Consider the following 57,671-nt stretch of genomic DNA (forward strand, 5'->3'; position numbering starts at 1 on the left):
GTACAGGTTATTTAACGGAATCAATTAAATAATAGAGGAATTTTCGTTTTATGTAAAAACGAAATACCAGCAAAAGAAAAATCCCCCTGAACCTTATGTTCAGGGGGATTTTCATTTATCATTAGCAATAATTGAATTCCTTTGTTTTTAAACCTAGAATAAGTATTCTACGCCTGCCCCTACAATTACCTCTTCGTCAGCGCTGTCATCACCGGCAAAATTAATATACCTGAATTCAGGCCTGAATAAGAGATTTTCTCTCACCTTTATGTTTGCAGTGACGGTTACGTCCCATACTGAAGTATCAAACCATCTTACACCATCGGTATCGTCGAGGTATTCGTATCGAACAACACCCTGGAACCAGTCGGTAAAATCATATAAACTATATCCGGCAACGCCCCACCAATGGCCGGTAGTACCAGTGGCCATACCGCTGGAAATATCCATTGCGGCATCTTCTGCAACACCCCAATCTCCATTGAACATTAACTTCAACTTGTTTGTTAACTGGTATGATGCTACCAGGTCAAACATTTGAGTTAAACCACCGGTAGAACTGCTTCGTTGAGCATCGCTCGCAATCGGCCCCTTTTCCTGATCCCAACCTTCAGCGCCGTGAATACCTGCTAAGGAAACAAAGGTCTTTTCTGATGGTGAAGTATAAGAAATGTACCATCCGAGAGACTTTGCGGAGTTGTTATCGATGAAAGAGTCCCATCCGTTCACCAAATAAAGTGCGGCATAAACATTGTCCGTTAAATCATATCCTGCCTTAATTCCGGTGTGGGTAAAAGGGATTGCATTGTTATAAAGCGTGCCGTGCTGATAATTAGGGTTCCCTATGTTTTCAACCAGCTCTAATCCAATCCATGTATACATCTTACCTGCGGTAATGGTTAATCCTTTACCTATTGGCGCAATCCATGAAATATTTGCTGTGGCTACGGTAAAAATATCGTCTCTGTCGGGATCATTCGTACCCCGGGGAGTTGCTTCTCCCAAGAAAGTAATTCTTTTCGCCTTTTCACCAAAATAGGTATGTAACTGCCAGCCTATAGGGTGTTCTTCAGTGGCTTCCTTATCTAAGAAAAGGGTAAAGCTCTCGAAGGTTAATGAATTATTTTCGTTTTCACCAATAAAGTTCAAGCCACTCGCAAGTTCATCCTGTTGAGGAGAATTGCTATGTTTCTTGAAACTGTAAAAATAATTCACATCCAAAAATCCGCTCAAAGAAACGTTTTTTAGGCCACCTAATAAGGGTGAATCCCACACGGTTTCGTTTACCTCTGCTAATATTTCCTCTTTTAACTCTGCCTTTAATGCTTCTCTGTCAAAATCCTGTGCAAAAGTAGTTTGACTTGCTAAAAAAATTCCTGCAGCAAGCAGTGGAAGCATAAAAGAAAACTTTTTATGTATCATAATTACTTTTCTCCTATTCTTGTAAGATTGTTAAAAACCAATTCTAACGAAACGTAAGATTGTTGTAAAATATCCCTCCTTTCCTCTTCCTCTTTTTTACTATTAAAAGATTTTTACATAAAACACACAATACTACGTACGAAATAGACGAAAGACCCAAACAACACTTCTTAGTTCCGTGAAAATAATAAGCGAGCAAAGAGAGTGCCTTTGCAATAATATATCATTATATATGAATAATTTATTATTATTAAACTTATTTTTGCAAAAAAATTAATACAACTACTTATAAAATAACACTATATGGCATAGGTATACAAAAGAGGTTAAAATGAAAAATCTTGCATACATTTATAAAGTAAGCATATAATTGGTCATTTTTTATAAAATGGGATATATTTGCCATTAAGAGTGGCCGATATGCTCCATTAACACTTCAAGAGTGGCCGATATGCTCCGTTAACACTTCATACGTGTTATAGGGGGGGGGTATTTTACAGTTATTGACTTTTTTGTAAACAAAATTCGCAGGAGGGTATTGATTAGGGAATCATTTTTCTTGACCTTAACAGTTTTACAAGTATAATCGAGCGATTTATATGCCGCAGAGACCATAATACCACGATAGTGAGTGATAAGAGAGACACTTAGGTATGTATCTTAGATAGCAAAAATACTTTTTTAATTTATTACAAATGTAAAATTTACATTAAAAGGAGGCGTTAATATTATGTCATTAGATCCTACCAAATTTGCGGATTGGCAGATAGCGGAAGAAGCAGAAAAGGGGATGAAGACTGTATATGAGTTAGCGGATAAATTAGGTCTTGCGAAAGAAGAGCTGCTTCCTCATGGGCACTATGTAGCCAAGGTTGATTACAAGAAAATATTGAAGCGATATGAAGGCAAACCTGACGGCAAATTTGTCGATGTAACCGCCATAACTCCTACGCCACTTGGTGAAGGCAAATCAACAACCACGATAGGGTTGGTGCAGGGACTAGGGAAAAGAGGCAAGAACGTTATAGGTACAATACGGCAGCCGTCCGGCGGCCCTACGATGAACATAAAAGGGTCGGCAGCCGGAGGAGGTCTTTCGCAGTGCATCCCCCTCACGCCATTTTCTTTGGGGCTTACCGGTGATATTAACGCGATAATGAATGCGCATAATTTGGCGATGGTGGCGCTTACCTCAAGAATGCAGCACGAATTTAATTATGACGATGCGACACTTGCCAAAAAAAACCTGAGGCGGTTGAATATTGACCCCCACAGGGTTGAAATGAAATGGATCATAGACTTTTGCGCCCAGTCGCTTCGCCAGATTGTGATTGGATTGGGGGGCAAGATGGACGGGTTCATGATGGAGTCCGGATTTGCCATAGCAGTTTCTTCAGAAATCATGGCAATTCTCTCTGTTGCCAAAGACCTGAAAGACATGCGTGAACGCATGGGAAAGATCGTAGTGGCGTATGACAAATCAGGAAAGCCTGTAACAACGGCTGATCTGGAAGTAGACGGCGCAATGACGGCATGGATGGTGGAGGCTCTCAATCCGAACCTGATGCAAACTATTGAAGGTCAGCCGGTCTTTGTGCATGCTGGTCCTTTTGCCAATATTGCTATCGGGCAGTCTTCAATTGTGGCGGATAGGATTGCTTTGAAACTAGGGGATTACGTGGTTACCGAATCAGGATTTGGCGCGGACATCGGATTTGAGAAATTCTGGAATCTGAAGTGCCGTTTTTCTGGCAGCAAACCGAATGCTGCTGTATTGGTTGCTACTGTGAGGGCGCTCAAGTGTCATGGGGGTGCGCCTGTGCCGGTGCCGGGACATCCGCTTGATCCGTGCTATAAGGAGGAGAATGTCGGGTGGGTGGAAAAAGGGACGGAAAACCTGACCCATCTTATTAATGTTGTGAAAAAGGCGGGGATTAATCCGGTAGTGTGTATTAATGCATTTTATACGGACACAGAGCCGGAGATTAATGCTGTAAGGAGGCTTGCGGAGCGGGCAGGGGCACGCGTTGCGTTGTCAAAGCATTGGCTAAAGGGGGGAGATGGTGCGGTGGAACTTGCTGATGCAGTAATTGATGCCTGCAATGAGCCAAATGACTTTAAATTTCTGTATGAACTCAGCACGCCGCTAAGAACGCGTATAGAGTTAATTGCGGAGCAGGTGTATGGTGCGGACGGCGTGGATTACAGTCCGGACGCTTTAGCAAAAGTAAAGGCCATGGAAGCTGATCCTGAAACTTCAAAGCTTGGAACATGCATGGTGAAGACGCATCTTTCACTCACGGATAATCCCAATATAAAGGGAGCGCCAAAGAACTGGAGGCTGAGTATCCGGGATATTCTGACATTTAAGGGTGCGGGGTTTGTGGTGCCCATTGCGGGGAATATTAAACTGATGCCGGGAACATGTTCCGATCCGGCGTATCGCCGCGTTGATGTTGATGTGGAAACCGGAAAAGTAAAAGGGCTTTTCTGATATATTTTATTATTTTTTTCAACATGATTTAAAAGGCTGCACATTTCAGGGCAAAAGAAGAAGGCTGGCGGATGATAATGAAGTCCACAGCCTTTTTTTTTGAGTGCCTTGTTAACAATGCCTTGACATAAACATTCATCTTCGCTTAAAATGAAATGCCTGTTACCTTTGGTTACTAAGGAGCGCGAAAATACCCCTTCGGCAGTCGTTCCTGACAGAGAGGGAAATCTTAAGATTTGGAACAAGGATTTCCCCGCCGTCTGCCCTGAGCGGAAGATTTCTTGCTATTTCTTTTCCTGAAATGATAAAAGCGAGGGGGGGCGAAATAACAATTACAGGTGAAATCTGTCGTTGTTTAATTATAAAAATTCTTTTTTAGCATTATTTTGAAATTATGATAACAAAATTATTCGGGACATCGAACGATCGGGTATTAAAAAAGATATACCCAATTGTAAAGCAAATAAATTCCCTTGAACCAAAAATGAAGTCTTTGACTGATTCCGAATTACGTCAAAAAACAGATGAATATAAGGAAAGATTGTCAAAAGGCGAAACGATGGATAATATTTTGTCGGAAGCATTTGCCACGGTAAGAGAAGCAAGCAGAAGGATTCTTGTGGTTCCAAATGCGGATAGTCCGGACAAGACGATGAGGCATTTTGATGTTCAGCTTATAGGTGGCATTGTGTTGCATCATGGTAAAATTGCTGAAATGACCACTGGAGAAGGTAAAACGCTTGTCGCGACTCTGCCTGCATATCTAAATGCTTTATCGGGAAAAGGCGTCCATGTAGTGACGGTCAATGATTATTTGGCAAAGCGTGACAGAGACTGGATGTCTCCATTATATGAATTTCTGGGATTAAAGGCAGGGGCTATTCAGTCACATCAGGCCTATGATGAAAAAAAAGAGGCATATTTATGCGATATAACCTATGGTACAAACAATGAATTTGGTTTTGATTATCTTCGCGATAATATGAAAGTGAGACTGGAGGAGCAGGTACAAGTTAGCTGTGGTTTAAATTTTGCTATTGTTGATGAGGTGGACAGTATTCTTATTGATGAAGCACGTACACCTTTAATCATTTCCGGGCCTGCGGAAGAATCTACGGAGAAATATTATGTAGCAGATAAAATAGCAAGGAGATTAAAACGGGGAGAGCATTTCGAAATAAAAGAAAAAGAACGCATGGCGCATCTTACCGAGGAAGGCATTGAAGAGGTTGAAAAGTTTTTAAATGTGGAAAGTCTTTATACAGGCACAAACATGGAATGGCCTCATTATATTGAACAAGCGTTGCGCGCCCATTACCTGTTCAGAAATGAAACAGATTATATCGTAAAAAATGGTGAGGTTATTATTGTTGACGAATTTACCGGAAGATTGATGGAAGGAAGACAATGGAGTGACGGATTGCATCAGGCGATACAAGCGAAAGAACATCAGCGTATTAAGGAAGAAAATCAAACACTTGCCACCATAACCCTTCAGAATTTCTATAGATTATATGATAAACTTTCCGGAATGACAGGTACTGCTTTAACAGAGGCTGCGGAATTTGATAAGATTTACAAACTGGAAGTGGTCACTATCCCCACGAATAAGCCTTTGCAACGTAAGATTTTCCCGGACAGGGTTTATAGAACGGAAAAAGAAAAATACGATGCTATTGTCCGGGAAATTGTCGAAGTGCATAAACAGGAAAGGCCGGTATTGGTCGGGACAGTGTCTATTGAAAAATCAGAATTTATAAGCGAGAAGCTCCGAAGGGAAGGTATCGAACACGAGGTGCTGAATGCAAAACATCATGAGCGGGAAGCTCAGATAATTGCAAAGGCAGGGCAGCGGGGCAATGTTACCATTGCTACGAATATGGCAGGCAGGGGTACTGATATTGTTTTAGAAGAAGGCGTCGCTTCCCTGGGTGGACTTCATATCATAGGCACTGAAAGGCATGAAGCGAGGCGTATTGATAATCAGCTTCGCGGACGTGCAGGCAGGCAGGGCGATCCGGGATCATCACGCTTTTACGTCTCATTGCAGGATGATTTAATGCGCATTTTTGCTTCCGAACGTGTGAGTTCTCTGCTAAAAACATTTGGCATGGAAGAAGGCATGGCTATCGAACACTCGATGGTCTCTAAATCTATTGAAAGGGCGCAGAAAAAAGTAGAAGCGCATAATTTTGAAATACGTAAACACTTGCTTGATTATGATGAAGTAATGGACCATCAGCGAAAAACAATATACAGTCTTAGACAAAATGTGCTTGAGGGAAAATACTTATACGATTATATCACACAAATGATAGAAGACAGCATTTGCGAGATGGTAGGCCATGCATTTGAAACAAAAAGCATCGGGAGTGAAAAAAACTATGAGGATGATGATGACTACCCTGAAGAATATTTTGATTTGGCTGGATGGTTTGAGCAAAAATTCGGCATACCGGTTGATCTAAATGAAGTTGGGGAGAAGACCCGCCAGAATATTGAGGAGTTCCTGACGCAAAAGGCATTTGATGCTTACAAGGAAAAGGAAAATGCTATTGGCAAATTCGGAATGGAAAAAATAGCGCAAATCCTTTTGTTGGAGAAGATTGATACAAAGTGGAAAGACCATTTATATGCAATGGATCACTTGCGGTCCGGCATAGGATTAAGGGGATATGCCCAGATTGATCCAAGGATAGAATATAAGCGGGAAGCGCTTGGCATGTTTGAAAATATGAATATGTCCATAAAAGATGAAGTGACAAGTCTTATTTTTAAACTGCAGAAGGTAGAGGAATCGGAGATAAAGGAAGTATTGCGTCCGGAAACATACATACATAAGGAAGTTTCCGGACGGGAAAGAATACAGGGACCTCCAGACCCAATAACTGCTCCTGTTCGGGAAAATAATGCAAGAGCGGAAGAACGGGTGGAAAGAAAAGTGGAACCGATAAAAGTCGGTGTTAAAGTCGGGAGAAACCAGCCTTGCATATGTGGCAGTGGCAAAAAATTTAAACAGTGTTGCGGCAGGGCATGATAATTTAGATGCGTTATCATTGTATTAATGAACCGGTTAGAAGCAGCGCTGTGTATTTATTATAAAATCCTTTCCTATTTGCATGCCTACAATTTTTGATGCTTTTTATATAATAGCACTTACCTTTGGTTTTCCCTATTTTCTCCTGAAAATTTTAATAAATAAGCGGTTCCGCACTGGTTTATTACAACGTTTTGGCTTTATTCCGGCAAAAGCCGGCAAAAAACCTTGTATATGGATTCATTGCGCTTCGGTTGGAGAGGTTCTAGCCGCAAAGACTCTTATAAAGTCCATAGAAAAAGAGTTCGACGGGTTTGAAATAGCGTTGTCTGTTAATACAAATACGGGGTTTTCTGTTGCAAAAAAATATTTTGAAGGAAAGAGGATTTTTTATTTTCCGCTTGATTTGAGCTGGGTGGTCAATAAAGCATTCAACAGAATAAAGCCGCAATTAATACTATTAATAGAACTGGAAATATGGCCGAATTTTATAACTGCCGCTGCAAAAAAACAAATTCCCGTTGTTTTGGTAAATGCAAGAATATCTGCTAAATCAGCGAAGTGGTACCGGTTGTTTTGCCGGATTTCGTGCATGTTTTCAAAAAGTTTGCTTAGAAAAGAAAACCTTTTTTGTGCGAGAACGCAGGCTGACGCCTTCCGCCTTAAAGAGCTGGGCATATCGGAGACTCAAATAAAGATCACCGGTAACATGAAATACGATAATATTGTCACCGATATTCCCGCAAACACAAGAGAACGTTTGCTGGAATTGTTTGAAATTGAAGCGGATGAAGAGGTGATCGTCTGTGGCAGCACTTTTGAAGGCGAAGAAATTATTCTTTTGAGGGTGTTTAAAAATCTTTGTGTAAAATTTGGTAAATTAAGGTTGATTATTGCGCCGCGTCATATTGAAAGAGTTCCCTATATTATAAAACAGATAGCTTCTCTGGGGTTTGACTATGCAAAAAAGTCATCGCTTGATAAGGGAAAGAAGGGTGCAGGATATAAGGGGAATCCAATTATTGTTGTTGATACGGTAGGGGAGTTGTCTACTATTTATAGCATTGCTTATTGTGTGTTTGTGGGAAGAAGTTTGATTCCCCATGGCGGACAAAATATGGTAGAACCTGCTGGTTTGGCAAAACCTGTTATTGTAGGTCCTCATACGTTTAATTTTAAAGAGGAAGTTGATCTGTTAAAAAAGGCAGATGCGATTTTGATAGTGGATGATGAACATTCTTTGTCAAAAGCGATAACATATTTATTGGAGCATCCGGAAGAATCCAGGGAAATTGGCAGGAGGGCACAATTAGCGGTAACAAAACAAAAGGGCGTTGTAAATCGTAATATGAATATATTGAGAGAACATTTTTTGGAAGAGAGGACTGTATTGTTATGAGGAGCGGAAGGTATTTATTTACTTCGGAATCTGTTTCAATGGGACACCCTGACAAAATAGCTGATCAGATATCCGATAGCGTATTAGATGCTATGCTGGAACAAGACCCTATGAGCAGGGTTGCTTGTGAAACTTTGGTGACAACAGGGGTTGCTTTTGTTGCGGGTGAATTCACCACTAAGGCGAATGTAAATATACCCGATATCGTAAGGAATACGATAAAAGAAATAGGCTATTGCGATGCGTCTATGGGATTTGACTATAATACCTGCGCGGTTCTTACAAGCATTGGCAAACAATCGCCGGATATTTCACAGGGGGTAAGCGGTGAAGGACTACATAAAGAAGAAGGCGCTGGAGATCAGGGAATGATGTTCGGCTACGCTTGCAATGATACGCCGGAATTAATGCCCCTTCCAATTATGCTGGCACACAGGGCAATCATAAAGCATGCCGAATTGAGGCAAAACGGGACATTAAAGTATTTGCGTCCTGACGCTAAATCCCAGATTACGGTTGAATATGAAGGCCTTAAACCTATCAGAGTACATACCGTTGTTATTTCTACACAGCATGCCCCTGATGTTAAACATGACACTATTAAAACGGACATGATCGAGAAGGTTGCCAAACAGGTGATACCGGCAAACTTGCTGGACAGCAAAACGATTTATCATATCAATCCTACAGGGCGTTTTGTAATCGGCGGTCCGCAGGGGGATTGCGGTTTGACCGGCAGGAAGATTATCGTTGATACGTATGGCGGATGGGGTCGTCATGGCGGAGGTGCTTTCTCCGGAAAAGATCCAACAAAGGTTGACAGAAGCGCTTGTTATGCAGCCAGACATATCGCAAAAAATTTAGTAGCAGCAGGATTGGCAGACAGGTGTGAGGCGCAGGTGGCGTATGCTATTGGAGTGGCAAAACCATTGTCTGTTCACATTACTACAGAAGGTACCGGTAAACTCCCGGATGAAAGGCTTACTCAGATTTGTGAAAAAGTTTTTGATATGACGCCCAGCGGTATTATCAAGAGATTGAATCTGAGAAGGCCAATTTATAAGATTACCGCCAGACATGGACATTTTGGCCGTACCGAGGATTCATTTACCTGGGAAAAGACTGATATGGTGGATACGTTACGTAAGGAAGCGGGTGTTTGAAGTGCGGTAATCGTTTATTACTGAGGGTGCAAAGAACGTTGGGAAGTAAATACATGAGAGGCTAGAAGTTGGAGAATAGAAACAGTAATCCAGCTTCTGGCTTCCAATACCTACACTATTGATAAGTTTTTGAAGGTGTGAATCCTGGAGTGCCATATTATGGTTTATCGCGTATTGATAGAAAAGGGTGAAGACTTTGGTTTTGTAGCCCACTGTCCTGCCATACCTGGATGCCATTCTCAAGGGGACACTATTGAGGATGCTATAGAAAATATAAAAGACGCCATTAAGGCCTGTTTGGAAGCTTTGGATAAGGATTTGGTAACGCAAACCAAAGAGTTGGCTTATTTTGAGGTTACAATATAAAGTGGCATCAAAACTGCCGGTAATTTCTGGTAAAGAGGCGGTAAAAGCGTTTGAGAAAGCCGGTTGGAAATTTGTAAGAGTTGGTAGTAATTGTCACATAATACTGAAAAAAGAGGGTGTTATTACAACCCTCTCTATTCCAGCGCATAACACCTTGGATCGTGGTCTATTGCGGTCATTAATAAGAGATGCATACTTATCTATCGAGGAGTTTAAAAAACTTTTGGAATAATTGCTAAGTTTGTAACCTGCGCCCAGTAATTAAAACAGATTCTTGTGTGTTCAGAGTTGTAATCTGAACACATCTTGTAAATCCATGATAACAAAAGATATTATACTCAACAGGGATTATGATGGATTACTGCACCTTACAGGTGCAGACATAATCTTTTTATTTGGTTCGATCCTTACAGACAGTTTTCATAAAGATAGCGATATTGATATTGGTGTTTATTTTGAAAACCGGCGTTATGATAAAACCGCTGTTTACGATACCGTCATTGATTTCTTTCAAACTGAAAAAGTAGATGTTGCTTTTTTAAATGAGGCGCCTCCATTGCTCTTATATCAGGTTATAAAAAATGGCAAACCTATGGCCTGTGAGAACTATAAAATACTGATGGAATTCAGGCTTCGTAGTATCAAAAAGTATTGGGAGACTAAAAAATTCAGAAAGATGAAAGAATATCTATTAAAGAATTATGTCGAAAGAATCAGATGAATTGGCTTCCTGACAATAAAGAGATTTTTATAGGCAAGCTTAATTTCCTTAAGAATTATTATGGGGAACTTAAAAGTTTTGTAACAATTTAGGGTTTTGAAAAATTCCAATAATAGCGATGTTTGTCTCATAGTGTAGGGGCTAAGCATTTGCTATAAATTGTCATAAATGCGTTCATACCCAAACGGGCAAATGCTTCGCCCCTACTTTTTCAAAAAACTAAAGTGTTACGAAAATTCGGTTTTTATCAGCGTATTTAATTACGGAAACTGATGTTGTATAAGAACGGAAACTGATGTTGTATAAGAAAGGTGAGTGGTCATAAAATATGGTAATAATAAAACCCTTTCGTGGTTTGAGATACAATCATGACATTATAAAAGATTGCTCGGCAGTAATGACGCCTCCTTATGATGTCATATCTCCCGCAGAACAGGAGCGGTATTATAGGAATCATCCGAATAATATGATTCGTTTGGATTTGGGAAAGGAATTTCCCGAAGATACGGAAGCGGATAACAGATATACCCGCGCCTCGGAATTTCTTGAGGAGTGGATGAAGGCGGGCATATTGAAACAAGAGGATGCACCGGCAATTTACATCTATGATCAGGAATTTTCCTATGGCGGTAAGCATTTTATTCGCCGGGGCTTCATTGCGTTGGTAAGGCTTGAGCCGTTTGATACAGGATCCATTTATCCTCACGAGCAGACCCTTCCAGGTCCCAAGGCAGACCGCCTGAAACTTATGCAATCATGTAAGGCAAATCTCAGTTCAATATTTGCTCTTTTCCCAGATGAAGACAATGCCGCTGATAATTACTTACATTCAATAACCACAACAAAACCGGAAATCGATTTTGTTGACGACAGCGGTGTAACAAACAAACTTTGGGTCATTAGAGAAAAAAAGACTATCGATAAGCTCATTGAAATAATGAAGGGAAAAGCCCTTTTTATCGCTGATGGACACCATCGCTATGAAACATCGTTAGTTTATAAAGAGCAGAAACATAAAGAAAATGGCGGGCAAAATAGGGAATTACCTTCGGATTATGTGATGATGGTGTGTGTTTCTATGAATAATCCGGGGCTGCAAATATTCCCTTTTCATCGTGTAGTCCGGCAAATAAAGGACTTTAACCCAGACCATGTCCTGCATAGTCTTAAAGAGTTCTTTGAGATTGAATATATGGAAAACAGCGGTGGGATTGATGCTATCATGCGAAAACTCAATAGCGATAGTGCTCCCCATTGCTTCGTAATGTACGCAGGGCAGGGTGATAGATACAGCCTGTTGCGGTTAAATGATAAAAGGATATTAGAAAAGGTGTTTGCAAATGATCATCCGGAATGGAAGCATTTAGACGCAGGCATACTCCATAGCATCGTTTTAAAAAGGATATTGGGAATAAATTCCGACGAAGCAGGTTTGAAAGATTTTATAAAGTATGTAAAGAATGAAACAGAAGCTGTATCACTCGTACAATCAGGTGCTTTTCAGGCGGCATTTATTTTGCGGCCGACTCTGATAGAACAAGTAAGGGAAATCGCTCTGGCGCACAAGGTAATGCCGCCAAAGTCAACCTATTTTTATCCCAAATTAATTACCGGTGTTGTGATAAACAAAATTAACTAAAAGGGGAATCGCACTCTGATTATTTGGTATTCCAGATTAACGGTTGACTGTTTACCTGATTTCAGATAGAATCCTAACTTATACAGTATCTTATCCGGAGTGGCAGAGGGACTGGCCCTGTGAAGCCACAGCAACCGGCCTGTTCAGATTACGTCTGAACATGGTGCAGGTGCTAATTCCTGTCTCAAGTTTTTGGGAAAAGATAAGATAGGAGAACAAATAAAAGCCTCATCCTATCTTATTTTTAGGAAAGAGGCTTTTTTTATTGCTGAAATATACGGAGAAAGAAATGGGTTATGTAAACGGATTAAAATGCAGGGAATGCGGAAAAGAATATCCAAAAGAACCATTACATGTTTGCAGTTTTTGTTTCGGGCCTTTAGAGGTAGATTATGATTACGAGGGCATTAAAAAGGTTATAAACAGAGAAGTTATTCAATCGCGCAGCAATACAATGTGGCGTTACAAAGAACTGCTCCCGATAGACGGCGAACCGACTGTTGGAAGCCAGGTGGGATTTACGCCGCTGGTAAAGGCGAATAATCTGGCAAAAATTCTGGGCGTAGAAGAACTCTATGTAAAAAATGATTCGGTAAATTATCCTACGTTTTCCTTTAAGGACAGAGTGGTTTCAACTGCATTGTCAAAGGCAAAAGAATTTGGCTACAAGATTGTTGGATGCGCAACTACCGGCAATTTGGGAAACTCAGTAGCTGCACAGGCGGCTCAGGCATGCCTGGAAAGTTATATTATTATGCCAGCAGACCTGGAACAGGGCAAGATTATTGGCACGCTGATATATAATCCTAATGTGATAAAAGTAACTGGAAATTATGATCAGGTAAACAGGTTATGTTCTGAAATTGCCGATAAATATGGTTGGGCGATTGTAAACGTAAATATACGACCATATTACGGTGAGGGATCAAAGACATTTGGTTATGAAATCATGGAACAACTGGGCTGGAAAGTGCCAAAGCATATTGTCGTGCCCATGGCGGGCGGATCATTAATTACAAAGATTGGAAAGGCAATAAAAGAATTTGTACAACTAGGTCTTATTGATGGCGCAGATACAAAATTACATGGTGCTCAAGCCAGTGGAAGTTCTCCGATTACTACGGCGGTCAAAGGCAAGACGGATGTGATAAGGCCGGTAAAGCCCAATACCATAGCGCAGTCGATAGCAATTGGAAACCCCGCGGATGGTTTTTATTCGGTGAAAAGCATTAATGTTTCCGGTGGATGGGCAGAAGATGTAACGGACGATGAGCTTGTTGAGGGTATTAAATTGCTTGCCAGAACAGAAGGTATTTTTACGGAAACGGCTGGCGGCGTTACCGTGGCGGTAACGAAAAAACTGATCGAACAAGGAAAGATACCGCGTGATGAATCCATCGTCATTTCCATTACCGGGAATGGTTTAAAAACACAGGAAGCCGTGATTAACAAATTATATGAGCCAAAAATTATTAACCCTTCCCTTGCCGAATTTGACAAAGTTATGGAAGAAAAAATGGCGGCCGTGCGTTAACAGATAATTAATTTGGGAAAACAGAGGTCGGATTCCCAATATCTTTATAATCTTATGTAAATATTTTTTTTGAGTTGTATTCGCGGAAAACACGTATTCTATACGTATAATATATCTTTCTCTTCCTTAGAATAGATTGCTTTGCGGTATGCACATCCGGCAATGATTAGTATCGTATTGTTTTGCTTCAGTGCAAAACTCCGCAAAGCAATCCTGAACCTCATAACTCCTGTTTTGTATAGGGATACTTAAGAAGCTCACCATTTGTGATTTATAGACAATGTCGTACCAGTTCAACACGGACAAACAAGGTTTGTCCGTGCGTAATTATTCAGCTTAAACACGGATTGGCAAAATCACCTGATGAGTGGCTGTATTCCAGCTTTCATCGCCAGGTAAAGCAAGGCGCTATAATAGCGATTGGGGAGCAGGTACTGAAATGAAATTAAATTTAACGTAAAAGTAGAACACGAATAATTTAATTTGATTTGTTGGGTTTCGCTTTCAGACTGGGCCAAATGGCCATTTTCCAGAGATTGCTATACAATAAATTAATACCCTTGTGTAATATTGTGGCAAAATTGGAATCATCGTTAGTCTCTGCTTATCCCGGAAAGGAGCTAAGAATGCAAGTTGTTTTGAATGCGCCTTAAAGTTTCGAAAACCTGTCAATACAAGAAAAAGAGCATTTGATTCAAGAATTACAACAGGAATTGATGACTAGATCGGAGATGATTGAGGGCTTCAAAAAACCTGTAGAGGATTTCGAGGATTGGGAAAAATTAGGATTTGAGGACGAAGAATGGAACTGAAAAAAGGCGATATTGTTCTCGTCCAAGCCCCCGCTAACCCTTCAGGCACTGAAATTCAAAAAACACGGCCAGCCGTCGTTGTTTTCCCCCAAAAGAAATGGCTATACACGGCAATCGAGCCATTGTTATTCCAATTACCGGCAATGTAAGTAAAATCTATCCTTTTGAGTTCCTGATTAAATCAAAATATTTGTTCAACGAGTCTAAGGGTTGCTGCGACCAAATTCAAACCGTAAGTACAAAGAGAATCATAAAAAATACGGAGACATTTCAAATTCAGAAATGGAAGCACTTGATAAGGCTTTGAAAAATATCTTACGATTAAAATAGAAAGGCACTTTTTTATTTTCCACTGTTTTTTATCCATTAAATAAAGCAAGGCGCTTATGATAGCAATTAGGGAGCAGGTACTGAGATTAAATTTGACGTAAACGTAGGGCATGAATAATTTAATTTGTTGGGTCTCGCCTTACTCAACCCAACCTACACAACGATAATTAAATCAAAAAGAGATGAAACATGCTTTTGTTTGATTGGGATCCAATCAAGGCGGGAAGGAATATAAATATTCACGGCGTATCTTTTGATGAGGCAAGCACTGCTTTCAAAGATATCCTGTCATTAACGATTTATGATCCTTTGCACTCTGACGAAGAGGACCGGTTCATTTTAATTGGAAATTCCTGTAAAAATCGTCTTTTGGTAATTGTTCATACGGAAAGAGAAGATAAAATCAGAATAATCAGCGCAAGAAAAACAACAAAAAACGAAAGGAAACAATATGAAGAGAAAGCAAAAAGATCCAGACATGCTTGAAGAGTACGATTTCAGCAAAGGGATTCAGGGAAAATATGCAAAAAAATACAATGAAGGAACAAATGTCGTGGTTATAGATCCGGATGTTGCAAAGTTTTTCCCTGACCACGACTCTGTAAATGAGGCATTGAGATCATTAACCGAAATTATTAAAAGGCAAAAAAGGACGTCCAACAAGTCCCCCCATCGGACGGTTGATAGCCGACGCTGAGTTTAATCGTTGAGTGACCAATTCCAGCTTTCATTGCTACTTAAAACTAAATGTGACGTAAAGGTAGGACATGAATATTTTAATTTGTTGGGTTTCGCTTTACTTATCCCAACCTACACAACTTGAACAGATAACATCCGGCTCGACCCGGCCGGGAATAGCATCTGTGGTTTTTGCAATGGCGGTTGCCCCTGCGTGCCCTCCATTTCGTTTGCTTCTTAAATAACGACAAATATTACTGATGATAATGGATGATAAGATTATTAATGAAGCCATTCAATTCTTGATAGATGGCGGAGAACAAGAGGCAGCAGATATTCTCAAAATGTGCTCTGTGGAAAATTGTGAAGTTGTAGATTCCTGGATGAATGGGAGTAATCAATTGGACGGTTTATCTATAGAACTGCGAGGCCCTCGCACGGCATATGAGATTCTTTCAAGACATGACCATCCATTGGGAGAAGAAATATTATATGCCTTTTCGGCTATCCTTCCTGGCAGCACTTATATTAAGAACTTACGAATACGTGCGGTCACTTTGCCAGAGGAAACTCGTATGCAGATAAACAATACTATACCTATGCCTGAGTTGAAGGAATTAATTCAAAAGATAGAGTCGCAAAAAGGGTTGATGATTGCAGTTGCCACCGGAGGTCCTAAGATTAAAGATGTTAATGCCCAGTATAACCACAGACGATTTGAAATTCTGCAAAAATTGCAGGATATGGGGATTGACGCCCCAAATCCTTATCATGATCTTTGGGGTTGGTACGGAAAGTGGAGCGACGGTAGTCTCCCCAGTTGGCAAGCAAGAAGAAATTATATTGGCACTCTTTATCAGCCATTGTTGGATGCCCTAACGATGAAAAGCAAAACAACTTCGACAGTTCAGCCGCAAGAACCTACTGGTTGGGCGCGGGTTGATCGTAACGTCGATAAGATAAATAATGCATTAGCCTATGCAGAAAATGAGGAAGATTTTCAAACGGTTGGCTTTTTATGTAGAGAAGCTATTATTTCATTGGCTCAAGCAGTTTACGACTCAACGAAACATAGCAGTGTTGACAGCATATCGCCTAGTAATACTGATGCAGCGAGAATGCTGGAAAGCTACATAGCCGCAGAGTTAGCTGGAAACTCCAATGAGACACACCGGAAGTTTGCCAAAACAACTGTTCAGCTTGCAGTAGGCCTTCAGCATAAGCGCACAGCAAGCTTCCGAGAAGCCGCTCTCTGCGCGGAGGCGACAAGAGCAATCATCAATACCATTGCGATTATGTCAGGGCAAAGGGATCCTGAGAAATAAGAAAAGCTAACGAATCATTCAATCCGACCATGAATAGCGCTCGTTTGAGTTTGGAGAAAATAGGGACAGCGACTGTTAAACAAATGGTCCAAATTCCCGGTTCCCAATTTCTAAGAATAACAGTGGGATTAATTACTGTCATAAATTATAAATTTGCTTAACGCTATCCAATTATTGATATAATATTTAAAGGAACATGAAATGAAATTCGAATGGGATCCGAAGAAAGCACGCTCAAATTTGCGAAAGCACAAGGTCTCATTCGAGGAAGCTTCAATGGCGTTGAGTGACCCTATGGCTGCAACTGGCGCTGACCCGGATCATTCTATTGGCGAATGCAGATACATTACTTTCGGCGTTTCGGAACGAGGTCGGTTATTAGTGGTCGCACACACCGAGCGAGGCGAGACTATACGAATTATAAGCGCTCGCATAGCGGGCAAAGGAGAGCGAAAGATTTATGAAGAAGGTTAAACAGACAGAAAAAGATGAATTGCGTGCGGAGTATAAACGTTCAGACTTCCCAGTCCCTTTGGTGCGTGGCAAGTATGTAAGTCGCCTGCGTAAGTCATCAAATGTTATTATTCTTAAACCGGAAGTTGCTGAGGCTTTTCCAAACGAAGAAGCCGTTAATACTGCACTTCTGTCATTGATAAAGCTTGCGCAAAAAACTACACGCTTAACAAAACGCTCAACCGGACGCGTAAAAAAGCTGCATGCCGGTTAGCTATGCGTTAGCCCGCTAAACAACCCTGATCAGAAACAAAGGGATGTTGTAAATGAAACTTACTGATACCGAAAAACGCGAAATACTGAAACTTATTGAAGCGGATAAGCCGCTACCCGATAAGTACCGCTTTATGCTCTTTGACGACAAGCGTGAGGTGGAACTGGTATGGAACGGCAAAACCAGTGAAGTGACTAATCTCGTTTTGCCTTTTCAGGTAATCGAACAGGTGGATGAACCTCGTAATTCGAAACCGATAATGGCCGTCAATAAACGCAAATCCGGAAAGGTTATTGGTGATCATTCCCGTACCGCCGCAGTTGACAAATATCCTGTTCAACGTCCGCTTTTCGACACAAGAGGCCGTCAGAAATCCGGATGGACGAACAAACTCATCTGGGGCGACAACAAGCTCATTCTTTCATCCCTGAAAAACGGCCCCCTCCGCGCGGAAATTGAAAAGGAGGGCGGCATTAAGCTCATCTGCATCGACCCGCCATTTGATGTGGGCGCGGATTTCTCGATGGACATAGAGATCGGCGACGACACCTTCACCAAGAAACCCAATGTGCTGGAAGAACTGGCATACCGCGATACCTGGGGCAAGGGCGCTGACAGCTTCATCGCCATGATCTACGAACGCCTTGTGCTGATGCGGGATTTGCTGGTGGAAAATGGGAGTATTTATGTGCATTGTGATTGGCGGGTGAATTCCTTCATGAGGCTTGTCATGGAGGAAGTTTTCGGTACAAGTGTTTATCGAAATGAAATTCGTTGGAAAAGACAGCCTCCTCGTGGAGCAAAAGCCATATCGCGCCAGTATGCTCGTTCATCAGACAGTATGCTGTATTACACAAAAAGTGATTCATATACATGGAACGCACAATTTAAAGAATACGATCAAAAATACATTCTGTCGAAATTTAACAAGCAAGATAAGGATGGTCGTTGGTATAGAATAGATAACATTGGTGACTACTCTGAAAAGTCGATAGCGGAGTTCCGTAAAAAAGGACGAATATATGACTATCCATCTGGTAAGGTTGGATTAATTCGTTATCTTGATGAAGCAAAAGGCGAAGCAATTACAGATATATGGTTGGATATTAATGAAGTTATAGTCAAACAAATCAGATTTTCGAAATTTGCTCGCCAATAATTTGAAAATTTTCAGTTAAAAGAGTAGACAATTCATCTGTATACTCGTTAATATTTTTGAAAAAACTTAAACATTTGTTTTTAAACTTCTCATAAGTATCATAATACTTGTTATACAATATTTTTTTGCGAAAGAATTTCCATAATCTTTCAATGAGATTTAAATTGGGCGAATAGGAAGGGAGAAATTTGATCTTTATTCTCGAATTTGCAAGGTATTCTTTGACCAACTTAGACCTGTAATATTTAGCATTATCAGAGATTATGTAAATAGTACCGGCTTGAGCATACCTTGACTCTATTTCATGGAAAAGCTTTATTGTTGATTGAGCATTGATGCTTTCATCTTCCCGGATTGTTACTTCAAAGGTTTCTATGTCAATAGCCCCGTTTAAATTTATTCTTTTCCTGCCGGTATTAGAGGGTATTTCCTTCTTTTTGCCTTTCTCTATCCAGCAATATGCAGACGTAGAATTGTGCTGTGGATGAACTCCATCCATAAAAAGTATCTTATCTCCAGGGGCTTTCTCTTCTTTGAGTTGTTTGTAGTTTTCGATAAATTCTTTTTGTTTTTCAGGGTTTGCTTTGCCTGGAACTATTGTAGTTTTCTTGTAAGTAAAGCCTAATCTATCGAGGGTATGTACCATTCCTTCGGGTGTATAGATTTTATTGAATGTCTGTTTTACATATTCAACAATTTCTTTTGCCGCACTATAGTTGTTTTTCCTGATATGATCTTTTAATTGTTCTTCTTGTTCGCAGGTGAGTTTTGGCACACAGCCAATATAATTGTCAGATAAAAGCCCGTCAAAACCTTTATCTTTGTATAGTTTTTCGTAATTCCTGATTGTTTGATCGTCTAACAAGAGCGCCTCTGCTACTTCTTCATAACTCCATCCTGAATCAAGAAGAAGTATAGCTTTGATTTGGTCGGCATGACGTCTATGAGGCTCTTTCTTATGTGCTTTTTTAAATTCTATTCGGGTTTTTTCACTGAGAAATGGATTCATGCAGAATTTAATACTCTAGAAACAATTCAAATGCAAGAAAAAAACAGGTTCTTCTAAAAATAAATGCTTTTTACTATAATTCTCAAGCCCTTGAAGATACGAAGTACGCGACCCAAAAGCCCGAAGCCCTGCTCGAACGTATTATAAAGGCATCCTCCAACGAAAACGACATCGTTGCGGATTTTTTCTGCGGTTCCGGCACCACGCCGGCTGTGGCCGAAAAACTGGGGCGTAAGTGGATCGGCGCAGACCTAGGCAAGTTTGCTATCCATACCACCCGCAAGCGCATGATTGGCGTTCAGCGTCAGCTTAAAGAAGATGGCAAGGACTTCCGCGCCTTTGAGATACTCAACCTCGGTAAGTACGAGCGGGCGCATTACATCGGCGTTTCCTCATTTATTGAACCGCGAATAGACGCTAATGGACGCAAATCAAAACAAAAAGACATTAGCGTTAATTCGGTACGCCAAGAAGCGTATATATATCAGTTGGTGCAAATCCAACCCGCCAATTGACCGTTCGGGCGGTAGTGAAAGAGGCAGAAAACCTCACGGGAGAACGTAAACAGCGATGAATACGTTCGAGTCCCCTGTAGCGAGCAGTCAGACCGTAGCGCAAGCGAACACGCAGGCTTCGTTACGCTAAAAATACGATAGATGAGCCTCCCGGATTGGGCGAAATCTGTAATCGCATAGGTAGAAAGAGACAAACGGTAGAACTATGCGGTGTCGTCGGAGTTGAGAGTGACGGTATGACTGTAAAAGGTATATATATGAACTTGGGAGGTCTCATTGTTCAGGTTGATGACCGTAACGCATACTATAAGGGAAGCCGAAGGGTATAGCGGGATAATGAGAAGTCGGAGATGCCCATAGTAGTGAAGATGGTGAAGACAACATAACTTCACCGTAGCGAAGGGGCATTACTTCAGTTAACGTTTACAAAGAAAGGAGGAAATTGTATTGGGAGACCTACAAGCAATACCGAAATCGCAAATGAGCGATGATGAAAGAGTCCGAGACTTTCAGCGTAAACTATATCGAAAAGCCAAACAGGAAGAAGGATTTCGCTTTTATGTATTGTATGACAAGGTGAGAATGTTGCATTTTTTGAGAGAGGCGTACAAGCGCTGCAAAGCCAATGGAGGAAGCGCCGGGGCAGACGGGATTACATTTGAAGATGTGGAGTCATACGGGGTGGAGAAGTTTCTTGGAGAGATAATAGAGGAACTTGAAAACAAAACCTACGAACCACAGCCGGTACTGAGAGTGTACATACCTAAAACCAACGGTAAGACACGACCATTGGGAATCCCTGTGATAAAAGACAGGGTAGTGCAGATGAGTGTAAAGCTTGTAATAGAGCCGATATTCGAAGCAGACTTTGAAGATAGCTCCTACGGATTCCGACCGGGACGTTCAGCGGGCGATGCTGTGAGGAAAATCAAAGAAAAACTGCGAGAAGGGAAAACAGAGGTATTTGACGCAGACCTGAGTTCTTATTTTGACACAATACCGCACAAGGAATTGTTACTGTTAATAGGGATGAGGATAAGCGACAAGAACGTACTGCACTTGATAAAAATGTGGTTAAAAGCACCGGTGATAGAGGAAGGCAAACCAGGAGGCGGGAGGAAAAATAAGATAGGAACACCGCAGGGAAGCGTAATATCACCATTATTAGCAAACATATATCTGCACATGCTCGACAAAGCAGTCAATAGAGAGAATGGGGTTTTCTATAAGTATGGGATAACAATCATACGTTATGCGGATGATTGGGTATTGATGGCAAAGCGAATACCTCGTGAAGCATTAGACTATCTCAACAGGTTGTTAAAGAAGTTAAAGCTGAGTCTTAACGAGGATAAGAGTAAAATAGTAAAAGCTGAAGAAGAGAGCTTTGACTTTCTCGGACATACCATATCCTTCTCAGAAGATTTGTTTGGTAGGAAACACAAGAAATACTGGAACATAGAACCAAGCAGGAAATCACAGAAGAAGGTTAGGGAAAAGATAGGAAACTACCTAAAGAGCAATGGGCATAAAGCGGCGGAAAAAGTAGCTAATGAACTGAATGCAATAACAAGAGGATGGATAAATTACTTCACAATAAAGGGAGTAACGTATCCAAACAAGGCGAAAAGAGACCTACGATATTATCTTTTCAGGAGATTAACGAGATATTATAAGAGGAAAAGTCAGCGCAGGAGCAAGCTCTATAATCGAGGAGCGTTTAAGGAATTAGTCAATAGATATTGACTAATAGACCCGACAAAATATGTTCCTGCCAGACAACCTGTGAAAGCTTAAGAAGAAGACTGTCGGAAAGCCGTGTGCGGGAAAATTGCATGCACGGTTTGACGAGGGGGGCAGATGATAAGTATATGGCGGAGATATGGTGGCACTGGCGGGAAACCAGCCAGCAAACAGAGAAAACAAACTTCTGCCTAAGTTCTAGTCGTCTGTTTCTACTCTACCGTTCATTAGCGGTTACTGATCTTTCCCGCGAAGAAATGAAGCGTCGAATCATTGAGCAGAAGGAAAAGGACTTTATCGCCCTGATTCTCAAAGCCTACAAGGCCGAGACGGTGGATAACTTCAGGTGCTTCCACGGCAAGAAGGCAGGGCGTATTGTCGCAGTGGGTCCGGTCAATCTGCCTGTCACCCGTTTGTTTGTGGAAGAAATCATCCTCGAATGCCGCGAAAAGCGCATCAGCCGTGTGGACATCCTTGCCTTTGAGTTTGAGATGGGTCTTTTCCCCAACATTCAGGAAGAAGCCAAGTCCAAGGGCATCGACCTTGCACTCAAATACATTCCCCGCGAGGTCTTTGATAAACGCGCCATCGAAAAAAATCAAATCGTCTTCCATGATGTTTCATATATCGAAGTCAAGCCTCATGTGAAAAAGAACAGCATCGCAGTTGAACTAACCGATTTTTCCGTATTCTACAATCAGGATACGGTGAACAACGCCGCTGCTTCACTCGGCAACGGCAAGAACAAGATCGTTGTGGAATGCGGCAAGATCATTAAGGTTTCAAAAGACAAGGATGGCATCGTTACCCGCGATGTCCTCACTAAAAAATGGATGGACTGGATTGACTACTGGAGCGTGGATTTTAACTTCGAATCCAAGCGTGAGATTGTCCGCACAAAAAATGAAGCTACCGGAGAAATGGAGGAGGTGTGGACGGGCGACTTTATATTTGAAAACGAATGGCAATCGTTCCGCACAAAGAAAGACCGGTCGCTGGAACTAAAAACATCATTTCACGACTGCCAGCCCGGACGGTATAAAATTGCCGTCAAGGTGGTGGATATTTTCGGGAACGACACCATGAAGATTATTGATGTCAGCGTGGGGGGGGAAATAATAGGGAAGATCGAAATTAATTAGGGCGAATTTGCCATAATTAAAAGGCATGAAGGATATTAACATGACAAAAATCAATGTTTTAGACAAAGACAGCACAATTTATGTATAAAATGATGAGGATTATATCTGCCTGACGGATATGGCCAGGTACAAAGACCCTGATCCTACAGATTACATTATCCAGAATTGGCTTGCAGCCGTACAACGATTGAGTTTTTGGGAATTTGGGAAAAATTGAATAACCCGGAGTTTAAAACCCGTCGAATTCAACGGGTTTAGAAAGTTTGATCATAATTCCACAAACAGGAGATTGCAATGGCAGAGAAAATATCTGTACAGGGCAATGAAATTAGCATCATCTCAAGGGAGCAAGAGGATTATATTTCATTGACCGATATCGCCAAATATCGAAACAAACAAGAACCATTTGCGATTATCAATAATTGGATGCGAAATAGAAGCACGATTGAGTTCCTGGGTTTGTGGGAAAAGTTAAGCAATCTCGATTTTAAACCTCTCGAATTCGAGAGGTTTAAAAGTGAAGCCGGAAGTAATTACTTTGTTCTGTCGCCTCAAAGCAGGGCGAACGGCTCGTAAATCTGAATAAAATCGCCATTCAACAGATGAAACTCCTAGCGTGAGTTTATCACAAAATAAGGCATGAAGCAACGTAACATAAATACAGTCAATGCGTTAAGCACAACATCAATTGTATACACTGAGTCCTTGAAGTTTCAGCCGATGTTTGTGGAAATCCATAATGCCTAACGCATTCATCAACAGAGATTCCTTGTCGGACATTTCTTCCAATTTGTAGGTAGCCTTAACTCTCCCTCTGGCCTTTGTTTCTTCAAGCATAGCAGAAAGCCTTATATTATTAAGGGTGTCTAACAGGGTATCTAACGTTCCACTAAATTGTGCGTGCGCTTTTGCCTGATACCACACAATCGCCGCCATTAGGTATCCGAGGACGCAAATAAAAAAATGCACCCTGATTTTCTGATCCGTCCAGTGAAATTGCGGTTTTAAAGCAAGGTGATAGGGGTTCTTGAGATTTCTAAAGGCATGTTCAATTTTTGATTGCCCATAGTAGGCTTTTATAATGTCCGCGGTATCCCAATCGTGATGGTCTGTCATAAGAATCCTGAACCCCAGTTCCCCTTCTATTTCTTCGAGCTTTTTCTGGTCGATTGAAAAATTCAATTGAAACTTGCCTTCAGATACCTCTTTTAACGACCAATCGATAACATCCTTCGCAAATTGACATTTCACTACACTTCTTATCGTATCCTCCAGACCCTCTTTGTCCCGCATCTTTCCCTTTGGATTACACAGATGCTGCTGTAAGAGCTTTAACTGATGTTCTGCCTTTTCCAGAGACTGAGACATTCCCCTTAATTGCCCAACCTTTAATTTCTCGGAAATAAATACGACAACGGTTCTTTCCTGCCCCCAAATAACCCGTTTGTCATGGTACACCTGTATCTTACTGCCGTCAACGTCATATTCCCTGAAATTACACATGGCATCCCCTACCAACTGCTTGTGATGATACGGTGTAAGCGCTCCAACGTAATGCAATGCCAATCTCTCTACAATAGCCATATTGTCCATGGAATTGTTTCCACGATCAAAAACAATAGTGTGCTTTTTGCTGTCGAAACCTAATCCGGTCATCCTGTCTTTTATCGTCTCAAGAACCGCGCTGAACACCTTTGCATCCGCCATGTTCCCCTGATAGGTATGGTGAAACAACGGTATCATGTCGTTACGTGTAACGACCATCGCCAACCCGACCTGCCTGAGATCGTATCGCTTTTGTTTGTTTTTCCCCCGCCGGGCAATAGTGCATCGCAGATTAGTTGTGTCGATATACGTGAAAAAATTGGTTGTATCAAAAAACAGTGTGTCGCTTTGAAGGTTGTATGTTTTAAATGTCTTTTCAATTAATTCGCGCTCGATTTCTGCAATGGATTCTTCAGGAAGTGCATCCATCAAATCCCAGAAATGCTGACTGTCTATTTTACTCAAGCTGTGTCTGAGTAAGTATTCGGCAGTAGTCGTCTTTGCCCAATCCCACCATCCTCTTTTGCTGGTAGGCACACACACTCTCCCCACGGCACCCAACAAGAGGGTACTTCCGGCGGTCAGATTATTTCGAACAGGTTTTTTAGCACAATACTGCCGTGGCGACTTTATATATTTATTAATCACGGAAGGGACGTCCAGGGCATTGGCCACACTTAGCAATGCGGCTACCGCGCCATGTGAATAAGATTTGAGCCGTAATTTTTCGGTAAGACCTTGCAGTTGTTTTAATAAATCGTCTGCCTTGCCAAGATAGGCCAGGACGATGGGCCTGGGCTTGCCGTTAACGCGCCGCGATTCGACAATATACCAATATTTATAACCTCTGGAGTTTTTAGATTGAATGGTAGCCATGGCTATTAGTTGTTAGTGTATACGTAATAGATTAATACTCCGTGTATAATAGTATATACAGGCATATAATGCAATATAAATATAGTATTATTCAGTGTATACATAATTTTTTAGACAAAAAAAGTCGCAACCCGATACAAATCATTGGATTGCAACTTGATGTCTTTGTCTTACACCTTATTTCGTGATAAACTCACGCTAGCCGATGACAGGGGTATTAAAAAACTCAAAGATATAGGAACCGCCAATGGACGCTAATGAACGCGAATGGAATAATGAATTACTTTTTAAAAATGAGGTTTTCAAGATAATTGGAGCGGGAATGGCTGTCTCGAATACGCTTGGATGCGGTTTTCTTGAGGCGGTATATCAAGAAGTTATGGAAATAGAATTGGAAGAAAATGGAATTCCTTTTGAACCGCAAAAAAGAATACAAATTTCATATAAAGACAGAATTTTAAAAAAAGAATATGTAGCTGATTTTTTATGTTTTGAGAAGATAATCGTTGAAATCAAGGCTATAAAAAAAATAACTGAAAATTGAAGAAGCTCAACTGCTTAACTATCTAAATGCAACAAAATTGCCGCTGGGACTAATTGTAAACTTCGGCGGTAAAAAACTTGAATGGAAAAGATATGCAAATACAAAAGGAACCGCTAATGAACGCTAATGAACGCGAATACGAATATTTTTTATTAGCGTCCATTCGCGTGTATTCGCGGTTAACCCGGAGAGATGATTAATGGCAATTCATCCTTCTTTCCCCACATCCCCATACGAAATACTCAATCCGGAATATCGCTGGTTTCCGGCGGATGAAACCTTGCGAGAGACAAGCTACGAAAAGCTGCTGCCGCCTCTCGTTTCCAAAATTCGCAAAGAAGTTAAAGCATGGCGAGACAATTATTATGAAGGGGCTTCTGCAACATCTAAAGCCCTGCTTTCGTGGTGGTTTCACACGGAGCATATACTTCCCGGGGCTGACGGGATGATGGTTGAATTCCGGTATTACTTTGCCCAGCGGGAAGCCATCGAGACCGTCATTTACCTCTACGAAGTCGCCAAGGTCAAAGATAAGTATGACCTGATCCGCTATGACTCCTCCGGTGCGGTATCGACCGGCATGTTCGATGAGGAATGGCTCCGCCTTGTGATAAAAATGGCGACCGGAAGCGGGAAGACCAAGGTTATGAGTCTCATAATAACATGGTGCTATTTCCATAAACTCTACGAAGCATATTCAAAACTTTCCACCAACTTTCTTGTCATTGCCCCAAACATCATTGTCCTTGACCGCCTGCGTGCCGACTTTGACGGCTTAAAAATCTTCTGGAATGATCCTCTGTTGCCCGACAACGGCTACGAAGGGCAGAACTGGCAGGATGATTTCCAGATGACCCTGCATATCCAGGATGATGTTTCTATTATTCGTAAATCAGGCAACCTCTTTCTGACCAACATTCACCGCGTCTATGCCGGAAATGATATTGAACCGAGTTTTGAAGACGAAAATCTTGAGGATTATTTTCTCGGCAAGCGTCCGTCCGGTAAAACTACCGATTCAAAGGTTGATCTTGGCGTGATTGTCCGCGAGATTGATGAGATTGTCGTTATTAATGATGAAGCTCATCATATACATGACTCGTCCATGACTCGCGGCTGGCGTGGTTTAAATCCATTGAAGATATCCATAACCGGCTCAAACAGAAAGGACATTTTCTTTCTCTGCAAATCGACGTCACCGCGACGCCGAAGCACAATAACGGCGCAATCTTCGTTCAAACCGTATGCGATTATCCGCTGGTTGAAGCGATTACCCAAAACGTGGTGAAACGTCCCGTACTTCCTGATTTGGCAAGCAGGACAAAGCTTGCCGAAGTGAAAAGCTCCCGTTACACGGAAAAATACGCCGATTATATTGCCCTCGGTGTTGAAGAATGGCGCAAGGTTTATTGTGAACATGAAAAGCTTGGCAAGAAGACTGTGCTGTTCGTCATGACCGACGACACTAAGAACTGCGACGATGTTGGCGAATACCTCGAAAGTACCTACCCGGAATTCAAGGATGCGGTACTGGTCATTCATACCAACAACAACGGTGAAGTGTCTGAATCCGATGCAAAGAAGAGTAAAGATGAGTTGGAGAAACTACGCAAGGCATCCAATCAGATAGACAGTTGGGAAAGTCCGTATAAAGTGATCGTTTCTGTTCTTATGCTCAAAGAAGGATGGGACGTCCGCAATGTGACAACCATCGTCGGGCTTCGTGCCTATGCCGCAAAAAGCAATATCCTCCCGGAACAGATTCTCGGCAGGGGTATTCGCCGGATGTATCCGGGCGAGGATACGATCGAATACGTCAGCGTGGTCGGCATCGAAGCGTTTATGGACTTCGTGGAATCTATCCGGAGTGAAGGCGTTGAACTGGAACGTAAACCGATGGGAAGCGGAACAGCCCCCAAAGCACCTATCATCATTGAGGTTGATAACGAAAATACCAAAAAAGACATTGACAAGCTGGATATTGAAATCCCTATCCTTTCACCGCGCATCTATCGTGAATACAAATGCCTTGAGGCCCTGGAGCCTTCTTCCTTCTGGGCTAAGAAAATCGTTTACCGGCAGTTTTCAGAGGAAGAAAAACGGGAAATAGTGTTCAAGGATATCACCACCGGGGAAATCAACCATACGACATTATTGGACTCCAGTGCGGTAACGGACTATCGGAGTGTCATCGGATATTTTACGCAAATCATCATGAAAGACCTGCGGCTTATTAGCGGATACGACGTTCTTTATGGCAAGGTAAAGGATTTTGTATCTCTGCACCTGTTCGATTCTATGGTTGATATTGACGACCTGAATACCCTCCGCAACCTTTCTGAACTTTCGGCAACCAAGACCATCATTGAGACCTTCACTAAGAAAATCAATGAATTGACAGTTCAGGACAAAGGAAGCGCGGAAATCCGGGATCATATAAAGCTCAGGCAGACTCGTCCGTTTGTTGTCAGGGAGCAGGGCTTTCTTGTTCCGCAGAAAAGTCTGTTCAACAAGATTATCGGAGATAGTCACCTTGAACTGCTTTTTGCTTCATTTCTCGAAAAATGTACCGACGTTATTTCCTATGCAAAGAATTATCTGGCAGTGCATTTCACAATTGACTATGTGAACGCGGGCGGCAACATTTCCAATTATTATCCTGATTTTATAGTGAAGGTGAGCGATAAGGACTTATTCATTGTTGAAACAAAAGGCATTGAAGACCCGGATGTTCCCCTGAAAATGGCTCGTTTGAAAAAATGGTGCGAAGATATCAACGCCTCACAAAATAAAGCACGCTTTGATTATGTATTCGTTGATGAGGAGGATTTCAAGAAATATAAACCGGATTCATTTTCAAGTCTTATAAAGAATTTCAGGAAATATAAAGATGACAAGGCCGGCTAATACCTACAATGTCCCCTTTTGTCATGGAAAAAGAATTTCCATTGAGGACGGCTGTATGATTGGAGAAAAAGGAACGGCAATTATTTATTGCAGTAACACTTTAGTATTTTGAAAAAATACCATGAAAAGCTCCGTTAGGAGCGGTATATTTGTAGATAAGCTTATTGCATAATGGTGTTCACTTCTGCAAATCATGAGGTACTATGGAAAATAGGACGGAGTCGTATATCGTGTCACGCACTACATGGCGATTTCGCAGAATGCCTTCCCTGACGGCGCCTGCCTTCTCCGCAACCCGCTGACTTGCCTTGTTTGGCACTGCCACGACTATTTCCAGGCGCGTGAATCCTATCGTTTCAAGTCCAAACCGGCTGAGGAGTTTTACGGTAGCGGTAGCTATGCCTTGTCCTGTACGGCTTGAACGAATCCAGTAACCAAGATTGGCAAAGTTGTGCTTCCGGTTTATTTGGTCAAGCACGCAACCACCAAGAAAGGTATTGTCTTTCGTATCAAATATGACAAAATCATATTCAATACCATCCGACCACATTTGGGCTCTGGTACTAAGCCATGATGTACAGTCAGACATTGAGTAGTCGGGATGGCACCATGGCGCCCACTTTATCATTTCCTCTATTGAATCTCTCACACCTTCGTAGATTACGGCAGCGTCTTTCAACTGGCAGGGGCGTATGATAATATTACCGTCGGTAAGTTCGAATTTCGATTTCATGTTATTTTGGCGTTGTTTATCAAAAGATTTTTTTGCTAAAGAGTCGCTAAGGGTGCAAGGAAATTGCCTTACGTTCAGTGTTTCACGGTAAACTCTTTGGTTGCGGTTCTACAGTTCTTAATGACGATTGTCAGTGTTTGAATAATTACAAAAAAACAGAAAATATTCAACTTAAATTGGAGTTAAGGCAACATCGGTTCTTTTCGGGGAATTCTTACAACATTTTGTATTATAATAAGATAAGTATAGATAATATTTGGGAAAATGGTTGAATATTTCTCAGCATTCCTTATAATAAAGTGCTCTTATGAAATGAGAAAATTAATGTTTTGTTTGCCGAGTATACTCTGCGAACATTGTGTATTAGTGCAATTTTGGCCTTGTCAAAAAGGAGTTTAAAATGGTTATGTTGGATTACAAAAAAGCCGACGTTAGTTCTAAGCAGGATTACAAAGTGGCGGATATCGGTCTTGCAGACTGGGGATATCGCGAGATTGCCCTGGCGGAAGCTGAGATGCCCGCCTTGATGAATCTCAGGAAAAAATATGAGAAAGAGCAGCCGCTTAAGGGTGCTAAAATCATCGGCTGTATCCACATGACAATCCAAACAGCCGTATTGATCAAAACGCTTCGCGCTCTCGGTGCTGAAGTTCGCTGGTCATCGTGTAATATTTTTTCCACACAAGACCATGCGGCCGCAGCTATTGCGGATTCCGGTATTGCCGTTTACGCATGGAAGGGTCAGACGGAAAAAGAGTATGAGTGGTGTATTGAGCAGACTATTCTGAAAGAAGGCAAGCCCTGGGATGCTAATATGTTGCTAGATGACGGCGGAGATCTTACTGCAATGGTTCATGAGAAATATCCTGAGATGCTTGAAAAAATACATGGCATTACAGAAGAGACGACTACCGGCGTTCACCGTTTGCACGAAATGTTAATAAAAGGGGAGCTTAAGGTTCCCGCGGTAAATGTCAATGACGCTGTAACCAAATCTAAAAATGATAATAAATATGGATGCCGCCACAGTTTAAATGATGCTATTAAACGTGGCACCGATATTCTTCTTTCCGGTAAAAAGGCGCTTGTTATTGGTTATGGTGATGTTGGCAAGGGTTCCGCCCAGAGTTTGCGGCAGGAAGGCATGATTGTGAGCATTTCTGAAATAGACCCCATATGTGGTATGCAGGCATGTATGGACGGATATGAGGTGGTTTCTCCTTACAAAGACGGAATAAATAATGGTTCTGCGGAAGGTATAAACAAACAATTGTTGGCCAAGACCGATCTGATTGTAACGACGACAGGCAATGTAAATGTATGCGACCGTCATATGCTGTCTGCTATTAAACGCGGGGCAGTCGTTTGTAATATTGGACATTTTGACCTGGAGATTGACACTAAATTTATGCGTGAAAACTGGAGGTGGGAAGAGGTGAAACCGCAGGTTCACCAGATATACAGATCCGATGACCCTGAAGATTATATTATTCTTCTTTCTGAAGGACGGCTTGTAAACCTTGGCAATGCTACAGGTCATCCCTCACGTGTTATGGATGGGTCATTCTCAAATCAAGTGCTTGCACAGATGTACCTCTATCGTGAGGCATGGGCAAGCAAACCCAAATCAGAGCGTAGCCCGGTGTATATTAAGGTTCTTCCAAAAAAACTGGATGAGGAGGTTGCCGCTGAAATGGTGAAAGGCTTTGGAGGAGTGATTACCCGTATGACCAAACAGCAGTCTGAATATATCAACACCCCTGTAGAAGGGCCGTTCAAACCGGATACGTACCGGTACTAACTTTTTTGATCTTAGCATCTTTGTGTGGATATTTTCAAAAAGCCAAATTACCGCTAAATTTCTAATTTGTTTGTAATATAAGCGGTTTTCCGCGTGGTGCAAATTATAAATTAATAAAAGAGAAATCACAGATTTTCCAGATTAGAAAAATCGTAAATCGTAAATCTGTGTGGATTTGTCCTGTGGGATAAACTCATTCCACAGGGCAGGCTTTGTTTATCAGACGGTCTGCGTTCCTCTTCATATCCAAGAGCCGAAAAACAAACAACGTGAACGAGTGAGCGATATTTTGGTGGGCGCCGCCCACCTTACCAGGGTTAATTTAAAGGAGCAAAATTATGTCGGTAACTGTGCGCATACCAACGCCTTTGAGAACCTTTACGGATGGAGTTGAGGAGGTAAAGGTAGAGGGAAAGAATATTGGCGAGATTATTAGCAATCTGGAAGCAAATTACAAAGGTATTAAAGAAAGGATTTGCGATGATTCCGGCCAGATAAGAAGGTTTATCAACTTTTATCTCAATGATGAGGATATCAGATTTCTCAATAATCTGGAAACACCGGTAAAAGACGGAGATTATATATCTGTAGTGCCAGCCATTGCCGGTGGCTGTCAGCTATAGCAATATTAGTGCAGGAACAGGGTAAAAGAGGCTGAGAATATTAATAATAGTTCAGCATATGCAGAATACATAAAGAATTATAATCTCATGCCCCTTTTTTAAGGATGATTTAGGGGGGTTACCATAAACACATATCCCTCTGTGTAAACCAGAATCAAACAAGGACGAAAAGGAGAAACCGGATTAAAATCAGTAATCGGCAGTCGCACAAGATTGCAGATATGAGATTGAGGATTTAGGATTTCACCATTAAATATTTTGCCAAAATTAGGGAATTAAAAGTGGTCGCTCAGTTCAGCATTGAATTTTTGGCTTCACATCAGAACCTCTTAGCAAATATTTTAAAAACGTCCTTGCTGATTTTAACGTCCTCTTTATTTCTCTTGGGTGTGTAATCATTTGTTTTAATTTGTAAAGAAGATAGCCAGGCCTTAGATAAAAAGACCGTCTTGCACCATCGCAGAACCTTACAAGATCATAGGATGATAATTCTTCCGTACTGATAACAGTATTATGCAAGCCTTCCGGCGTAAGCCACTCTGAGAAATTATCGGTAGTTATCAATCTTTTTTCCTTATACCATGTGTATGCTTCCGTTCCCGGATATACCATGACGGGATAAAATTGGGCAGTATCCGGATTCAGCCTTTTTGCAAGCTGTAGTGTTTCCTGAAGTGTTTCTTTTGTCTCGCCGGGAAGCCCTGCCATAAAGCAGCCATGTATTAACATCCCGGCTTTTTTTGCATTTGCCATGAAAGCCTCCATTTCCGCAAGACTCAGCTTTTTCTTCATGTTGTCAAGTACTTGCTGGCTTCCGCTTTCAAATCCGACGCAAAGTGACCGGCAGCCTGCCGTCTTCATTGTCCGCATTGTTTCGTAATCCAGACCAACCCTTGCATTTGCTGTCCATGAAATGTTCACTTTCTTTTGAATTATGCATTCTGCAAGTTCTTTACACCGTTTTTTATTAACAGTTAATGTATCATCCTCAAAAAAAACCGCCTTTGCCTGCGGGAAATTTTTTGTAATATATTCCATTTCCTCCACTACATTATTAATACTCCTTTGCCGAAAACCTCTGCCCATTAACGTTTGAGGATAAACACAAAAGGTACATGGGAAAGGGCATCCTCTGGAAGTGGTAATTGTGACCATTGGGTAGAGGGCGTTAGGATTAAAATAATTTTCTATACGGAGAAATTCTTTGTAAACCTTGCTTACGAAAGGCAATTCGTTGAGATTTTCAATATATGGCCTTCCCGGGTTGTGGATGATTTCATTGCCATTCCTATAGCTTATGCCACGAACGGTTTTCAGGTCGCCTTTTTCAGATAAAATTTTAGCGAGGTCATGCAGTGTGTAATCATATTCATTTCTGGCAACTGCATCAACGCTATTTTCTTTGTTAAGGACTTCCTCCGGAAGCGCTGATACGTGCGTTCCTACCAGTATTATGAAAGAAGACGGACAGGTTTCTTTTAATCTGCGGGCAACGGCAACGTCATTATCAATACTTGGCGTACTTGTATCAAGAACAATAAGGTTTGGCTGGAATGTGAGGGTTTTTTCAATAATGTCATCAATGGATAAACTATCTGCAGGCGCGTCCACGAGGTTAACTTCAAACCCTTTTTCTTCCAAAACGCCTGTTGCATATGCCAGCCACAGGGGAAAATAGAGCGTGCCGCTTTTGGTCACTGCAGGACTCCGCTGTGGACGGGAAAATTTTTTTAAATATGGGGGATTGATAAGTAAGACTTTCACTGCATCTGCCTTTCTAAAAATTAAATTCTTTGTTGTTGTGTACCAACGAAACGAATAACATTTTCATAATTAAAGTTTTTACTTAATAGCGATTTACATTCTTTGTAAACATCATTTGCAGAAATGTTTTCCATGCAAATAGGATTTGCACACCCGATAAAAATATCATTTCCATAACACGGACTGCATTCTACACGGCTTTGAATATATCTGCAAAATGGCAATTGGGGTGAAAGTAATTTTGAATTGCTGGGACCAAAAATACACACTGTCGGGATAGTGAGTGCGTAAGAAATGTGGAAGGGAGCAGAGTCATTTGTAACAAAAAGCCGGCACAATTTCATTAAATATCCCGTTTCATTAAAAGAATATTGGCCGCTTAAATCAAAAATAGCATCATTAAGTTCATCTTTTAGTGTCGTGTTTATTTTACGATCATCCATCGATCCAAAAAGCAGAAATCCATAACCGTCTGCAGAAAGCAATTTTGCCAGTTCAATAAATTTTTTAGCACCCCATTGTTTTATCAATACCGTATCGCGGGGATTTTTCCCGCCGCCGCAAAAAAGTCCAATTACATTAGATTTGTATTTTTCGAGAAAAGTACTCAGATTTTCAGGAATGCATACTTCTTTTATCTGAAAATCAAGCTTAGTTCCATTGCATGGTATGCACAATGGCTCTAACAATGTATTATATGCTCTGGCGGCATAATCGTTTTGTAGCACTGAAGGACAGATTTTGTGGGTAATAAAACTGCTATTGCCGAATCCGACCCTCGTTGTCGCCCCTATTAACCATGAAAGAAAATGTATATATTTTGATGCGCTGAAAATAATGATAGCTTCAAATTTGTATTTTCTTAATTCTAGTATTAAAGGGATAATTTTATATAATTTTTTTCCAAAAAGTGCATCGTCGTCTAATCGAAAAGTTTTTGTAAGGTAAGGATTATTGTACAGTGCTTCTGACGACCACCTACCGGTAAGATAATAAATCTTATTTGCCGGGTTATTTTTGTAAATTGCATGTATTGCCGGAGTCGTAAGCAATACATCACCGAAAGCATGGGTCTTGATTAATAAAATATTACTACTCATCTGCTTTGCTGCCATTCATCATAACGTTTAATGGCAGCATCCCTAGCCACTCGTCCTAAAACTATTCCTGCAGGTTTCCGGAGAAAACAGGAAAATATTATTCTATCGCCCACGTATCAGCCTTTCTCTTTAACAGTCTTTTTATTGAATCACTCATGAAGTATAAAAAATTGACTATGTATTTGTGCTTCATTGTTTTTAGCATTGGTTTGGATACGAGTATCCACATGATCCGTCGTGGAATGGTACGGCAATAGAGATAAAAAAGAAAGTTAATATAACTCTTTTTTCGGGATTCAAATTGCCGGGTCGAGTCAATGATAAGTCCTTTTTCCTGAGCCTTTTTTTGTAATTCAGTGCCAGGAAGAAAAATAAGGGAAAATACGTTCAGGTGATATGGTCTGGGAAATTTCTGAATCATATGCAGGGTTTCAATTAGGTCTTCTTCCTCTTCGAATGGATTATCAATAATAAAATCGTAGAAAGGCATTAATCTTCCCTTAAATTGGTGAATCAGTCCTACAGCATCCAAAACTTTGTCGGTAGAAGGGCCTCTTTTATACAGTTTTCTGGTTTTTTCACTACCTGTTTGTATGCCAATTTGCAATTCATTCATGCCTGCATTAACAAGGATTTCCAGCTTCTTTTTATTGACATCATGTGCATGGGCAAGACAGCGGAAAGGCAAACCGATTTCATTTCTATATAAAGCGGCATATTTTTCTAACTGGTCTTCTTTCAAAGCAAAAAAATTGTCGTCGCAAAACGTTATTGCCTGCATCCGTGGAAAGCGGAATTTCATTTCTTTCAGCTCACCAATTACGTTTTCTGCAGTGCGAAATCTCAAATATCCGCTGTCCGAATAAAGGGCTTTAAATGTGGAACAATAAGTACAGCTATAAGGGCATCCTCGTGAAGAAAGGGTTTGATAAACGGTTTTCTCCGCTATTTTTAAATGCGCCTGCAATAATTCCCCGGTCATTTTGTGCATGGTTTTTCCATCCCACAGGTAATGCCCCTCCAAAGAATAATCGGGGTATGGCAATGAATCAAGATCTTCAATAATAGGGGCAAGCCTGTTTTTTTTGAAATTTCCGTCTTTGAAAAACCAAAATCCGTTCAAGTCGTAATAATTATCGTTTTTTGCCATGGCGTTTAAAAGGTTTTTTATTGCGATTTCTGCTTCACCTATGCAGACAATATCGGCAAAGCCTGCCGCATCTTCCGGCCTGGCAGAGATATGCTTTCCTCCCCACATTATAGGCGCCCTTATTTTGTTTCGTATTGCTTCGGTAAGCGCCTTAACCGCATTGAAATGACAAGAGAAAAATGATATTCCCACAAAGAATGAATCATGGGTCATCTCTTTTATAGCATCCGATAATAAGCTTATAGAATGGGTATCCATCTGTTTTAAGATATGGGGCGTAAAAATAATTTCGGTGGAAAACCCTTCTTTTCTCAAAGATGATGAAAGGATTCTAATGCCATATGCCATTAAATCATCGTATGGTGCGATAAAGGTGACTTTTTTGTTCATGGTGAGAAAATACCTCCCGGTATATAGATATTAATCATAGTCAGACAATTAAGGTTTTCGAAAAATGAATAGTTGTAAATTTTAAATAAAATTCATTGTTTTTATAGAGTAAGGAGTTTTTTCTAATTTAACCCCCCCAAATCCACTCCTAATAAATGGGGCTTCTTACTGTTAGATTTGTTATTTCTAACAATTTTTTATTTTACCAGGGCTTTGTCCTGATTGATAATCAATCAATCAATCAATCAATCAATCAACAATAATACTACCGATGTGGGGTGGCTCGGTTTTGTTTTTATATAAATACCAGAGGTAGTGACTGGGATGTTCTTTGACGAACTGTTCCATTAAACTGCCAAACTTTAAGACGACAAGTTTTTCCGGTGTACCTTTATCATTGCCATCGTCGGGGATGATTTCATTGCCTATAATAATGCGGTGTTTACCGTTTTTTCCCCTTACCGTAAAAACAGGCAATATTGGGGACTTTGTTCTTTCTGCTATTTTTATAAGGGAGGGGGATAGACGTATCTTCCTTCCTAAAAAAGGTACTGAAATTCTATTAGGGTCCAAAATTCCATCAAGTGACATAACAAGTATTTCGTTATTTTGTAACACACGGTATATTTGCCTTGGAGTGCTTCCTATGTAAAAAAAATTGGCGGGCAGGCTTTTTTCACATTGATATTCAATTTGCATGGTTTTATTCTTTACCATCGACTTGTCTTTGCCGGTCAGATCGATAGGATTTGCGGCAACCTGCGTTATTTTATATCCTTTATACCCCAGGCAGGGGAGTATCATTTTATATGACCCAAAATGGCAAAGCGCAATTATCACGCCCTTACCTTTTTTCAAGGCGTTCTCTAAATGTTCCATACCGGTAATGGTGCAAAGTTCTTCGGCCTTCTTTTTATTTAATCTTGGGAATGACCATATTTCAAAGAGATCTTTTCTGAAATTACGAAGGGTTTCCAGGATGATTTCTTTCATTTCCGGGCTGGTAAATGTTCCTTTGCCAAATAACAATTCCAGCTCACCCTTCATGACTACAGCTTTTTCTCCATGTGACGTCAGCGCTGCAAGGCAGTTGGCAAGGCTATGTTTTAATTTTAAAGGCAAGTAAGGTATTGTGTATCGAAGGGTATATAAAAAAAACACCTTTGCCGCTTCAGAAAAATGAATAGTTCCTTTCATAAATATTTTATGATTAAAAGTTATTTTGAATAGGAGAGAATATATTTCTGTTAATAACTAAATTTGGTTAATTATTATTACTGTTTTAGATGTTTTTAGATGTTTGAATCTGCCGAAAGCCTCCTCGATTGTTTCTTTAGAAGTTTTATGTAGTTTTGCTGTTAAAAGGACAACATTTGCCGTTGCAGAGAGAAACAGGGTGTCGTTACAGGCAATAACAGGGTCGGCATCAATAATAATATGTTCATAGTCAAGATTGTTTAACTGTTCTGGCAGTCCATCGATCATGGCAATAGCCGGGATATCGGTAATTTCTTTCATAAGTAAAACATCAATGCCATAGATATCATTGCTTCTTATAAGGTCTTTAAGGGTTATTTTTTTATCCACCGGAAGAATATCTTTTCCCTGCAAATGCCAATCATCTGTTGAAGAAATATCAAGGAAGAGGGTTTTTTTGCCGGAAACGGCTAATTCTCTTGCCACCAGAAGAGCGAGTGTAGAGGTTCCTACTTCCTCCTCCGCTCCGGTGAAAAGAATTGACCGTGCAATGGTATCGCCTGAAACGACCTTTATGCCGGAAATAATGTTCCAGACGGAACGTCTGATGGTGTTGTTTTTCAATACTTTTCTGACAAAATTTCGCTGTTTAAGCAATAACAGTTCATCTCTTAATGTAGGGAAATAACGAAGCAGTCTTTTCGGGATAATGTTGAAGCCAAATATCTTTTTATACCTTGGCAAACCATAGAGCAGATTTCCCTGAAAGGCCTTTTGTGCTTCTGCAAGCGTTTTTATAGATTTGTCGACAGATTCTTCCAGAAGGATTATTGAAAATGCTATGATAGTACTAAGAAACATGGAGATAGCTAAAAATTTTACCCTGTTCGGAAAATAAGGAGAAGAAATTGTTGATGCATCTGCGTAATTAAGGACGGCCAAGTTTGAAGGGCTCATGTTTAGCAATATTTCGGCGTCTGAAATGCCCTTTGTCAAGTTTGTGTACTCGGTATTTAAAGAAGATTGCTGACGTTCTATTTTATTAAACAATAGTTCTATTTTCTTTACATTGAGCATTTTTTTGTAAATGATATCGGTTATATTAAGCAGTATCGCGTCAGTTATTTTATAAATTTCCAGGTTTATTTTTGTATCATAATAACGTTTTTCCAATTCAGCATAATACGAGTTTCTGGAAAAATTTTCGTCTCCCAAAATTCGTTCTATTTCTTTATGTATTGCCTTTTTATATTCTGCTATTTGCATTCTGGACGCAACAATATCGGGGTGTGCTTCGGTAAAGTCAACCTTCAGTTTAGCAATAGTCGTTTCAAGTGTTACGATTTCCTGTTTATATGTTTCTAATGTAGGATTTCTTTCGATAGCCTTGCTGGATAAATATAGTTCCGGAATTAATGTAATAGTTTTGGTTACCTCTTCTAACACCTTTTTCTCTTCTTCCATTGTTTTAGTATTTTGATGAACCAGGTCAAGATAGCTGTAATATTGCTTGAGTCCCTCTTCTATTTCCATGGTGACATCAATAATTCCGTATTTTTTCCTGTATCTGTACAACCTTCTTTCCAGTTTTCTTAATTCTTTATTTACGTACGCTAGCCGCACTTTCATTGCTTTTTGTGCCAATCTTGCCTCGTCTTTGAAAATATCCGCATAAAGTATCATAAACGCGTCAACCGCAGCATTCGCAACATTCCCTGCCCGTTCAGGAGTGGAGGAGTATCCAGATACTTCTATAACGTCACCGCTTTCTACTACGTCAACACTAATCCCTTCCCTGCTGAAAAAAAGATTAAATTCACTTCCGATGATAAATTTATCAGGATCAACCAACCGTTCCTTTTCATCGGTAATATGCAAGGTTGAAATAATCCTTTTCATGGATTTAGGATTTTTTAGCATTGCAAAGAATGTGTTATCCAGTTTATTTTTGTCAGAATATTCGAACTTGCTAATGTTTGTTGGTAATGCAAGATATTGCGTTTGTGTTGCATTTGTATGCATCCAGAGCTGCGAAGAGGCCTTGTATACCGATCGGAAAGAAAGGGATAACAATAGTGGCAGTAATGTGAAGGCGAGCACAATAACGATAATAATTTTCTTTCTTCTGGAGATAACATCAAGAAATTGTTTTAAGAGCGACATTTTAGGGTATCCAATCTTTCGTTTTCTAATCTTTTATTGTTTTCACGGTCAATTACAATTGCCATGGCATGTCCGATTCCTAAATAAAACCATAAGGGCAAAAAGGTATGGGAAAAAGAGGTGACTGCATTAAGCAGTAATGTTGCTAAGCCTGAAATGTAAATTTGCATCCATTTTTTGTATTCGGATGAAATACAGGCAAGGTATGCATGGATAAACCTCTTGCAAGAGAGTACCAAAAACCAAAGCCACAATAACACGCCAGGTAATCCATACTCTGCAAATATATGAACATAGAGATTGTCAAAGCTGATTTCCGGGTCGAGATACGAAAAAAATCCGCCAGCCCCATCACCTAAACCATAATGGTCCTTTATAGAAAGAATACCTTTCTTCCAGCGTTTTATCCTCGAACCGAGAGATGATGATTCATCGGTAGTTTCCGTCGATGTTTTAGAGGTGTAATCCAATGCCTTCGCAAAATCATTGGTAGGGATTCTTGATAGAAAAAATCCAATTATGATAAGAGAAAAAATAAGCGTCCATACAATGATAATACGCTTGTTGACCGAGGCATTTAAAAGGGAAAAGATATAAAGTCCGCATAGTAATGAAAGTAACGGCCCTTTGCTAAGTGTCGTTAATAGCGCTACAAACATAGAGAGTACTGCGATTGACAGGAATACCCTGGTGATTTTGTTTCCCGTGTAAATAAATCCGAGCAACAACATGAGCGATAATGAAAGGTAGTATGCGGTGGCAAGTGGATGCATGAATCCTTGTCCGCGTAACATTTGCTCAGGATTGAATACAAAACGAACCAGATGTTCATTATGATGATACAATATATCTTCTATTGTTTTATTCGATAGGAGAGAATAGTAACAAACAATGCTGCTGACAAAACCCATACCAACAAAAAAGGCGATTGCTATTTTGATTTTTAGAAAACTGTTTAATGTTACTATGGTCAGGAAAAAGAAGCATATGGCGATAAAAAACATTGCCATATAGTATATTCCCATTGTTTTTTCAGTGCTCCAGAGAATGGAAATTATTCCCCATAGATATAATAATATCAGCGGGAGATATCTTTTGATCTGAAAGTCTTCAGTTGAAATCCTTAAACCGCGCGATATAAACCAACAGAGTAAGCAATAAAGTATGAACGGTTCTGAAATAGTGAAAAATGTTCGATAATCGCCCCAGAGCCTGATTTCAATGCTGATATAAGAAGTAAGGAGTATCGCAAAAAGATACGGAATATGCGGCTTCAAAATAGAAATGGTTGCCACGGAAGTAATGCCGAGCAGGATGAGGGTTACCAGGGGGTTGATAAATGCTGTGGAAGATATTGCCATGCCAAAAGGGATAACAATAATCCATCGGTAGATGTTTAGTTTTTTATTGTGCGTAAGAGAATAGTTCATCTATGGTTTATGGTGCAGGATACATCATCCCGGCCGTTTTTTTGAAAACGGCCAGGACTATTGTATTTCACAAAGTGGTTCAATGTTGTGTTTTATCTGCAAAAGGTTTTTGTAAACGACTGATTGAGGCTGCAATTGTTTCAGCTTTTTGCTTAATCTGCTTTATACTGTCAGAATCGATATAATCCAGCCGTTCGGCAACTTGAAGATACGTTTCCAGTTCTGCAATGGAGCCGTTTGCAATGGAAAGATGATTGAAAAACTCTTTGGGATTTTGCATTGCCTGTCCCTTTGCAATAGTTGCCGGGATTGATGCAGCAGTGCGTTGTAACTGTCCAGCCAGCGCATCATTTTTCCCCTGCGGAATCTCTTTTGTAAGATTATAGCATTCTACTGCTAAGTCCATTGAGCTTTGCCACACTTCCAAATCGCGATAAGATTTACCGCTAATTGTCGTTGGAAGATTATCAGAGGATTGTCCGCGTTGCGGCGGCATTTGTCCTCCAGGTATAGGCTGTCCACGATGCGGGCCGTTTCCGGGTTGTCCTCCCATGGCAGGGCCTTTAGGCTGCATCGGACGTCCGCCCGTTGGCGACTGTCCATATCCACCTGGCATTTGTGGGGTTTTTCCTGTCGGTGGTTGTTCTTTGCTATCCACAATCTCAGAGACGGATGATTCATCGTCATCATCTATTTCATCTGATACATATTCCGTATCGCCACTCTTTTTGCCCTCGACGAACACGGGGGTGGAAGATATTTCCACCGGAAGGGTTTTTCCTGAAGATATCAGAGTCTTTGTGTTAAAAATATTTTTTGATGCAGAGTGTAGCTGTTTTCCTTCAGAGACATTTGGTATCGCTTCCGTTACTGTATATTTGCTGTTTTCTGCGACTTTCAAGTCTATTGTCGTTTTCCCGTTTTCTTTTTCGTACCATAGCACATAAACGTCTTTCTCTGCCTGTGGGAATTTATATGCGTATATGCCGTTTTTGCCATTAGAGATTGCCGCTACATTGTTCCAATCTGAATTTTTAAGTTTTTCCGTCATTAGCCTGTAGGTATAGAATCCGAGTTTTTTCACTCCATATCCAGGATCGCCGGCGCAATTGCCGTCATATATCAAACCGGTGTATTCAAACATTGATTCACAATCAAATGGTGGCCAGCCTTCCACAAGCGCCCATGCCCAGAATACTTTTTTAATGCCATAACTGAGTGGATAGACATACCGTTTTATCACCTGAATTGCCTGACCCTTTTCTCCCTCTTTACTGCTGGCGCCCGTTTCGGTCATCCATACGTCAACATTAGTCAAGCCGCTTTCATCGAGGGCATTGCGTAATATTTTATAGGTGGTATAAGAATCTATAATGCTGTCGTCAAACCAGTGGAAATCAAATATATCGATAGAATCCTTGTCAAGCGCTCTAATTACCGGAAGCCAAAACTCATTTAATATTTCAGTCCTCATTTTTGGCGGTGGACTTACTATTCCACCACTAAGTACCTTTGCGTTTTTGTCTGCGCTTTTTATTGCGCTTGAAGTGATATTGATGAGTTCCACATATCCCTTCCATTCACTTCCTTTTTGGGTTTGACCGCCCATCCTGTCAGAGCCAGGTGGTTGCCCCCTTTGTCCGCCCATAAAGCCGGGTCCCTGTGGTCCGCCTCTTTGACCCATTCCAGGCGGTGGTCCACCTTGTCTTCCGGCGCCTGCCCCTTGTCCGCCAGCTCCAGGTCCACCACCTTGCTTCTTTTTAACCTGAATAACGGGTTCATTTTCAACCTGCCAGTATTTTACAGGATTTTTGAGCCCCGGCATATCGTCTTTGCCGTCTCCATCATATCGTTCTACAGCTTTTTTTACGAATTCTATGTAAGCCTCTTTTGCCTGTGGAACAATAAACTCCCATGTGCCAGGCCGTAACAGCTTTGTGTTAACATTAATGGTAACAACAATGTTCATTTCTTCAGGAATTCTCTTTAAAAAATTATCAGGGATCGTCCAGTTGTATTTTCCCTGTTGAATAGATTCTTTATCCCTCTGCACAAAAGACCAGTCTAAAACGGGGTTTGACTGACGTTCCCATTTAACACCAAGTTCTATTGCGGTTGAATAAGGCGGATTATCTCCCGTGATGCCGTCAAATTCGAAATTCTTTCTTTTTGCCAGCATTTCCTCATTGCTTTTTCTTTTTGGTGGATAAAAGGAGGTGGTAAATCCAAAAGGAGAATCGAGAGCCGCCTCGTCCCATGCATGAACAATTGATCCCTCGAAAAAACCGAAAGAGAATATCAGCAGAAGTGTCGTTATACTGCAAATAAATCGCTGTGTTTTTTGCAACATCATAATGCCCTCCTAATTAATGTATGTTTTATTTTACCTTTAATAGATTCAGTTACAGATGCCATAGCCAGTACAATCCTGTCTAAAAACTGTAAAGACGGATTTAAATAAAATAAAGTTTTGACGTCATTGGCATTTGCAGGAAGAAGTGACTTTCCAGGCGATATAATGCCCTGTTTCATCGCAACACGGTATATTTCTGTGTCCGGTTCTAACCGTATCCATCCAATTTGGACGTTAACGTTTCTTTTTAAGATTTTCTTAGCCGCAAGAGAAAGGAATTTGTAAAAAAGCATTTTTATCATTCCAAAATAGGTTTCTCCGGGTGAGTTTATAAACATGGTGATAATAAATTTGGTATCCTTAATTACGGGATCAGTGGTAATGATTTTCAATATGTTCCAAACATCTCTTTCCTTTATGCCTTTTCTCAGAGAAATTAATGAAGATGTCGATAATCCGTCAGGTGAAAAAGAAATTCCGCTGCAGCCGGCGTTTTTTAATAAGTGTAAAAAATCTTTCGTAACGCCCCTTACATCTAGCCAGCACATCCACTTGATTTCATCCTGAAGATTCCGTTTCATTATTTCTTTACATATGCCGATGGCATGTTCCAGCGGTTTGTTGAAAAGGGAGTCGGCAAACATAAACTGCTGTATTCCGTACGAATGAAGTAGGTTTTCTATCTCGTCAACTACATTTGCAGGAGGTCGCGACCTCAAAAGGTTGCCGTTTAATGCCGGGTAGTTGCAATATGCGCATTTTAACGGACAACCCCTCTGGGTTTGAATTCCGATTGCAGCTTCTCCGTTTATATAGGGGATTGGATTAACAATATCTCTTCCCGGCGCCGGGAATTTTTCAAATTGGGGAAGTGTCCTTGTGCCTGTGTAATAAACAACCCCGTTTTTGCGGTAATATACGCCTTTCACTTTATCCGGATGGTCAAGATTGTCTGTAAGCTCAGATAATGTTTCCTCTCCTTCCAGATATACGCCATAATCTATTTCTGGATTGGTATTCATTATTTCCTGTGCAAACATTGAAAATCCGGTACCGCCGGCAACAATGTGGGTGGATGGGCATCTTTTTTTTATAGTGCGCAAAAGATGTTGAAAATCCCCGTAATAGTTTAGAGGGTTTTTCCTCGATTGATTGTCGATATTTCTTAGTGAAATACCAATTATCTGCGGACTAAACCCATTGATTTCTTTTATTAAATCATCGATTGGGTTCAAAGAAAGATTCGGGTCGTAAATCCGTACTTCATGTTTGGTGAGAAAGCTTGCGATATATGAAATTCCCAATGGATATACCGGAGGGAAAACATCTCCTTTAAGATATGATTGTACTAATAAAATTTTCATATTGAGCAAAAAAGGAATTTTTTTATATTATTCAAGTGATAGTTAACAGGGAAATTTAATCGAAATAGCCAAGGTCCGTAAGCCGTTCTGCGATCTTTTGGCTGTCTTCATCGGAATAAACATCTTCATCTTCCGCTGCAAATGCACACGCTTTATCATCGTATTTCGCTGATTTTTCAGCAAGGAACTCTTCGGTAAATATCTCATTTAAAATTCTTCCGTCTATAGAATTTGGCACAGTAACATCCATTGTGTAAAGTACGGTAGGCAAAAGATCGATGATTTCAGCCTTCATGTTTGTAATGCCCTTTTTTACATGGGGAGATTTGTATACGAATATTCCATTCGGCGCATGATCTCCACACAATTGTTTGTAAGGTTGAATGACGCCGTGTCTCCCTCCGGATCTCAGTTTTTCGTAAAGAGTTTTTATGCTGTTATATTTCTCATTCCACATGATGATGAGATCCGGCGCCTTATCTAAATATTCACCGTAAAAAACCTCCTCTTTCCTGAAAATAGTTTTAATTACAGGTTTTCCATTTTCAGGATCGGCAAGAAGACTCAGCTTACGTATGATTTCTTCCCTTATTGATTCATACTCTTCCCCAAGGCTTACAATGCCATAGGGTTCTTTTCCTTTTACATTGATAAAAATGTTTCCCCATGTACCGAGGAAATAGGCGCGTGTTTTTGACCAGTCAATATAGTGGTCAAACAGGATTTTATCCGCTTTTTTCAGATACCTTCTTTTTAACCTCTTATAGAAATCTTTTATTTTTAAAACAGGAGATTCTTTCTTTAAAACAAGGAACCCGTTTTCAAGCAACCATCGGTTTACATCAACGCTTTTATATATTCCATGCATGCCGTGATCGGACATGGCAATAATGCTCGTTGATTCGTCTACCTTATCCAGGAGCCTGCCAATAGCATCGTCAACCCTTTTGTAAATAGTATATATAGCATTCTCCGTCCCTGGGGAATATCCAGGGTGTTTTTTGTCGTAATATCTCCAAAAAGAATGCTGCACCCTGTCTGTTGCAGTAAATACAACCATAAAAAAATCAACCGGGTATTTTTCCATCATGTAGAGGGCCGTCTTTTCCCGCGCCTCTATCATGTCAATCATATGAGCAATATATTTTCCAGGGTTGTTCATTAAAGCCGGGTTGTGCTCCATATCAACAATATAATTACCTATTGCCGCCTTTAATTCGTTTTTTAATGCTCCGGGATAGGTAAATTCGCTGTTTGTATCCGGTGTATCTAAACCGGAAATCATAAACCCGTTAACCTTATCAGGCGGGTATGTGCCTGGAATATTTATTATTGTTGTTGTATAGCCTTCCTGATTAAGATACCGCCAGATAGGCTGCGCTTTGCAATGGGTTCTGTTCATGAAATGAATACTTTGGTCTGTTTTCGATTTTTCTATAAAATCAAATATCCCATGTTTCCCTGGATTTACGCCGGTAAAGAAAGAAGGCCATGCTACAGGACTTACCGGCGGTACAGAAGATTCCAGGACGCCGGAACACCCATTGTCTATCAATGATTTTAAATGCGGCAACCTTCCCTGTTCCAGCCATGGGGCAACAATATCAAAAGTTGCGCCGTCAATGCCTATTACAAAAACCTTTTCATTATTCTTCATAAAATACCTTTACGAGTTTGAAACTGCATAAAATACTTTTGCGTTGCATGGTAAATAAATAATTGCTATAAAGCTTAAAAGTCAAACGGCAATCCGTAACAGATACTGTTTTTAGCAGATATTTTTTTACTTTTGGAGATGTACTGTATCTGGATTGTATGAAGCGGCGAATATAACACAATTCCCAAAGACATTCCATTTTATATTTACATTTTCAGAATTATAACCAGAATATGTATCCTGCGCATATAACTCCCTCCAAAATAATCCATAAATTTATTGCTAAATTAAGCGATATCAATCTGCGTGAACTTCTTAAAAGCGGTTTTGTTTCTTTTGTTTTCAAGATCTCGGGAATACTGGCTTCTTATTTATTAATGTTGTTAATTACGAGGAAATATGGCGCTCATACCGCAGGGATATTCACCCTTTTTATTACATTTTTGAATATTTGCACCGTATTGGGCAGGCTTGGAATAGAGACTACATTATTAAGATTTATCGCCGAATATTCTTCTCAAAACAAAAATGCTCTTATTGCCGATATTTATGTGAAAGCGCTGAAAATAATTATTCCCGTTAGTGTTTTTATCAGTATCCTTTTATATTTCCTTTCTCCCTATATTGCCAGAAACCTGTTTAACAAAACATACCTGTCTGCATATTTTCAGATAGTATCATTCATGATACTTCCAATGGTTATTATCTTTATAAATTCAGAAAGTTTGCGGGCGCTGAAGAAGATTAAAGAATACGCATTTTTACAGGACCTGGCCATACCACTTTTTTCAGTGTTCCTACTGGTGATATTTCTCTTTTTCAGCAGAGGGAAATATATGCCGTTTGCTGCATATGCTGTAAGTATTTCTATGGTATTTTTTCTGTCGGTATTCCTATGGCTGAAGAAATTAAACGTTACTCGTGTGTTACCTGAAGCAGGCATGAAATACACAACTCTCTTTACTATATCATTGCCTATTTTAATATCGAACTCGTTATGTTTATTTATGGGATGGACGGATAAAATACTGCTTGGCGCTTTTAAAACGGAAAGTGATGTGGGAATTTACAATGTCGCTTTCAGATTATCAATGCTGGCAAGCATTCCCCTTTTCGCATTTAATAGTATTGCCGCGCCTAAGTTTGCCCAATTTTATGGGAATGGCGATATTGCATCCCTTGCAAAACTAGCCCGGCAGGTAACAAAACTTATTTTCTGGGTAACAACCCCAATACTGATTATGTTTTTTGTATTTCCATCATTTTTTCTCAAAATCTTTGGTGAAGAATTTGGGGCAGGGAAAAACGCCTTAATAATGATGACTGCCGGGCAGATGGTAAATATCATGTCGGGTCCCGTTGCATATATTTTAAACATGACGGGAAAACAAAAAATTTTCCGTAATATAATGTTTCTGGTAGCAATAATAAATATCACACTCAATGTATGGCTTATTCCTAAATATGGTATAAGCGGCACTGCATTTACAAATATGGTGAGTGTTATGCTGTTAAATATCTTGCTCTTTATTGCTGTCAGGTATTATTATAAATTCTCTACCTTTTCAATTACCAACGTTTTTAATATAAAGAGAGGGGCATGAGTTTCAGAGCAAAAGCTGACAGATTCTGCCACACCCCATATTTTAGTTCACAGGGATGTTAATTGTGGTTCCGCCGCCAGCATCTGTTTTGCCATGTGTCAATACGTCCTTTACCTGCGGATATAAAATTATACCGCTTTCAAAACCAATGATAGTGCTGATTATTTGCTGAAAATAAGAAAAATACCTTGCGACGTTTGCGATAACCATTGTTGGCACAAATATTATATCCCCGTGTTCCAGCATCATATTTTGAGAAAAATCCCCCTTCTTCCACACATCTTTTGTATTTAAGGCGTAAATCGTTGGTTTGCCTTCACCCCGTCTCATTAAAATTACATTTTCCAGTTTTGCGTTGCTTGTTGCTCCGCCTGCCCTGGAAATCGCTTCTATAACACTGATGTCCGTATCAAGCACAAAAAATCCAGGAGAATTAACCTCTCCGATCACGATGGTCTTTTTACTTTGTATGCTGGTAACATTAACCAGTACCTGCGGATCGACAATATAATGGGATAGCCTTTTTTCCAATTGTTCTCTGAGGTCAAAGGCGCCGACACCGGCAACCTGCACGTCTCCGATTAACGGGAACATGATTTTTCCCGAATTGTTTACCCTTACGGATCTTTGAAGATCGTCATGCCGGTAAACGGAGATTTCCACTGAATCGCCTACTCCCAGTATAAACTGGGATATCTTTATCGTATTTAACCGTTCGAATTCTTCACCTTGATCTACAGGCGCTGCAGGATTTTCGACGACAGGCTTTACCCCTGTGGAGGCGCAACCGTTTAAAAAAACTAAAAGCAAGATGAATGCTGTCAACAGCATCGGAGTGGTGCATTTTTCTTTGTCATACGTAACTGCACAAGTATTTACCGTTTTCATTTGAGTGTAACCTTTTTGTTAATTGTAATAGTTCACTTTGAATGTAAATTTACGAATATGTATTCGGCATAATACAGGTCGCTCCTACGGAGCTTTCTTTCTATTTTTGCACTAATCTCTACAAACAGATCGCTCCTATGGAGCTAATAGATAATATGTTTTTCAAAAACTAAATTGATACTTGGATTTTAACTTTAAATATTTTGCCAGAAAATGCAAAGAAATTACTTATAAGATATTAAATCTTACTTTATTAACCAGGGAAACTTAGCATGACGTCATCGATTATATATGTATTAAAATCTTTCCATCTGTCCTTTCGGAAGAAGCCTTGATTGCCTCCATTATTCCTGCAAAAGGGTATCTTGCAGTGATCATTTTGTCCAGCTTAAGCCGCCCGGTTGCGATAAGTTTAATAATGGAAGGAAAGATTGCGTATCCTGAATGCCCTCTTGCCCCAACAATTTTATTTGCGCCGGATACAAGATGATCCAGATGCATCGATGTTGTTGTCGCCGCGCGTCCAAGGTATATTATTTTACCGTTAATCGCCATGGATTTTTCCATTTCGGGAATGGTGGCAGGTGCTGCACCGGCTGCTTCTATTTGTATATCAGCGCCCCAGCCTTTTGTTATCTCCATTACCTTTTCTCCGGAAAGACAATCGCGCATTTTATTTGTGTTAAAAGCGTAGTCTGCCCCCATCTCTAATGCAATATTCGCCCTTTCATCTATTATGTCAAAGGCAATAATCTGGCTTGCGCCTGCAATCTTTGCTAATGCAATAGCGCCTAATCCAATAGGGCCTGTGCCATATACGACTACCGTGGCACCAGGCTGAAATCCGCCCCCAACAATAAACAGCCCATTGTATGCGCAGCCCACAGGTTCAATAAGGGCGCCAATATCAAATGCCTCGTCTTCTGAATATATTTCCCGAAAATCATTAATTTCCCAGCAATATCTTTCATTTATTGCAATATATTCCGCAAAAGCGCCGTCTGCGCTTAATCCCATTAATTTGATATATTTGCATTGATTGGGCGAACCACTCCTGCATGCATGGCACATGCCGCACCACATAATGCTTTCAGCGGCGATCCAATCGCCTTTACTGACGTTTCGCACATTTTTACCTGTCTGTTCCACTATTCCAGACAACTCATGTCCGATGATGCGGGGGAGTTCCGTCACGCCTGAGAATATGATATATCCGTCTTTATCAGTTTCGTAAAGATGGGTATCTGATCCGCAGATTCCGCAGCTTTTTATTCGCACAAGAATTTCGTCGTCTTGCAGGTTAGGTACCGAAACGTCTTTTACTTCAAATTGCGTATGCTGCCATACCTGGCTACCCACATTTGCCCGTTTTTTGGCCTGTTCTTCATTGCTTAACGGGTAGTTCTTTCTGGGATTCCATTCTCCATCCACAATCAGCGCTTTCATACATGCTCCAGGATTAAACTGTTTTTATTTATTTTACCGCTGCCGCTTTTGGGGATATCTTTCCTGATTTCGATTATTCTTGGGAGTTTATAATGAGGCAACCGGTCTTTACAAAAATTCAGGATTTCGTGTTCTTTTACATTCTCCCCCGGCTGAAGCACGGCAACTGCCTTTGGTATTTCTCCCCTCAATCTGTCTTTTACAGAAATAACCGCTATTTCTTTTATAGAAGGATGTTCCAGCAAAACGCGCTCAATTTCCTGCGGATACACCTTTAATCCGGCGACCTTCATCATCCCCGATTTTCTCTCTATAAAATAAAAATAGCCGTTTTCGTCCTTCATTCCAAGGTCGCCGCTGTGGTACCATCCGTCTTGAGAACAGGTATTGCCGGCATTGCCATAATAATTTTGCACAACTGCCGGTCCTTTGAAGATCATCTCTCCGATTTCTCCATGAGTAAGTTCATTATTATTTTCGTCAACAATTTTTATCTCATATGTTGGACATGGTTTCCCGATTGAGCGTTTTGGGATATCGTCGCCAGGGCGATTGGCAATAGCGATTCCGGTAGTTTCGGTACTGCCCCATACGGGAATAATCGGGACGCCTGTTTTTTGTTTAAATTTTTCTATAAGGTTTGTACGGGTGTACATGCCCCCGCTTTCCGGAATTCTGAGAGAACTAACATCAAACATTCCATGTTCGAGAACATCCAGTAAGTTTTCATACAAAGGGGCAAGGCCCATCATACAGGTTACTTTACAGGATGAAATTGCATTCGCTATTGATTTGGGATAAATCTTTTCAACAAGCGTAATCGTTCCACCAAGGAAAAGCGAACGGGCAAATATTTCATGGGGATGGGCAAAGGGGGCAAACATGCAAAGATGTATATCATCACTCTTCAATCCCAGTATGTCGATTGCGGCAATGGTATTCCAATATATGTTGGAATGTGTAGTTTCCGCCCCTTTTGAATTTCCCGTAGAGCCTGATGTATAATTTAAATAAACAACCTCATGCGTCTGAATGTCAAGATTAGGGTTATCTGTTTTCCCGCCGTTTATAATATCATTCCATGGTATGCCGCATCCCGTATATTCCCCCACAAGAATAATGGGTATATCGGTATTTTGAGGCAAGGCCCGAATTGCTTGTTCAATATGCGTGCTGTGGACTATCAAACACGCAGGCATAATATTTTTGAAAATGGCGCGTATGCCTTCTTCTGTCAGCTCGTAATTAATTGGCGCAACTATGGCCCCGGCTTTGGCGATTCCCATGAAGCTTATCACAAGTTCAGGAATTCTTGGGAGCATTAAACCTATCCGGTCGCCTCTTTTCACTCCTATGTTCAACAATTCATTTGCCAGGCTGTTTGCCAACGTGTTGTATCCATGGTAATTGATCTTTTTGTGATGATAGATGATGGCCGTTTTATTCGGAATCTCAGCGGCATAGCGTTCTAATATTTCCGGTAAAGTGCAACATACTTCTTTTATGTATTGCAATCCTTTCTGTCTTTTACGGAGCGGAAACCTGCTTTTTCTTTTCTTTGTTGTTAAGATGTTTTTAATCATTTCTCATCACCAATAGATTTTGACTTGTATAGTACTGACTAAAACATATTCGGACGTTTTCAAATAGTTTCCAGCAGAAGCTGATTTATTGGGTATATTATAATTTTATTTTTACTAAAGGATATGACGTCTGTCACATTTAAAAGAAATTATATCAATAAATTATTGGCATGTTCTCTTAAAATGACTTTTCTACCTTTGTAAGAGACAAGTGTATTGTTATCCTTAAGCACTTTAATAATTCTCGTGATTGTTTCCCGTGATGCCCCGACCATGCTGGCAATTTCTTTGTGAGTTGGTGCATGTGATATTTCAATGCCGGCATTTGTTTTTTCACCCTGCTCAAGTTTTAACTGTTGGAGTAATTGTATTGTTCTGCCGCAAACGTCCAAAAAAGCCAAACTTTCAATCTTCTTATTTGCATGTCTGAGCCTTGAGCATATTTCGGTAAATATTTTTGTCAATAAGCCTGGATAATTTGAAATAAGTTTGTGGAATTGATTTCTTGTAAACAAAAACAATGTGGTGTTTTCTACACAGACTGCGCTTACAGACCGTGTTTCATCGTCCATGAGCGACATTTCACCAAAAAAATCGCCTTCCTTTAAGAGCGAAAGCACGATCTCCTTGCCGTCTTCATTTAAAAGGGTAATTTTTACTTTTCCTGTGATTACAATATAAAATGTATCTCCATGATCGTGTTGATAAAAAATTACGTGGTCTTTTGGAAAACTCTTAGTAATGCCTGCTCTAAAAAGTGTTTTTAATTGCTCATTGGCGAGGCTATTAAATAACGGCACATTTTTTAAGTGTAAGTATATATTCGTTTCATACATAAATAATCAGGTAGTTAAGTGTAAAATTATCATGTCCTGCAGGTGTTTAATTATTTGGTATCGATTTAGCCATTCAGTAACACTTTAGTCTTTTGAAAAACCATTCCATTACGTTAGTTTGACCCATCCTACATACGGTTAAAATTTTTTAAAGAATACACGGGTATCTTCTCATATTTTTCGGGTTCTATATGATGGTCAATTATATAGTCAATTTTTTTTGTAACTTCAGGTTCAAGGTACTCGCTGCTACACTGGGAACATACCCCACGCGTGAGTATCTTCAAAAACGCAAAAATTCATCTCGTGACATTCACTATGCACAATCTTCTTATTTAAAAATTCAACATCACATTCCGGACATTGCATAAAAATTCAACTTTTTCTTCTACGGAAACTTCTTATCTCCTCTATAAAAAGAGGGGCCTGGGGTGTGTTATAAGACAGCAAATCTTTTGCCACGCACACTGTGCTATATATGTATGGCAAATTCTTTTTCAAAAAACCAGATTATTACCTATTTTAAAAGGTATAAACTTCAATCCTTTTCTGTCATAATTATTTGTGAGAGGTCGGCTATTTTCTCCGAGTATAATTGATTAATTTCCCTTAACAGCAATAATCGATTATTGCGAATCTCCATGTCTTCAACATTTACAAAAACCTTTTCGAAAAACGCATGCACCGGTTCAGCAAAAACTTCGTTATACGTAAACGAGGCTTCAACATATTTCTTATCCTGAATCATGGTTCTGATTTTTGCTTCATTAGCGGTGTAAATTTCCCACAATTGCAGTTCTTCTTTTTCGTTTAATAAGTTTGTACTAACCATCCCCTCGCCTTTTACCTTTTTGCTTATGTTGAATGTCCTTTCCACCACAGATACCAGGTCTGGCCAGTATTTTTCTTTTGAAAGCATGGAAACGTCCTTTAATCTCTGTAAAAAATCATACATATCGTCAAACCCTGCGCCCGCATTCAAAACAGCGTTTACGAGATCATGACTACAGCCCTTTTCAATATTTGTATGGAATAATCGCTCTCTGAAGAAGTTCTTTATTTCCGGTATTAATTTGTCAGAAGTAAATAAAGAGCTTTGTGTCTGGGACATGAGTATGGATAATGACTGGCCAAGAACTTCTTCAAGCATCAAGGTGAATCCATGCTCCTCTATGATACGAATTATTCCGTAGGCATGGCGCCTCAGAGAATAAGGATCCTGCGACCCCGTTGGATGCAATCCAAGGGCAAAACAACCGGATATCGTATCAAACTTATCGGCAAGTCCAACGATAGCGCCGATTATTGAAGACGGGATTTTATCCGCTGCAAAGCGGGGCAGATAATGCTCTTCTATCGCCAGTGCAACAGCGGGTTCTTCTCCGTCCCATGCGGCATATTCCCTGCCCATAATTCCCTGTAATGATGGGAATTCGCCAACCATCTGGGTGAGGAGGTCTGTCTTGCATAGTAGTGCTGCGCGTTTTGCAGCATCAATATCAGCAATACTAAAATCGGGATGATTAAATCTGATTAATTGTTTTGACAGGTAATCGGTCAGGGCAACAATCCTGCCGGTTCTCTCGTAGTAATTGCCGAGTTTTTCAAGGAAGACAAGCTGTTTTAAGTCTTCTACACGTTTTTCAAGGGGAATTTTTCTGTCTTCTTTCCAGAAAAATCTTGCGTCATAAAGCCTCGCTTTCAGAACACGTTCATTGCCCTGTATGGGGTAGTTTTCGTTAGGTTCGTCGCGGTTCAGCGCCACGATGAATTTATTTATCAGCTTTCCGTCTGCTTTTTTAACAGGAAAGTATCTCTGGTGTTCTTTCATTGCCGTCTCTATCACTATATCGGGAATATCAAGAAATTTATCGTCGAAACTGCATGTTACGGCATTGGGATATTCTACCAGATTGGCAACCTCATCCAGCAATGATTCATCATCAAATGTTGCCCCGTGCTGTTTCATTAGTTTCGTTATTTTTTCTTTCAGTATATTGCGCCTTTCCGGTATATCTACAATAACTTTCTCCTGTTTAAGCAACTGCTTATACTGCTCCCAGTCTGCAACCTGGATTTCAATCTTTTTCCCTGACAGAAAAGGGTGACCTGAAAAAACATTTCCCGCCTTTATGCCATTTATCTCAAGCGGAACAACCTTATTGCCGAATAATGCAAGGAGGGAGCGTATCGGCCTGGCGAAAAAAAGGTTGTTGGTTTTCCATTTCATTGATTTCGGGAAGGATGTTTTTTGAATAATTTCTTCCAGAATGCCAGGCAATAGATGCAGCGTCTTTTCCCCCGTAATCTGTTTTATTGCAATACAATATTCTCCCTTTGCGGTTTTTTTTGTTTGGAGGGTGTTGCTCTCTATGCCTTGTGATTTTGCGAACCCTAAGCCCGCCTTTGTAAGATTTCCCGCCTTATCAAAGGCAATTGCAACAGAAGGGCCTTGTATTTCTTCTGTGACGCTTTCCTGTTCTTCCGGCAGGCCTTTGATAAAAACTACCAGCCTCCTTGGTGTTCCCGTACAGTAAATGCTTTGAAATGTCAGACGGAAATATTTGAAACGTTCACCGAATAATGTTTTTATCTGATTGAGTGCGGGCGTTATATAACCGGCAGGAATTTCTTCAGTACCTATTTCAAAAAGCAGATCAGTCATTGTTAGAGTCGGAATATATGTTTTCTGTTAACCCCTTTTAAAGCATTGCGGGTATCCACTATTAACTTTGAATGGGAGACGATTAAGTCGTAATCAAAACAGCAGTGATCCGTTACGATAACACTGCAATCAATTTTTGAAAAAAATTCTTTTGTGTGCGTCTTTGATTTTGTGCAAAGACCGTGATAGTTGATTTCCGGGATATACGGGTCAGAATATGTCAATTTCGCCCCCTTGTTTTTTAATTGATGCATTATTTCCAATGCGGGGGACTCCCGGATATCGCCGACGTCTTTTTTATAAGCAACCCCGAGGATATGTATTGCAGAACCTTTTACACTTTTTTCAAAATTGTTTAGCGCATCGGTAATTTTTTCCACAACAAATTCAGGCATTGCACTGTTAATTTGGTCGGCAAGCGCAACAAAACGCAATTCGAAGCCATTTTTTTTCGCAACCCAGGACAGATATAACGGATCTATCGGTATGCAATGCCCACCCAGACCAGGTCCGGGATAAAACGACATGAATCCAAATGGTTTTGTCCTGGCAGCGTCAATCACTTCCCAGACGTCTATCCCAATCCTTTCTGCCATGACGGCAATTTCATTTACAAGCGCTATGTTTACGCTGCGAAAGGTATTTTCCAGTAATTTCACCATTTCTGCAACCTTTGTGGATGTAACGGGGACAATTTTTTCAACGATCTGTCCATACAAACTCATGGCTAGCTCTGTGCATTGTTTTGTAACGCCGCCCACAACTTTGGGAACATTCCTGATACTGTAAACTTTGTTCCCCGGATCAACCCGTTCCGGTGAAAAGGCAAGATAGAAATCCTTTCCGACCCGGAGTGTATCACCCTCTAATATCGGCAAGACCAACTCCTCGGTTGTACCGGGATAGGTGGTGCTTTCCAATACCAAAAGCTGACCCTTGCGCATGTGCTTTTTTATCTCCTGGCTGACATTAATAATGTAAGACATGTCGGGGTCTTTCGTTTTTGTTAAAGGAGTTGGCACGCATATACTTATGGCGTCAAGTGTAGATATGGCAGAGGCGTCATCAGTTACAAGAAAAAGTCTTTTTTCTACAAATTGCGCAATATCTTCGTCTTTGACATCCCCAATATATGATTTTCCCCTGTTCAGAGAGGCGACATGGTCTTTGTTTCTATCAATGCCTGTCACACAGTATCCGCTGCGCACAAACTCAAGCGCAAGGGGAAGGCCGACATAACCAAGACCAATTATGCCTATTTTTGCCTTTTTTGTTTTAATTTTTTCCAGCAATTTTTCCATGATTAAAAATTGGTAATAATTTAGGGACGCATTGCATACGTCTGGAAACTGCTGTGAGTAAAGAAAATGTTGACACAACAAAGAGACGCATGCAATGCGTCTCTACTAAAATATTGAAATTCCTATACATAAATTTAGATTTTTGAAAAATCGAGGGGACATCAAAAAATATTACTATATTGTAGTTTGTAAGGGACAAGATAATAGTTAGTTAAGTAAAAAATTGCAACAAAAAAAAATGATTACAAGAAAATTTATACCATACTGTAATGAGAGTGGTTTTTTCCTCCGTATAACATGTGATAGATTCCAATTTCAAGCCGGCATAAGACAGAAGTTATGTGACAAAGTCAATGTTGGAAACAGGCGCTTCATTATATCCCGGATTGTTTTCAGTGCTTTGCGGTTTTGAATGCACCGTATGTGGTTGTTCCGGTTCGCCTTCGGTGCTTACCCCGGACTTGTTTGAGTTGTTTGTTGATTGTATTTTGGTTCTCTTAAGGATAGATTCTTTTTTGGGATCATACTTTGGGGCG

Annotated in this window: 44 protein-coding genes, 4 pseudogenes and 1 riboswitch (2 of these 49 only partly in view); of the genes and pseudogenes, 28 read left to right on the plus strand and 20 right to left on the minus strand. The window is 40.4% G+C overall.

The window, feature by feature from the left end:
* A protein-coding gene (purM, locus tag KSMBR1_RS15930; protein WP_099327092.1) for a phosphoribosylformylglycinamidine cyclo-ligase crosses the window boundary here: on the plus strand, positions 1–15 show its 3' end. Its footprint begins 1,056 nt before the window's first position; the window shows 15 of its 1,071 coding nt (coding positions 1,057–1,071); its start codon lies beyond the left edge, outside the window; its stop codon occupies positions 13–15.
* Positions 16–153: 138 nt separating this feature from the next.
* On the opposite strand, the gene KSMBR1_RS15935 is transcribed toward purM, so the two are convergent.
* Positions 154–1,422 carry an outer membrane beta-barrel protein gene (locus KSMBR1_RS15935; protein WP_099326203.1) on the minus strand — a complete coding sequence of 423 codons (1,269 nt, stop codon included), beginning with the start codon at positions 1,420–1,422 and terminating at the stop codon, positions 154–156.
* 730 nt (positions 1,423–2,152) lie between these two features.
* On the opposite strand from KSMBR1_RS15935, the gene KSMBR1_RS15940 reads away from it, so the two are divergent.
* The 17 genes and pseudogenes from KSMBR1_RS15940 to KSMBR1_RS16025 all read left to right on the plus strand — a co-directional run.
* Entirely contained in the window at positions 2,153–3,916 is a 1,764-nt protein-coding gene (locus KSMBR1_RS15940) for a formate--tetrahydrofolate ligase (RefSeq protein WP_099326204.1), read from the plus strand.
* Between the two features lie 394 nt (positions 3,917–4,310).
* Positions 4,311–6,953, plus strand: a complete 2,643-nt coding sequence (secA, locus tag KSMBR1_RS15945; protein ID WP_099326205.1) for a preprotein translocase subunit SecA — start codon at positions 4,311–4,313, stop codon at positions 6,951–6,953.
* Positions 6,954–7,035: 82 nt separating this feature from the next.
* Positions 7,036–8,352 (plus strand): 3-deoxy-D-manno-octulosonic acid transferase, encoded by a 1,317-nt coding sequence (locus KSMBR1_RS15950; RefSeq protein ID WP_099326206.1) that lies wholly within the window; start codon positions 7,036–7,038, stop codon positions 8,350–8,352.
* Positions 8,349–9,515, plus strand: coding sequence for a methionine adenosyltransferase (gene metK, locus KSMBR1_RS15955; protein ID WP_099326207.1), 1,167 nt, complete (start codon positions 8,349–8,351; stop codon positions 9,513–9,515). Before KSMBR1_RS15950 ends, metK begins: the two co-directional genes overlap by 4 nt.
* Positions 9,516–9,674: 159 nt before the next feature.
* Complete coding sequence (locus KSMBR1_RS15960) at positions 9,675–9,881, plus strand: type II toxin-antitoxin system HicB family antitoxin (RefSeq protein ID WP_099326208.1); 207 nt, start codon at positions 9,675–9,677, stop codon at positions 9,879–9,881.
* Position 9,882: 1 nt separating this feature from the next.
* Positions 9,883–10,113: a type II toxin-antitoxin system HicA family toxin gene (locus KSMBR1_RS15965; RefSeq protein ID WP_099326209.1), complete on the plus strand. Its 231-nt coding sequence runs from the start codon at positions 9,883–9,885 to the stop codon at positions 10,111–10,113.
* 84 nt (positions 10,114–10,197) lie between these two features.
* Positions 10,198–10,602 carry a type VII toxin-antitoxin system MntA family adenylyltransferase antitoxin gene (mntA, locus tag KSMBR1_RS15970; protein WP_099326210.1) on the plus strand — a complete coding sequence of 135 codons (405 nt, stop codon included), beginning with the start codon at positions 10,198–10,200 and terminating at the stop codon, positions 10,600–10,602.
* 328 nt (positions 10,603–10,930) lie between these two features.
* Positions 10,931–12,241, plus strand: coding sequence for a DUF1015 domain-containing protein (locus KSMBR1_RS15975; RefSeq protein ID WP_099326211.1), 1,311 nt, complete (start codon positions 10,931–10,933; stop codon positions 12,239–12,241).
* An 87-nt stretch (positions 12,242–12,328) separates the two neighbouring features.
* Positions 12,329–12,450: riboswitch (SAM riboswitch) on the plus strand.
* Positions 12,451–12,530: 80 nt separating this feature from the next.
* A complete protein-coding gene (gene thrC, locus KSMBR1_RS15980) occupies positions 12,531–13,775 on the plus strand; it encodes a threonine synthase (protein WP_099327093.1) in 1,245 nt (414 codons plus the stop codon).
* An 802-nt stretch (positions 13,776–14,577) separates the two neighbouring features.
* A complete protein-coding gene (locus KSMBR1_RS15990) occupies positions 14,578–14,736 on the plus strand; it encodes a type II toxin-antitoxin system PemK/MazF family toxin (RefSeq protein ID WP_099326212.1) in 159 nt (52 codons plus the stop codon).
* Positions 14,685–14,894, plus strand: a complete 210-nt coding sequence (locus tag KSMBR1_RS23620; protein ID WP_099326213.1) for a type II toxin-antitoxin system PemK/MazF family toxin — start codon at positions 14,685–14,687, stop codon at positions 14,892–14,894. Before KSMBR1_RS15990 ends, KSMBR1_RS23620 begins: the two co-directional genes overlap by 52 nt.
* A 212-nt stretch (positions 14,895–15,106) precedes the next feature.
* Positions 15,107–15,403, plus strand: a complete 297-nt coding sequence (locus KSMBR1_RS16000; protein WP_099326214.1) for a BrnT family toxin — start codon at positions 15,107–15,109, stop codon at positions 15,401–15,403.
* On the plus strand, positions 15,369–15,614 hold the full coding sequence (locus KSMBR1_RS16005; protein ID WP_099326215.1) for a hypothetical protein: 246 nt from the start codon (positions 15,369–15,371) through the stop codon (positions 15,612–15,614). Before KSMBR1_RS16000 ends, KSMBR1_RS16005 begins: the two co-directional genes overlap by 35 nt.
* Before the next feature lie 247 nt (positions 15,615–15,861).
* The gene (locus tag KSMBR1_RS16010; protein ID WP_157820658.1) at positions 15,862–16,920 is read left to right on the plus strand and encodes a hypothetical protein; all 1,059 of its coding nucleotides are present in this window, start codon (positions 15,862–15,864) and stop codon (positions 16,918–16,920) included.
* Positions 16,921–17,121: 201 nt separating this feature from the next.
* Positions 17,122–17,394: a BrnT family toxin gene (locus KSMBR1_RS16015; protein WP_099326217.1), complete on the plus strand. Its 273-nt coding sequence runs from the start codon at positions 17,122–17,124 to the stop codon at positions 17,392–17,394.
* Positions 17,381–17,647, plus strand: coding sequence for a hypothetical protein (locus tag KSMBR1_RS16020; RefSeq protein WP_099326218.1), 267 nt, complete (start codon positions 17,381–17,383; stop codon positions 17,645–17,647). Before KSMBR1_RS16015 ends, KSMBR1_RS16020 begins: the two co-directional genes overlap by 14 nt.
* Before the next feature lie 52 nt (positions 17,648–17,699).
* Positions 17,700–18,755 (plus strand): annotated as a pseudogene (locus tag KSMBR1_RS16025) (DNA methyltransferase); the annotation flags it as partial.
* Positions 18,756–18,777: 22 nt separating this feature from the next.
* Here the strand turns inward: KSMBR1_RS16025 and KSMBR1_RS16030 are convergent.
* Entirely contained in the window at positions 18,778–19,815 is a 1,038-nt protein-coding gene (locus KSMBR1_RS16030) for an IS630 family transposase (RefSeq protein WP_099326220.1), read from the minus strand.
* Positions 19,816–19,913: 98 nt separating this feature from the next.
* Here KSMBR1_RS16030 and KSMBR1_RS23625 point away from each other — a divergent pair.
* The 4 genes and pseudogenes from KSMBR1_RS23625 to KSMBR1_RS16055 form a co-directional block, all read left to right on the plus strand.
* Positions 19,914–20,207: pseudogene (locus KSMBR1_RS23625) on the plus strand (DNA methyltransferase); the annotation flags it as partial.
* Positions 20,208–20,777: 570 nt separating this feature from the next.
* Positions 20,778–22,076 carry a group II intron reverse transcriptase/maturase gene (gene ltrA, locus KSMBR1_RS16040; protein WP_099326221.1) on the plus strand — a complete coding sequence of 433 codons (1,299 nt, stop codon included), beginning with the start codon at positions 20,778–20,780 and terminating at the stop codon, positions 22,074–22,076.
* The gene (locus KSMBR1_RS16045) at positions 22,073–23,215 is read left to right on the plus strand and encodes a hypothetical protein (protein ID WP_197705224.1); all 1,143 of its coding nucleotides are present in this window, start codon (positions 22,073–22,075) and stop codon (positions 23,213–23,215) included. Before ltrA ends, KSMBR1_RS16045 begins: the two co-directional genes overlap by 4 nt.
* Before the next feature lie 294 nt (positions 23,216–23,509).
* Positions 23,510–23,770 (plus strand): annotated as a pseudogene (locus KSMBR1_RS16055) (KilA-N domain-containing protein); the annotation flags it as partial.
* 129 nt (positions 23,771–23,899) lie between these two features.
* Here the strand turns inward: KSMBR1_RS16055 and KSMBR1_RS16060 are convergent.
* Positions 23,900–25,636: an IS1634 family transposase gene (locus KSMBR1_RS16060; RefSeq protein ID WP_099323573.1), complete on the minus strand. Its 1,737-nt coding sequence runs from the start codon at positions 25,634–25,636 to the stop codon at positions 23,900–23,902.
* Positions 25,637–25,883: 247 nt separating this feature from the next.
* On the opposite strand from KSMBR1_RS16060, the gene KSMBR1_RS22760 reads away from it, so the two are divergent.
* From KSMBR1_RS22760 to KSMBR1_RS23635, 3 genes and pseudogenes are all read left to right on the plus strand, one after another.
* Positions 25,884–26,180 carry a GxxExxY protein gene (locus KSMBR1_RS22760; protein ID WP_230405687.1) on the plus strand — a complete coding sequence of 99 codons (297 nt, stop codon included), beginning with the start codon at positions 25,884–25,886 and terminating at the stop codon, positions 26,178–26,180.
* A 37-nt stretch (positions 26,181–26,217) separates the two neighbouring features.
* On the plus strand, positions 26,218–26,307 hold the full coding sequence (locus KSMBR1_RS23630) for a hypothetical protein (protein ID WP_419470178.1): 90 nt from the start codon (positions 26,218–26,220) through the stop codon (positions 26,305–26,307).
* A gap of 72 nt (positions 26,308–26,379) precedes the next feature.
* A pseudogene (locus tag KSMBR1_RS23635) lies at positions 26,380–29,087 on the plus strand (DEAD/DEAH box helicase).
* A 178-nt stretch (positions 29,088–29,265) separates the two neighbouring features.
* On the opposite strand, the gene KSMBR1_RS16075 reads toward KSMBR1_RS23635, so the two are convergent.
* Entirely contained in the window at positions 29,266–29,820 is a 555-nt protein-coding gene (locus KSMBR1_RS16075; protein WP_099326222.1) for a GNAT family N-acetyltransferase, read from the minus strand.
* Between the two features lie 400 nt (positions 29,821–30,220).
* Here KSMBR1_RS16075 and ahcY point away from each other — a divergent pair, with 400 nt between their 5' ends.
* Both ahcY and KSMBR1_RS16085 read left to right on the plus strand, forming a co-directional pair.
* Positions 30,221–31,621, plus strand: a complete 1,401-nt coding sequence (gene ahcY / locus KSMBR1_RS16080; RefSeq protein ID WP_099326223.1) for an adenosylhomocysteinase — start codon at positions 30,221–30,223, stop codon at positions 31,619–31,621.
* 338 nt (positions 31,622–31,959) lie between these two features.
* The gene (locus KSMBR1_RS16085; protein ID WP_099326224.1) at positions 31,960–32,244 is read left to right on the plus strand and encodes a MoaD/ThiS family protein; all 285 of its coding nucleotides are present in this window, start codon (positions 31,960–31,962) and stop codon (positions 32,242–32,244) included.
* A 294-nt stretch (positions 32,245–32,538) separates the two neighbouring features.
* On the opposite strand, the gene KSMBR1_RS16090 is transcribed toward KSMBR1_RS16085, so the two are convergent.
* The 9 genes from KSMBR1_RS16090 to KSMBR1_RS16130 all read right to left on the minus strand — a co-directional run bounded on the left by KSMBR1_RS16090 (position 32,539) and on the right by KSMBR1_RS16130 (position 46,812).
* Entirely contained in the window at positions 32,539–34,008 is a 1,470-nt protein-coding gene (locus KSMBR1_RS16090; RefSeq protein WP_099326225.1) for a B12-binding domain-containing radical SAM protein, read from the minus strand.
* Positions 34,009–34,028: 20 nt separating this feature from the next.
* Positions 34,029–35,108 carry a glycosyltransferase family 9 protein gene (locus tag KSMBR1_RS16095; RefSeq protein ID WP_157820659.1) on the minus strand — a complete coding sequence of 360 codons (1,080 nt, stop codon included), beginning with the start codon at positions 35,106–35,108 and terminating at the stop codon, positions 34,029–34,031.
* Between the two features lie 97 nt (positions 35,109–35,205).
* On the minus strand, positions 35,206–36,648 hold the full coding sequence (locus KSMBR1_RS16100; RefSeq protein WP_099326227.1) for a B12-binding domain-containing radical SAM protein: 1,443 nt from the start codon (positions 36,646–36,648) through the stop codon (positions 35,206–35,208).
* Positions 36,649–36,897: 249 nt separating this feature from the next.
* Entirely contained in the window at positions 36,898–37,845 is a 948-nt protein-coding gene (locus KSMBR1_RS16105) for a lysophospholipid acyltransferase family protein (RefSeq protein ID WP_099326228.1), read from the minus strand.
* Positions 37,846–37,902: 57 nt separating this feature from the next.
* Positions 37,903–40,008, minus strand: a complete 2,106-nt coding sequence (locus KSMBR1_RS16110) for a GumC family protein (RefSeq protein WP_099326229.1) — start codon at positions 40,006–40,008, stop codon at positions 37,903–37,905.
* Positions 39,996–41,438 carry an O-antigen ligase family protein gene (locus KSMBR1_RS16115; protein WP_099326230.1) on the minus strand — a complete coding sequence of 481 codons (1,443 nt, stop codon included), beginning with the start codon at positions 41,436–41,438 and terminating at the stop codon, positions 39,996–39,998. Before KSMBR1_RS16115 ends, KSMBR1_RS16110 begins: the two co-directional genes overlap by 13 nt.
* Positions 41,439–41,517: 79 nt before the next feature.
* Positions 41,518–43,791, minus strand: a complete 2,274-nt coding sequence (locus KSMBR1_RS22105; RefSeq protein ID WP_197705229.1) for a four helix bundle protein — start codon at positions 43,789–43,791, stop codon at positions 41,518–41,520.
* Complete coding sequence (locus KSMBR1_RS16125; RefSeq protein WP_099326231.1) at positions 43,788–45,155, minus strand: B12-binding domain-containing radical SAM protein; 1,368 nt, start codon at positions 45,153–45,155, stop codon at positions 43,788–43,790. Before KSMBR1_RS16125 ends, KSMBR1_RS22105 begins: the two co-directional genes overlap by 4 nt.
* A 55-nt stretch (positions 45,156–45,210) precedes the next feature.
* The gene (locus tag KSMBR1_RS16130; protein ID WP_099326232.1) at positions 45,211–46,812 is read right to left on the minus strand and encodes an alkaline phosphatase family protein; all 1,602 of its coding nucleotides are present in this window, start codon (positions 46,810–46,812) and stop codon (positions 45,211–45,213) included.
* A gap of 233 nt (positions 46,813–47,045) precedes the next feature.
* Between KSMBR1_RS16130 and KSMBR1_RS16140 the strand changes: the two genes are divergently transcribed.
* Entirely contained in the window at positions 47,046–48,416 is a 1,371-nt protein-coding gene (locus KSMBR1_RS16140) for a flippase (RefSeq protein WP_099326234.1), read from the plus strand.
* 42 nt (positions 48,417–48,458) lie between these two features.
* On the opposite strand, the gene KSMBR1_RS16145 is transcribed toward KSMBR1_RS16140, so the two are convergent.
* From KSMBR1_RS16145 to KSMBR1_RS16175, 7 genes are all read right to left on the minus strand, one after another.
* On the minus strand, positions 48,459–49,304 hold the full coding sequence (locus KSMBR1_RS16145) for a polysaccharide biosynthesis/export family protein (protein ID WP_099326235.1): 846 nt from the start codon (positions 49,302–49,304) through the stop codon (positions 48,459–48,461).
* 285 nt (positions 49,305–49,589) lie between these two features.
* Positions 49,590–50,750 carry a scyllo-inosose 3-dehydrogenase gene (gene iolM, locus KSMBR1_RS16150; protein WP_099326236.1) on the minus strand — a complete coding sequence of 387 codons (1,161 nt, stop codon included), beginning with the start codon at positions 50,748–50,750 and terminating at the stop codon, positions 49,590–49,592.
* Positions 50,747–52,333 carry a class I adenylate-forming enzyme family protein gene (locus KSMBR1_RS16155; RefSeq protein ID WP_099326237.1) on the minus strand — a complete coding sequence of 529 codons (1,587 nt, stop codon included), beginning with the start codon at positions 52,331–52,333 and terminating at the stop codon, positions 50,747–50,749. Before KSMBR1_RS16155 ends, iolM begins: the two co-directional genes overlap by 4 nt.
* A 149-nt stretch (positions 52,334–52,482) precedes the next feature.
* Positions 52,483–53,169: a Crp/Fnr family transcriptional regulator gene (locus tag KSMBR1_RS16160; protein WP_099326238.1), complete on the minus strand. Its 687-nt coding sequence runs from the start codon at positions 53,167–53,169 to the stop codon at positions 52,483–52,485.
* A 538-nt stretch (positions 53,170–53,707) separates the two neighbouring features.
* On the minus strand, positions 53,708–55,834 hold the full coding sequence (gene glyS, locus KSMBR1_RS16165; protein ID WP_099326239.1) for a glycine--tRNA ligase subunit beta: 2,127 nt from the start codon (positions 55,832–55,834) through the stop codon (positions 53,708–53,710).
* Between the two features lie 2 nt (positions 55,835–55,836).
* Entirely contained in the window at positions 55,837–57,135 is a 1,299-nt protein-coding gene (locus KSMBR1_RS16170) for a nucleotide sugar dehydrogenase (RefSeq protein WP_099326240.1), read from the minus strand.
* A gap of 337 nt (positions 57,136–57,472) precedes the next feature.
* Positions 57,473–57,671 carry the 3' portion of a hypothetical protein gene (locus tag KSMBR1_RS16175; RefSeq protein ID WP_099326241.1) on the minus strand. It continues 59 nt past the right edge of the window, so only the last 199 of its 258 coding nucleotides appear in the window; its start codon lies beyond the right edge, outside the window; its stop codon occupies positions 57,473–57,475.

The sequence above is a fragment of the Candidatus Kuenenia stuttgartiensis genome (genome assembly GCF_900232105.1).
GTDB classification, from domain to species: domain Bacteria; phylum Planctomycetota; class Brocadiia; order Brocadiales; family Brocadiaceae; genus Kuenenia; species Kuenenia stuttgartiensis_A.

What these genes read in the sequence shown, in the direction of transcription:
- KSMBR1_RS16105 (WP_099326228.1), bottom strand. Translation starts at nt 37,845, where the DNA reads ATGAAAGGAACTATTCATTTTTCTGAAGCGGCAAAGGTGTTTTTTTTA.
- KSMBR1_RS16010 (WP_157820658.1), top strand. Translation starts at nt 15,862, where the DNA reads ATGGATGATAAGATTATTAATGAAGCCATTCAATTCTTGATAGATGGC.
- KSMBR1_RS16015 (WP_099326217.1), top strand. Translation starts at nt 17,122, where the DNA reads ATGAAATTCGAATGGGATCCGAAGAAAGCACGCTCAAATTTGCGAAAG.
- KSMBR1_RS16075 (WP_099326222.1), bottom strand. Translation starts at nt 29,820, where the DNA reads ATGAAATCGAAATTCGAACTTACCGACGGTAATATTATCATACGCCCC.
- KSMBR1_RS16145 (WP_099326235.1), bottom strand. Translation starts at nt 49,304, where the DNA reads ATGAAAACGGTAAATACTTGTGCAGTTACGTATGACAAAGAAAAATGC.
- KSMBR1_RS16085 (WP_099326224.1), top strand. Translation starts at nt 31,960, where the DNA reads ATGTCGGTAACTGTGCGCATACCAACGCCTTTGAGAACCTTTACGGAT.
- KSMBR1_RS16100 (WP_099326227.1), bottom strand. Translation starts at nt 36,648, where the DNA reads ATGAACAAAAAAGTCACCTTTATCGCACCATACGATGATTTAATGGCA.
- KSMBR1_RS16140 (WP_099326234.1), top strand. Translation starts at nt 47,046, where the DNA reads ATGTATCCTGCGCATATAACTCCCTCCAAAATAATCCATAAATTTATT.
- KSMBR1_RS16000 (WP_099326214.1), top strand. Translation starts at nt 15,107, where the DNA reads ATGCTTTTGTTTGATTGGGATCCAATCAAGGCGGGAAGGAATATAAAT.
- KSMBR1_RS22105 (WP_197705229.1), bottom strand. Translation starts at nt 43,791, where the DNA reads ATGATGTTGCAAAAAACACAGCGATTTATTTGCAGTATAACGACACTT.
- KSMBR1_RS16060 (WP_099323573.1), bottom strand. Translation starts at nt 25,636, where the DNA reads ATGGCTACCATTCAATCTAAAAACTCCAGAGGTTATAAATATTGGTAT.
- KSMBR1_RS16160 (WP_099326238.1), bottom strand. Translation starts at nt 53,169, where the DNA reads ATGTATGAAACGAATATATACTTACACTTAAAAAATGTGCCGTTATTT.
- KSMBR1_RS16115 (WP_099326230.1), bottom strand. Translation starts at nt 41,438, where the DNA reads ATGAACTATTCTCTTACGCACAATAAAAAACTAAACATCTACCGATGG.
- KSMBR1_RS15960 (WP_099326208.1), top strand. Translation starts at nt 9,675, where the DNA reads ATGGTTTATCGCGTATTGATAGAAAAGGGTGAAGACTTTGGTTTTGTA.
- KSMBR1_RS16125 (WP_099326231.1), bottom strand. Translation starts at nt 45,155, where the DNA reads ATGAAAATTTTATTAGTACAATCATATCTTAAAGGAGATGTTTTCCCT.
- KSMBR1_RS16005 (WP_099326215.1), top strand. Translation starts at nt 15,369, where the DNA reads ATGAAGAGAAAGCAAAAAGATCCAGACATGCTTGAAGAGTACGATTTC.
- secA (WP_099326205.1), top strand. Translation starts at nt 4,311, where the DNA reads ATGATAACAAAATTATTCGGGACATCGAACGATCGGGTATTAAAAAAG.
- glyS (WP_099326239.1), bottom strand. Translation starts at nt 55,834, where the DNA reads ATGACTGATCTGCTTTTTGAAATAGGTACTGAAGAAATTCCTGCCGGT.
- KSMBR1_RS16130 (WP_099326232.1), bottom strand. Translation starts at nt 46,812, where the DNA reads ATGAAGAATAATGAAAAGGTTTTTGTAATAGGCATTGACGGCGCAACT.
- KSMBR1_RS16110 (WP_099326229.1), bottom strand. Translation starts at nt 40,008, where the DNA reads ATGTCGCTCTTAAAACAATTTCTTGATGTTATCTCCAGAAGAAAGAAA.
- KSMBR1_RS16095 (WP_157820659.1), bottom strand. Translation starts at nt 35,108, where the DNA reads ATGAGTAGTAATATTTTATTAATCAAGACCCATGCTTTCGGTGATGTA.
- mntA (WP_099326210.1), top strand. Translation starts at nt 10,198, where the DNA reads ATGATAACAAAAGATATTATACTCAACAGGGATTATGATGGATTACTG.
- KSMBR1_RS16020 (WP_099326218.1), top strand. Translation starts at nt 17,381, where the DNA reads ATGAAGAAGGTTAAACAGACAGAAAAAGATGAATTGCGTGCGGAGTAT.
- KSMBR1_RS15935 (WP_099326203.1), bottom strand. Translation starts at nt 1,422, where the DNA reads ATGATACATAAAAAGTTTTCTTTTATGCTTCCACTGCTTGCTGCAGGA.
- KSMBR1_RS16155 (WP_099326237.1), bottom strand. Translation starts at nt 52,333, where the DNA reads ATGATTAAAAACATCTTAACAACAAAGAAAAGAAAAAGCAGGTTTCCG.
- KSMBR1_RS16030 (WP_099326220.1), bottom strand. Translation starts at nt 19,815, where the DNA reads ATGAATCCATTTCTCAGTGAAAAAACCCGAATAGAATTTAAAAAAGCA.
- KSMBR1_RS23620 (WP_099326213.1), top strand. Translation starts at nt 14,685, where the DNA reads ATGGCTATACACGGCAATCGAGCCATTGTTATTCCAATTACCGGCAAT.
- metK (WP_099326207.1), top strand. Translation starts at nt 8,349, where the DNA reads ATGAGGAGCGGAAGGTATTTATTTACTTCGGAATCTGTTTCAATGGGA.
- KSMBR1_RS15940 (WP_099326204.1), top strand. Translation starts at nt 2,153, where the DNA reads ATGTCATTAGATCCTACCAAATTTGCGGATTGGCAGATAGCGGAAGAA.
- KSMBR1_RS15990 (WP_099326212.1), top strand. Translation starts at nt 14,578, where the DNA reads ATGGAACTGAAAAAAGGCGATATTGTTCTCGTCCAAGCCCCCGCTAAC.
- ahcY (WP_099326223.1), top strand. Translation starts at nt 30,221, where the DNA reads ATGGTTATGTTGGATTACAAAAAAGCCGACGTTAGTTCTAAGCAGGAT.
- thrC (WP_099327093.1), top strand. Translation starts at nt 12,531, where the DNA reads ATGGGTTATGTAAACGGATTAAAATGCAGGGAATGCGGAAAAGAATAT.
- KSMBR1_RS15950 (WP_099326206.1), top strand. Translation starts at nt 7,036, where the DNA reads ATGCCTACAATTTTTGATGCTTTTTATATAATAGCACTTACCTTTGGT.
- iolM (WP_099326236.1), bottom strand. Translation starts at nt 50,750, where the DNA reads ATGAAAGCGCTGATTGTGGATGGAGAATGGAATCCCAGAAAGAACTAC.
- KSMBR1_RS16170 (WP_099326240.1), bottom strand. Translation starts at nt 57,135, where the DNA reads ATGGAAAAATTGCTGGAAAAAATTAAAACAAAAAAGGCAAAAATAGGC.
- KSMBR1_RS22760 (WP_230405687.1), top strand. Translation starts at nt 25,884, where the DNA reads ATGGACGCTAATGAACGCGAATGGAATAATGAATTACTTTTTAAAAAT.
- KSMBR1_RS15975 (WP_099326211.1), top strand. Translation starts at nt 10,931, where the DNA reads ATGGTAATAATAAAACCCTTTCGTGGTTTGAGATACAATCATGACATT.